The organism is Pyrinomonadaceae bacterium (assembly GCA_036277115.1).
Lineage (GTDB): Bacteria > Acidobacteriota > Blastocatellia > Pyrinomonadales > Pyrinomonadaceae > UBA11740.
The window spans coordinates 1440997-1498667 of record DASUNM010000023.1; the positions used below are offsets into that span (position 1 = coordinate 1440997).

54 protein-coding genes (2 of these 54 only partly in view) are annotated in these 57671 nt (G+C 56.8%); 24 read left to right on the forward strand and 30 right to left on the reverse strand.

Annotated features, from left to right (window positions below; all coding sequences use genetic code 11):
- The 4 genes from VFX97_12930 to panB all read right to left on the reverse strand — a co-directional run.
- Positions 1-575: the beginning of a molybdopterin cofactor-binding domain-containing protein gene (locus VFX97_12930; GenBank protein HEX5704099.1), read on the reverse strand. The gene continues 1927 nt to the left of window position 1, outside the view; 575 of the gene's 2502 nt are visible here — the first part of the coding sequence; its start codon is at positions 573-575; the stop codon falls past the left edge of the window.
- 128 nt (positions 576-703) lie between these two features.
- Positions 704-1231 carry a (2Fe-2S)-binding protein gene (locus VFX97_12935; GenBank protein ID HEX5704100.1) on the reverse strand — a complete coding sequence of 176 codons (528 nt, stop codon included), beginning with the start codon at positions 1229-1231 and terminating at the stop codon, positions 704-706.
- 45 nt (positions 1232-1276) lie between these two features.
- Positions 1277-2152 carry a pantoate--beta-alanine ligase gene (gene panC, locus VFX97_12940; protein HEX5704101.1) on the reverse strand — a complete coding sequence of 292 codons (876 nt, stop codon included), beginning with the start codon at positions 2150-2152 and terminating at the stop codon, positions 1277-1279.
- Between the two features lie 84 nt (positions 2153-2236).
- Positions 2237-3121, reverse strand: coding sequence for a 3-methyl-2-oxobutanoate hydroxymethyltransferase (gene panB, locus VFX97_12945; protein ID HEX5704102.1), 885 nt, complete (start codon positions 3119-3121; stop codon positions 2237-2239).
- A gap of 104 nt (positions 3122-3225) precedes the next feature.
- Here panB and VFX97_12950 point away from each other — a divergent pair, with 104 nt between their 5' ends.
- From VFX97_12950 to mutL, 3 genes are all read left to right on the forward strand, one after another.
- Entirely contained in the window at positions 3226-4161 is a 936-nt protein-coding gene (locus VFX97_12950; protein ID HEX5704103.1) for a dihydrodipicolinate synthase family protein, read from the forward strand.
- Positions 4162-4384: 223 nt separating this feature from the next.
- Positions 4385-6070: a bacillithiol biosynthesis cysteine-adding enzyme BshC gene (gene bshC, locus VFX97_12955; protein HEX5704104.1), complete on the forward strand. Its 1686-nt coding sequence runs from the start codon at positions 4385-4387 to the stop codon at positions 6068-6070.
- Positions 6071-6072: 2 nt separating this feature from the next.
- Positions 6073-8151: a DNA mismatch repair endonuclease MutL gene (gene mutL / locus VFX97_12960; protein HEX5704105.1), complete on the forward strand. Its 2079-nt coding sequence runs from the start codon at positions 6073-6075 to the stop codon at positions 8149-8151.
- An 86-nt stretch (positions 8152-8237) separates the two neighbouring features.
- Here the strand turns inward: mutL and VFX97_12965 are convergent, their stop codons facing one another.
- The 11 genes from VFX97_12965 to VFX97_13015 form a co-directional block, all read right to left on the reverse strand.
- Positions 8238-8477 (reverse strand): hypothetical protein, encoded by a 240-nt coding sequence (locus VFX97_12965; GenBank protein HEX5704106.1) that lies wholly within the window; start codon positions 8475-8477, stop codon positions 8238-8240.
- 503 nt (positions 8478-8980) lie between these two features.
- The gene (locus tag VFX97_12970; protein HEX5704107.1) at positions 8981-9739 is read right to left on the reverse strand and encodes an HAD family hydrolase; all 759 of its coding nucleotides are present in this window, start codon (positions 9737-9739) and stop codon (positions 8981-8983) included.
- A gap of 102 nt (positions 9740-9841) precedes the next feature.
- Positions 9842-10348, reverse strand: coding sequence for a biotin/lipoyl-containing protein (locus VFX97_12975; protein HEX5704108.1), 507 nt, complete (start codon positions 10346-10348; stop codon positions 9842-9844).
- Positions 10345-11886, reverse strand: coding sequence for an acetyl-CoA carboxylase biotin carboxylase subunit (gene accC / locus VFX97_12980; protein ID HEX5704109.1), 1542 nt, complete (start codon positions 11884-11886; stop codon positions 10345-10347). The genes VFX97_12975 and accC overlap by 4 nt, the downstream gene beginning before the upstream one ends.
- 182 nt (positions 11887-12068) lie before the next feature.
- A complete protein-coding gene (locus VFX97_12985; GenBank protein ID HEX5704110.1) occupies positions 12069-12356 on the reverse strand; it encodes a hypothetical protein in 288 nt (95 codons plus the stop codon).
- Between the two features lie 3 nt (positions 12357-12359).
- Complete coding sequence (locus VFX97_12990) at positions 12360-13139, reverse strand: hypothetical protein (GenBank protein HEX5704111.1); 780 nt, start codon at positions 13137-13139, stop codon at positions 12360-12362.
- A 210-nt stretch (positions 13140-13349) separates the two neighbouring features.
- Entirely contained in the window at positions 13350-14069 is a 720-nt protein-coding gene (locus VFX97_12995; protein HEX5704112.1) for a CDP-alcohol phosphatidyltransferase family protein, read from the reverse strand.
- A 152-nt stretch (positions 14070-14221) separates the two neighbouring features.
- The gene (locus VFX97_13000) at positions 14222-14845 is read right to left on the reverse strand and encodes a hypothetical protein (protein ID HEX5704113.1); all 624 of its coding nucleotides are present in this window, start codon (positions 14843-14845) and stop codon (positions 14222-14224) included.
- 181 nt (positions 14846-15026) lie between these two features.
- Entirely contained in the window at positions 15027-15506 is a 480-nt protein-coding gene (greA, locus tag VFX97_13005) for a transcription elongation factor GreA (GenBank protein HEX5704114.1), read from the reverse strand.
- A gap of 75 nt (positions 15507-15581) precedes the next feature.
- Complete coding sequence (locus tag VFX97_13010; protein HEX5704115.1) at positions 15582-16127, reverse strand: TlpA disulfide reductase family protein; 546 nt, start codon at positions 16125-16127, stop codon at positions 15582-15584.
- Positions 16128-16296: 169 nt separating this feature from the next.
- Positions 16297-16857 carry a hypothetical protein gene (locus VFX97_13015; GenBank protein ID HEX5704116.1) on the reverse strand — a complete coding sequence of 187 codons (561 nt, stop codon included), beginning with the start codon at positions 16855-16857 and terminating at the stop codon, positions 16297-16299.
- A gap of 147 nt (positions 16858-17004) precedes the next feature.
- Between VFX97_13015 and VFX97_13020 the strand changes: the two genes are divergently transcribed.
- Entirely contained in the window at positions 17005-18612 is a 1608-nt protein-coding gene (locus VFX97_13020) for a tetratricopeptide repeat protein (GenBank protein HEX5704117.1), read from the forward strand.
- A 10-nt stretch (positions 18613-18622) separates the two neighbouring features.
- Here the strand turns inward: VFX97_13020 and VFX97_13025 are convergent, their stop codons facing one another.
- The gene (locus tag VFX97_13025) at positions 18623-19117 is read right to left on the reverse strand and encodes a helix-turn-helix domain-containing protein (GenBank protein ID HEX5704118.1); all 495 of its coding nucleotides are present in this window, start codon (positions 19115-19117) and stop codon (positions 18623-18625) included.
- Between the two features lie 182 nt (positions 19118-19299).
- Here VFX97_13025 and VFX97_13030 point away from each other — a divergent pair, with 182 nt between their 5' ends.
- Positions 19300-22323, forward strand: a complete 3024-nt coding sequence (locus VFX97_13030) for a tetratricopeptide repeat protein (GenBank protein ID HEX5704119.1) — start codon at positions 19300-19302, stop codon at positions 22321-22323.
- A gap of 66 nt (positions 22324-22389) precedes the next feature.
- Here VFX97_13030 and VFX97_13035 read toward each other — a convergent pair whose 3' ends face one another.
- The 7 genes from VFX97_13035 to VFX97_13065 all read right to left on the reverse strand — a co-directional run bounded on the left by VFX97_13035 (position 22390) and on the right by VFX97_13065 (position 31175).
- Complete coding sequence (locus VFX97_13035; protein ID HEX5704120.1) at positions 22390-22542, reverse strand: hypothetical protein; 153 nt, start codon at positions 22540-22542, stop codon at positions 22390-22392.
- 389 nt (positions 22543-22931) lie between these two features.
- The gene (locus VFX97_13040) at positions 22932-23516 is read right to left on the reverse strand and encodes a hypothetical protein (protein ID HEX5704121.1); all 585 of its coding nucleotides are present in this window, start codon (positions 23514-23516) and stop codon (positions 22932-22934) included.
- A 7-nt stretch (positions 23517-23523) separates the two neighbouring features.
- Positions 23524-23931, reverse strand: coding sequence for a hypothetical protein (locus VFX97_13045; protein ID HEX5704122.1), 408 nt, complete (start codon positions 23929-23931; stop codon positions 23524-23526).
- Positions 23932-24112: 181 nt separating this feature from the next.
- Positions 24113-24499 carry a hypothetical protein gene (locus VFX97_13050; protein ID HEX5704123.1) on the reverse strand — a complete coding sequence of 129 codons (387 nt, stop codon included), beginning with the start codon at positions 24497-24499 and terminating at the stop codon, positions 24113-24115.
- A 190-nt stretch (positions 24500-24689) separates the two neighbouring features.
- Complete coding sequence (locus VFX97_13055) at positions 24690-26099, reverse strand: sigma-54 dependent transcriptional regulator (GenBank protein HEX5704124.1); 1410 nt, start codon at positions 26097-26099, stop codon at positions 24690-24692.
- A 73-nt stretch (positions 26100-26172) separates the two neighbouring features.
- Positions 26173-29139: an ATP-binding protein gene (locus VFX97_13060; GenBank protein ID HEX5704125.1), complete on the reverse strand. Its 2967-nt coding sequence runs from the start codon at positions 29137-29139 to the stop codon at positions 26173-26175.
- 293 nt (positions 29140-29432) lie between these two features.
- Entirely contained in the window at positions 29433-31175 is a 1743-nt protein-coding gene (locus tag VFX97_13065) for a carboxypeptidase-like regulatory domain-containing protein (GenBank protein ID HEX5704126.1), read from the reverse strand.
- Between the two features lie 337 nt (positions 31176-31512).
- Here VFX97_13065 and VFX97_13070 point away from each other — a divergent pair, with 337 nt between their 5' ends.
- From VFX97_13070 to purB, 4 genes are all read left to right on the forward strand, one after another.
- Entirely contained in the window at positions 31513-32784 is a 1272-nt protein-coding gene (locus VFX97_13070; GenBank protein ID HEX5704127.1) for a pitrilysin family protein, read from the forward strand.
- A gap of 120 nt (positions 32785-32904) precedes the next feature.
- On the forward strand, positions 32905-33729 hold the full coding sequence (locus VFX97_13075; GenBank protein ID HEX5704128.1) for an MBL fold metallo-hydrolase: 825 nt from the start codon (positions 32905-32907) through the stop codon (positions 33727-33729).
- Between the two features lie 41 nt (positions 33730-33770).
- Positions 33771-34235: a DUF4019 domain-containing protein gene (locus VFX97_13080; protein HEX5704129.1), complete on the forward strand. Its 465-nt coding sequence runs from the start codon at positions 33771-33773 to the stop codon at positions 34233-34235.
- Between the two features lie 73 nt (positions 34236-34308).
- Positions 34309-35625, forward strand: coding sequence for an adenylosuccinate lyase (purB, locus tag VFX97_13085; GenBank protein HEX5704130.1), 1317 nt, complete (start codon positions 34309-34311; stop codon positions 35623-35625).
- Between the two features lie 78 nt (positions 35626-35703).
- Here purB and VFX97_13090 read toward each other — a convergent pair whose 3' ends face one another.
- Both VFX97_13090 and VFX97_13095 read right to left on the reverse strand, forming a co-directional pair.
- Positions 35704-36108 carry a DUF4870 domain-containing protein gene (locus VFX97_13090; protein ID HEX5704131.1) on the reverse strand — a complete coding sequence of 135 codons (405 nt, stop codon included), beginning with the start codon at positions 36106-36108 and terminating at the stop codon, positions 35704-35706.
- A 38-nt stretch (positions 36109-36146) separates the two neighbouring features.
- Positions 36147-36590, reverse strand: a complete 444-nt coding sequence (locus VFX97_13095) for a DUF4870 domain-containing protein (protein HEX5704132.1) — start codon at positions 36588-36590, stop codon at positions 36147-36149.
- Positions 36591-36767: 177 nt separating this feature from the next.
- On the opposite strand from VFX97_13095, the gene purS reads away from it, so the two are divergent.
- From purS to purL, 8 genes are all read left to right on the forward strand, one after another.
- On the forward strand, positions 36768-37013 hold the full coding sequence (purS, locus tag VFX97_13100) for a phosphoribosylformylglycinamidine synthase subunit PurS (protein ID HEX5704133.1): 246 nt from the start codon (positions 36768-36770) through the stop codon (positions 37011-37013).
- Between the two features lie 12 nt (positions 37014-37025).
- A complete protein-coding gene (gene purQ, locus VFX97_13105) occupies positions 37026-37727 on the forward strand; it encodes a phosphoribosylformylglycinamidine synthase subunit PurQ (GenBank protein ID HEX5704134.1) in 702 nt (233 codons plus the stop codon).
- Between the two features lie 43 nt (positions 37728-37770).
- A complete protein-coding gene (locus VFX97_13110; GenBank protein ID HEX5704135.1) occupies positions 37771-38229 on the forward strand; it encodes a hypothetical protein in 459 nt (152 codons plus the stop codon).
- A 39-nt stretch (positions 38230-38268) separates the two neighbouring features.
- A complete protein-coding gene (locus tag VFX97_13115; GenBank protein HEX5704136.1) occupies positions 38269-38949 on the forward strand; it encodes a thioredoxin domain-containing protein in 681 nt (226 codons plus the stop codon).
- A 101-nt stretch (positions 38950-39050) separates the two neighbouring features.
- A complete protein-coding gene (locus VFX97_13120) occupies positions 39051-39509 on the forward strand; it encodes a vitamin K epoxide reductase family protein (GenBank protein ID HEX5704137.1) in 459 nt (152 codons plus the stop codon).
- 72 nt (positions 39510-39581) lie between these two features.
- Complete coding sequence (locus VFX97_13125) at positions 39582-40196, forward strand: thioredoxin family protein (protein ID HEX5704138.1); 615 nt, start codon at positions 39582-39584, stop codon at positions 40194-40196.
- A gap of 76 nt (positions 40197-40272) precedes the next feature.
- The gene (locus VFX97_13130; protein ID HEX5704139.1) at positions 40273-40980 is read left to right on the forward strand and encodes a TlpA disulfide reductase family protein; all 708 of its coding nucleotides are present in this window, start codon (positions 40273-40275) and stop codon (positions 40978-40980) included.
- A gap of 88 nt (positions 40981-41068) precedes the next feature.
- Positions 41069-43384, forward strand: coding sequence for a phosphoribosylformylglycinamidine synthase subunit PurL (purL, locus tag VFX97_13135; protein HEX5704140.1), 2316 nt, complete (start codon positions 41069-41071; stop codon positions 43382-43384).
- Positions 43385-43389: 5 nt separating this feature from the next.
- Here purL and VFX97_13140 read toward each other — a convergent pair whose 3' ends face one another.
- The 5 genes from VFX97_13140 to larE form a co-directional block, all read right to left on the reverse strand.
- Positions 43390-45360, reverse strand: coding sequence for a DUF3857 domain-containing protein (locus VFX97_13140; protein ID HEX5704141.1), 1971 nt, complete (start codon positions 45358-45360; stop codon positions 43390-43392).
- A 44-nt stretch (positions 45361-45404) separates the two neighbouring features.
- The gene (locus tag VFX97_13145; protein ID HEX5704142.1) at positions 45405-47300 is read right to left on the reverse strand and encodes a DUF3857 domain-containing protein; all 1896 of its coding nucleotides are present in this window, start codon (positions 47298-47300) and stop codon (positions 45405-45407) included.
- A 289-nt stretch (positions 47301-47589) separates the two neighbouring features.
- A complete protein-coding gene (gene larC, locus VFX97_13150; protein ID HEX5704143.1) occupies positions 47590-48777 on the reverse strand; it encodes a nickel pincer cofactor biosynthesis protein LarC in 1188 nt (395 codons plus the stop codon).
- On the reverse strand, positions 48774-49679 hold the full coding sequence (larB, locus tag VFX97_13155) for a nickel pincer cofactor biosynthesis protein LarB (protein HEX5704144.1): 906 nt from the start codon (positions 49677-49679) through the stop codon (positions 48774-48776). Before larB ends, larC begins: the two co-directional genes overlap by 4 nt.
- The gene (gene larE, locus VFX97_13160; protein HEX5704145.1) at positions 49672-50532 is read right to left on the reverse strand and encodes an ATP-dependent sacrificial sulfur transferase LarE; all 861 of its coding nucleotides are present in this window, start codon (positions 50530-50532) and stop codon (positions 49672-49674) included. Before larE ends, larB begins: the two co-directional genes overlap by 8 nt.
- A 149-nt stretch (positions 50533-50681) precedes the next feature.
- Between larE and VFX97_13165 the strand changes: the two genes are divergently transcribed.
- The 7 genes from VFX97_13165 to VFX97_13195 all read left to right on the forward strand — a co-directional run.
- Complete coding sequence (locus tag VFX97_13165; protein ID HEX5704146.1) at positions 50682-51773, forward strand: class I fructose-bisphosphate aldolase; 1092 nt, start codon at positions 50682-50684, stop codon at positions 51771-51773.
- Positions 51774-51851: 78 nt separating this feature from the next.
- On the forward strand, positions 51852-52715 hold the full coding sequence (locus VFX97_13170) for a metallophosphoesterase (protein HEX5704147.1): 864 nt from the start codon (positions 51852-51854) through the stop codon (positions 52713-52715).
- A 145-nt stretch (positions 52716-52860) separates the two neighbouring features.
- On the forward strand, positions 52861-53442 hold the full coding sequence (locus tag VFX97_13175; GenBank protein HEX5704148.1) for a CDP-alcohol phosphatidyltransferase family protein: 582 nt from the start codon (positions 52861-52863) through the stop codon (positions 53440-53442).
- A 152-nt stretch (positions 53443-53594) separates the two neighbouring features.
- Positions 53595-55520, forward strand: a complete 1926-nt coding sequence (dnaK, locus tag VFX97_13180) for a molecular chaperone DnaK (GenBank protein ID HEX5704149.1) — start codon at positions 53595-53597, stop codon at positions 55518-55520.
- Positions 55521-55723: 203 nt separating this feature from the next.
- Entirely contained in the window at positions 55724-56887 is a 1164-nt protein-coding gene (gene dnaJ, locus VFX97_13185; GenBank protein HEX5704150.1) for a molecular chaperone DnaJ, read from the forward strand.
- Between the two features lie 125 nt (positions 56888-57012).
- On the forward strand, positions 57013-57417 hold the full coding sequence (locus VFX97_13190; protein ID HEX5704151.1) for a helix-turn-helix transcriptional regulator: 405 nt from the start codon (positions 57013-57015) through the stop codon (positions 57415-57417).
- Between the two features lie 184 nt (positions 57418-57601).
- Positions 57602-57671: the 5' end (the start) of a hypothetical protein gene (locus tag VFX97_13195; protein ID HEX5704152.1), read on the forward strand. The gene runs 692 nt beyond the window's last position; 70 of the gene's 762 nt are visible here — the first part of the coding sequence; its start codon is at positions 57602-57604; its stop codon lies off the right edge, out of view.

A 57671-nucleotide genomic window follows, 5' to 3' on the forward strand; every position in this document is an offset into this window, starting at 1 on the left:
GTATTGCCCTCGTAGAAGAAAGTGTCTTCGCGAACCAGATCAGCTTCGGCGAAGCCTTCATCAACGTCACCGAATTCAAAGCTCACCTTCTTGTGAACGTTGCCGCCGTCGCCGTACTCGTGGATGCGAGGTTCATCGACCAGCAATCCTTCTTCAATCGACGTGATTGTTTGCAATCGCTCGTATTCGACTTCGATCAGATTCATCGCGTCGAAGGCGACGTCTTCATCGATCGCGGCGACGGCCGCAACCGGATCGCCGACGAATCGCACTTTGTCGATACAGAGGGCGTGTTCGTCCTGACTGACAGGCAGAATCCCGTACGAGATCGGAAGATCCTTGCCGGTAATAATGGCGAAGACGCCGGGCAGGGCCAGCGCCTTTGATACATCGATGTTCTTGATCAGCGCATGCGGTTCGTGCGTGCGGAGAATCTTGCAGGCGAGCATCCGCGGCAAAAGGATGTCGTCGGCAAATCTCGTTTCGCCGGTGCACTTCGCGCGGGCATCGACTTTACGAAAAGGCTTGCCGACTACATTGAGTGGCTTCCCGTTGTTTGAACTATTGTCTGGCATTCAAGTTTGAAAAAACCTTCAAGGCCCGGAGTCTCTCAGGGCAGGAAGGCGGGCTTGCCCCCGCTGAATTAGGTCATAAAGAGCGGGGGTAAACCACCCTTCCGGACTGCGAGATCACTAAACACGAATCACAACCCATAAATTGCCTCTTTAGGCAGCTCCATATTTTCACCGCGCATGCGCGCCGCCGCCAGCTCCACTGCCTCGTAAATCTTGATATAGCCGGTGCAGCGACACAGGTTTCCCGACAGCGCCTCTTTGATTTCGTCTCTGCTCGGCTCGGGATTCTTCTCAATCAATTCCTTCGCGGCCAACATGAATCCGGGCGTGCAGTAACCGCACTGGGCTGCACCCGTGTCCGCAAACGTGTCCTGGAGCGGATGCAGGCGGCCATTTTCAGCCATACCTTCAACCGTCGTAACCTCGCGGCCTTCGGCATCCAGTCCCAGCATCAGACACGACAAGATTGATTTGCCATCAACCAAAACCGTGCACGTGCCACATTCGCCCAGTTCACAACCGTGCTTGGTGCCGGTCAACGCAAGATCCTCGCGCAACACTTCGAGCAGCGTCTTGTGCGGCGCGAACGCAACCTCAGCCTGCTCGCCATTGAGCATGAAAGTGATGTGCGCCTTCTGTTTATTACCGTTCGTCATTTCACAACAGCACCCTTCCTTACGGTCGGGTTTCTGATGGCACGCTTAGACCGCGGCAGCATCCTGCCTCTGAGTTAGACCCATCACCATGTTATCAATCAGACGCGTCTTGCCGATGTACACCGCCACCGACAACAACGCCGGTTTCTCTTCAACCTGCGCCAGCGGCTGAAAGTCTTCAGCGTCATTCAGGCTGATGTAATCGACGCGCGCCAGGGGCTCCGCGGTAATCGTTTCGCTTACCATCTGAATCAACCGCTCAGCGCTCCGCTCACCGTCGCTGTACGCCTGTGATGCGCGGGAAAGACCGCGATGCAAAACTGTCGCAGCGCGCCTCTGTTCGTCGGTCAGATACGCGTTCCGTGACGACAAAGCCAACCCGGATTCTTCGCGCACAATCGGCAGCACCACTACTTTGGTGTCGAACGCAAGATCGCGGACCATTCGTTTGAGCACCGCCGCCTGCTGCGCGTCCTTCTGACCAAAAAACGCCACGTCCGGCCGCACGATGTTCAGCAGAATCGCCACGACCGTCGCCACGCCGCGAAAGTGTCCCTGTCGCGAAGCGCCCTCGAGTTGCTCCGACAATCCTTCGACGGTAACGTAGGTCGAAAATTCCGGCGGATAGATGTCGGTAGCCGTAGGCGCGAACAGATAATCCACGTTTTCGCCCGCCAACAAGGCGGCGTCGCGTTCCAAGTCGCGCGGATACTTCGTGAAATCCTCAGCCGGGCCAAACTGCGTCGGGTTAACAAAGATCGAGACCACGAGGGTATCGCATTGCGCGCGCGCTTCACGCATCAGACTGAGATGCCCCTCATGCAGCGCGCCCATTGTCGGCACAAAGCCAATGCTGCGGTTCGCGCGCTGAACGTCACGCGCAATCGAGATCATGTGTTGCCGATCTTTGATTGTCTCCATAAAAGAAGGTCTTTGGCCTTAAGACTTCGGTCTTAGTTTCAAAGACCAAAGATCAAAGACCGAAGACCACCGATAGCATCTAGTCTATTTGGACCTCTCTACCTTGCCCGAATCCAGTTTCAGTTCTTCCGCAGCTTCTTTGGGCAGTCCGTACGATTCACCTTCAGCAGGATAGCTGCCGTTGCGCACGTCTTCGGCCCAGCGCGTGACGGCGTCGGTAATCGTTTCGCGCAGGTTCGCGTATTCGCGCACGAAGCGCGGCAGCTTTCCGAATGCCATGCCGAGCAGATCGTGGAAGACGAGCACCTGAATATCGCAATGCACGCCGGCGCCAATACCGACGGTCGGGACCTTTATGCTTTCAGTGATCATCTGGGCGATTTCGCGCGGGACTAACTCAAGCACAATCGCGAACGCACCCGCATCTTCCAAAGCATGAGCATCATCGAGCAAACGCTTGGCCGCATCCGCAGTCTTGCCCTGCACGCGATAGGCGCCGAGCTGATTGATCGACTGCGGCGTCAAACCGATATGACCCATCACCGCAATTTCTTCATTAACGAGACGCTTCACCAGCTTAACCCGTTTCAGCCCACCTTCGAGTTTTACTGCTTCGGCCTCGCCTTCCTTCACCAAACGCAGCGCCGCGCGCACCGTGTCGTCCGTGCCGGTGTGAAACGATCCGTAGGGCATGTCGGCGACCAGCAGCGCGCGCTCGACACCGCGGCGCACCGCCTTCACATGAATCAGAATTTCATCGAGCGTCACCGGCACTGTGTTGCCATAGCCAAGCACGACATTCCCGAGACTGTCGCCGACCAGGATGATATCGATGCCGGCTTCATCAACAATGCGGGCTGTCGGATAGTCGTAAGCCGTGATGCAAACCAGTCTTTCGCCGCGTTCCTTGCTGGCTTTGAGTGAAGGCGCGCTGACTTTTTCGGGACGTTCAGGTTTGAGATATGGCATCGATAGGCCTCTCGCGAGTTGGCTGGAAACCGCTGGAATTATAGGTGAGGGGTTACGGCGTCGCAACCTGATTGCGCGCGAACCTGCGTTATAATCCCGCCCTTATGTCGATCAACCTTTCCGGAGTTTTGCTGCCGATGACGACGCCGTTCACCGCGACCGAAGACGTCGACGTGGCAGCGCTCAACGCGAACATTGACCGTTGGAACCCGGCCGGAATCTCAGGCTACGTCGTGCTTGGCTCGACGGGCGAGCGCGTAAACCTCGATGAGCGTGAATATCTGCAGGTGATCGAAGCCACGCGCGCGGCCGTGCCCGAGACGATGACGTTTATCGTCGGCGCGGGACAACAGAGCACCCGCGGCACGATCGCTGAGATCGGGCGCGCTGCAAAAGCCGGTGCGGAAGCGGTGCTAGTGATCACACCGCATTACTATCGAAACGCAATTAACCAGCAGACTCTGATCGAGCATTACACGGCAGTAGCTGATGCCGTTTCGGTCCCGGTGATTCTCTATAGCATGCCTGACTTGACCGGAATCAAGATCGAGCCTGAGACAGCGGCGCGTTTGAGTGAGCACCCAAACATCATCGGCCTCAAAGACAGCTCGAACGATGTGGCGAAAATGCGCGAGACAGTAGAGACGGTTCAGGAAGGCTTCGCAGTCACGGTTGGCAACGGAACGGTTTTTCGTGAAGCGTTGCAAGCCGGCGCCGTCGGTGGAATCCTCGCGGTCGGCTGCGTCGTGCCGGAACTTTGCCTGGAGATCTATCGCGCGGTCAGAGCTGGTGAGATCGATCGCGCGACCTCGTTGCAGGAAAAACTAACGCCGCTCGCGCGCGCGGTCACGCGCACTTACGGCATCGGCGGATTGAAGGCGGCAATGGACATGGGAGGTTACGTTGGTGGCATCGTGCGCGCGCCGCTGCAGCCTGCGAGTGAAGCAGCGCGCACCGAGATCAAAGAGCTACTGCTAGCTGCCGCGCCCGTGTCAGAGCCGGGAGCGGAGGCGACGCGTAGGGGCTCAGCTGCTCGGTAGGAGCAGGATGTTTATAGCTTCCGTGAAAGCTTCCTGACCCAGCTCCTTTAGGAGCGAAATTGCAGCGGACCATTTCGCTCCTACGGAGCAGTAACGGGATGCTTGCCTATCCTCTATAAACATCTCGCTCCTAAACGGAGCGAAGACTGACCACGGACCGTCTGACACCTAGCACTCCACACATCCACCGCGTAAAATGCTCTGACCAAGGAGCATTCCCCGTTTGAGCACAGCTGAAACTGCCTGTCACGCTTCGCCGCAACAAGCCGGCTTGCGCGTTGAGACGCTCCCGTTCGACCAGATTCCCCACCAATCGAAACTATTTCTCGACTACTTAAGAGATCCGCTCGCGCTTCGACATTATTATCCCGAAGCAGTTCGCGCTCACGTCGATTTGCCGGCGCGCAAAGACCGGGTTTTGAGTTCGTACGCGACTGATCGGCAGCAGTTGTGCGCCGCGCTCGAACGAATGAATCGCGGCTGGGGAGCGAGCGAAGCGACCCTCAAGAACATTCGCTTGCTTGCAGAGCCCGACTGTCTTGCAGTTGTGTCGGGCCAGCAGGCGGGTTTATTCACCGGGCCGCTCTACACAATTTACAAAGCACTCTCAGCTGTGAAGCTCGCCGAATGCCTGAGCCAACGCGGCGTGAAGGCCGTGCCCGTGTTTTGGATCGCGACCGAAGATCACGATTTTGCGGAAGTTGCCTGGGCTGAATTCATCAATCGCGATTGCGCACTGGAAAAAACATCCGTACCGGTTGAGATCCACAATGACGGCTCGCCGGTGGGGCTCGTAAAACTCGATCAGTCCATTGAGGGTGTCATCCAAAATCTGCTGAAGTCGCTACCGAACAGTGAGTTCACGGAAGATATCGAAGCACTCGTGCGCGACGCGTACGCTCCCGGCAGAGCGTACGGCGATGCATTTGCGCGTCTGGTGACCGCGTTGACGGCGAAGCACGGACTGATTGTTCTCGATCCGCTCGATGCCGAACTAAAGAAGCTTGCGGCGCCGCTTTACTCAGCGGCGGCCCGAATCGCGCCGGAGATCGCTGCGGCCATCGCGCAGCGCAGTCGCGAACTGGAAGACGCCGGCTATCACGCGCAAGTAACTCCATCGGAAGATTCGTTTCCGCTTTTTCTCCACGACGAAACCGCCGCGCGTCACGCGCTATCGCGAACGCCAAACGGCAAGTATCGAACGAAAGCGGACGGAAAGGAGTATTCCGCGGAAGAACTCGCCGAGTGGGCTTTGCGCGAGCCTGATCGCTTCAGTCCAAACGTGACGTTGCGGTCCGTCGTGCAGGATTATCTGTTGCCGACGATTACCTACTACGGCGGCGCGGCTGAGGTTGCTTACTTCGCGCAGACGTCTGAGGTTTATCGGCTGCTCGATCGGCCGGTGACGCCCATTCTGCATCGCGCCAGCATCACGATGGTGGAGAAACAAACGTGGCGAGCGCTGGAGCGTTACGATCTGACGCTGAAAGATTTCTTTGCCGGGTATGATCAGGTCGTCGCTAACGTCGTTGAGAATTATTTGGGCAAAGAGACTTCAGAAGCTTTCGATCACACGACTGAAACTTTCAACCGCGAACTCGACACGCTACAAGACAGATTACGCCACGTCGATCCAACGCTCGCGGAAGCGCTCGACAAGGGTCGCGCCAAAATAAAATATCAACTCGACGGACTGCGGACGCGTTTTCAGCGCGCGCAGATCGGGCGCGATGAGACGCTGCGCCGGCAACTTGAGCGTGCCTTCGACCTGCTTTATCCCGAGAAGACTTTGCAGGAGCGGCACGTCAATATTACGTCGCTGCTGGCTCGCCATGGACGTTACGTCGTGGATTGGATGTTTGATGCGATCGACCTGGGCTCGAACGAACACACGATTGTGTACCTCTAACAATGTCGAAGATACGTGTACTCCCGGATCACCTTTCAAATCTCATCGCCGCAGGTGAAGTCGTCGAGCGACCCGCATCTGTCGCCAAAGAACTTGTCGAAAATGCGATCGATGCAGGTGCGACGCGCGTTACGGTGGACGTAGAAGGCGGTGGCCGGCGCCTTTTGAAGATCACCGACGACGGCGAAGGGATGATGCGCGACGATGCGGTGCTCGCTTTCGAGCGTCATGCCACTTCGAAAATCAGCAAAGCTGAAGATCTGGCGGCTATCGGCACGCTGGGTTTTCGTGGTGAAGCGCTGGCGTCCATTGCGTCGGTTGCGCGCGTCGAGCTGATAACGCGCACCGAAGATGTTTCCGCCGCAACGCGCGTGGTGATCGAAGGCGGCCGGATGCGCGATGTGAAAGACGCCGCCCATCCGCGCGGCACAACCATTGTGGTTCGCGATCTGTTTTTCAACACGCCGGCGCGCCGAAAGTTTCTGCGCTCAGAAGCGACGGAGAGCTTTCATCTCACGAATCTGGTGACGCACTACGCACTCGCCCATCCCGAAATCAGTTTCACTTTGACGAACAACGGTCGCGAAACAATTCGCGTGGCGCCCGCCAAAGATCTGCGCGAACGTGCCTACCAGATTTTTGGCGCGCAATTTTTGGAGGGGCTGCTCGAAGTAAACAGCGGCGTGTCAGAACCCGGAGCGGACCGGGGTCCCCGCGCGGGCAGCGCGGGTGGGGTGGTGGATGCGACGGGATCGACGAGCAATGCAGCAGAAACGCGCTTCTCCTCTTCCATTGCGAAGGTCGAAGGTTTCGTTTCCGCCCCGCGTGAACGCCGCACTTCGCGTGACGCGCAGTTCCTTTTCGTCAATGGCCGGTTTGTCCGCGACCGTCTGATTGGCCGGGCTGTTTCGGAAGGTTACCGCTCAATTCTGCCGCACGGCGTCTATCCGGTCGCGCTTCTGTTCATCGATGTCCCGCTCGAAGAAGTTGACGTCAACGTTCATCCCGCGAAGACAGAAGTTCGTTTTCGACGTGCCGCCGCGGTGGCTGATTCGGTTCGCGCCGCCGTGCGCGCGGCGTTGGCGAGCGCGGGATATGCGCCCGCAGCTGAGGCGCAAATGTCCGCGGAATTTCGGCGAGATGAAGTCGGTTCCGACGCGGACGAAAACCGAATCACGCCCACGGACGTGGCGGAAACGGAGATTCCATCACGCACCGAACCATTCGCGCGATCAACTTTCACACTGCGCCCTGAGCCGCAGCAGGAGCGCATCGGATTCGGCTTTGCCACCGCTGTGCAAGCGCAGTTGTCGGCTGAAGAGATGTCGGCATCAACGGAAACCGGCCTCTCGGAACCTTTGCCGGTGGACTCGATGCCGGTGGCGAAAGCGATTTCCGATGAACAAGTTGAACCCGAAGTTTCGCCCACCCTTCGACCTGCGCCTTCTTTGCCGCCGCTCGACTCGGCAACCAAGTTCGTGGGCGAGGTAACGGATTCGCTGTCACAAAACATTCGTCCGCTCGGCCAACTCGACGAAAGCTTCATCATCGCGACGGACGACGAAGGTCTGCTCCTAATCGATCAGCACGTCGCCCATGAACGCGTTCTGTTTGATAAGTATCGTGCGTTGGAAACTGCCCGGCAGGCTGAGTCTCAACGAATGCTGATTCCCGAAACGTTCGATCTCACCCCGGCGCAGGCCACGGCGTTCGATGCGATTGCGGAAGAGCTGGAGGGTTATGGTTTTGAGCTGATGAGGTTGTCGGGCCGGACCGTCGCCATTAAAGCCACGCCGGCTGATTTACCGGCAAGCGAAGCACGCAACGTCTTGTCCGAAGTCCTCGACAGCATCGATCAGGAGAAGCGTGGGAAGTCCCGCGAGGTGTTGCGCGACGAAATCGCTGCGTCGCTCGCGTGTCACTCAGCGATCAAGGTCAACATGCCGCTCGCGCCGGAAAAGATGCGCTGGTTAATCGATCGACTCTTGCTTACCTCTTCGCCCACAACCTGTCCACATGGGCGGCCGGTGATCCTGCGGCTCGCGACCCAGGATATTTTGAAGGGCTTTCACCGGATCTAGTGGCACAGACTTTAGTCTGTGTTTTCCACTGACTTGAGCGTGACCCTGGCAGAAACCACAGACTGAAATCTGTGCTACCAATTAGTTCAATGCGCCCACGGGTCACTCTTCAGCGTCCACTCATCGCCCGCATGTTTTTCGCTTAGTTCCTTCGCCACTTCACCAAGCACAGTGTGGTCGTTCGTCGCTTTGTATTGCGAGACGGCGCGCCAATACAAAGCTTCCGCGGCCAGCGCCATGTTGCCGAAACGATCTACAACGTCCGCATACAACTTCTGTGCGTCGGCGAACTTTTTGTGCATGAACGCCACGCGCGCGATGCCCATCTCCAGACGCGCGCGGAACCAGTCTTTCGGCAGATAACCTTCGACGCGGTAGCGTTCGACACCTTTCGCATCCAGAACCAGAATAGTCGGCGTCCAGACTGCGTCGAAGCGTTTGAAGTACGCGGGATGTTCTTTGATGTGAGCCGCCAGTGGGACGAAGTTCTGGTTGATGAAATCAGCAGTTCCCTGATCCGAGTAGGACTCGGCTTCCAGCCGAGCACATGCACCTCAAGCCGGCGCGGCAGAGAAATCGATTAAGAGAGGTTTGTTCTCAGTTTTCGCTTGCTCGAGCGCAGCGTCGGCGTCTTTGATCCAGTTGACGAGCATAGTTCCCTCCTCCAGTGGTGAAATTCCAACTTGTCAGGGGAACAAACTGATTATCGCGCCACATCCAGATCAATTCAATGAGCGTCTCTCGCGCAGCAGTGAGGTCAGTACCCGGAGCGGTAGCGACGGGGTAAGATCATTGCACCCGGTCGCTGCCGCTCCCGGTTCTGACCACATCACAACGCATCAAGTGTCCGGATGAAAAGATCAACATCCAGAAGATCCGGAAGCAAAGCATCGGGTTTACAGGCGCGCAGCTCTTCATAGGAGTGTATGCGGCCGGTCCCAACCCCGACGACGCGCGTGCCGAAGTGACGGGCGCAGGCGACATCGTTCGGCGTGTCGCCAATCACGATGAACTGTTCGGGCGACAGATTCTCTCCCAGCTGCTCATTTATTCTTTGCACCGCCAGGGCAGGCAAATCGCGACGATCGAATGATTCGTTGCCAAACGCGCCCGGCAGCTTGAAGAATTCAGCGAGGCCGGTGATCTCAACTTTTAAATACGCGGCGGGCTCGATGTTGCCCGTCAACATCGCCGATTGGTAGCGCGGATGATCCTCTACCGCCTGCAGCGCTTCACGCGCGCCGGGCATGGCTTCGATAATGTGCGCGCCGTTGCCGACGGCGAGTCTCATCTGCTCGATGTAAGAGCGCATCAGATCGTCCTTCTTCGCACTGATGTGCTCACGCGTGATGCCTTCGCCGCGCAGAGCTTCTTCGACTATCTGCAAATCCGTCATCCCGGATACCATCATCTCGCCGAGCGAGCCCGAAGTCCCGAAGACCGATTCGAGCATCGGGATCGTGTAGTCCTTAAAAACGCCGTAACGCTTGCCGCGGACAAGCGTGCCGTCGAGATCCCAAAGCAAAATCCGGATATCCGAATCAAACACTAAAGAATTATTTGTCATTTTCCATTTATCATTTTTCATTTCCCATCGTCGGTGTACTCGACTGGAGCAAAACGACGCTTACAAATGGCAAATGAAAATGCCAAATGACAAATGGAAAATGCTCTTCTTGTTCTTCAACAATCATTCAATTACGGCGAGGACATCGCCGCCATTAACCGTCGTTCCTACATCGACGTTCAGCGTCACGACCGTTCCCGCTTTCGGCGCTTTCATTTCGTTCTGCATTTTCATGGCTTCAACGACCACGATGCCGGCGCCCGCTTCCACCGCTGCGCCCTGCGCCACGAGCACGCGCACAATTTTCCCGGGCATGGGCGCGACGATCCGCGCCGCACCGTCCGCCGACGCACTTGCAGCCGCGGAGCCACGAAGCCGTTTCGGATCAGTCAGCGTGATGGCGTACTGGTCGGTGCCGACAAAAACATCAACGGCTTGCCCCGACACCGGCTGCCCTTCGACGCGGCAATCAATTACCTGACCGTCAGCCGTCAACAGCGTCAAGCCCGACGGCGACGGGTGAGCTTCAAGTTTGTATTCGCGGCCATCGACTGTAGCAAAGACCTGTCCGGCTTCGCGTCGAACCTCGACGTCAATTTCGACAGCCTGGATGATCGCGCGGAGTTTCATTTCGAAGTCTTTATCAGGGAGTTCGCCAACGCGGTCCGGCGGCCCGCTTGCTTCCACTTACTTTGCGATTCGTCATGATTCGCTGCCGGCATGCGTTGCGCCTGCGCGTAAGAGAGCGCGGCGGCGATCACCGCAATGTCCTGCTGCAAGCTGGAAGCTTGCGCACCTTCCGAAAGATCCCCGCCCTCTCCCCGGCGTTCGTTGAAGCGCGAAATAAAACCCGTGTCGAGGCGCGCCTTGATGAATTCATCATCCCGCACAATCTCACGAAAGAACGGGAGCGTTGTCTTAATGCCGCCCACGGCGTATTCATTCAGAGCGCGCCGCATGCGATCGATCGCTTCATCACGCGTGCGCCCCCAGGCGGCAAGCTTTGAAATCATTGGATCGTAGTGAATTGAGACTTCGTCGCCTTCGCTGACACCGCTGTCGTCGCGGATGCCCGGACCGGCGGGTACGCGGAGAAAAGTGATCCTGCCGGGCGATGGAAAGAATTGGTTATCGGGATCCTCAGCATAAACGCGACATTCGATCGCATGGCCGTGCCACTGCACGTCTTCCTGCTTGAAAGATAGTGGTCCGCCGGCGGCGACGTTGATTTGTTCGCGCACGAGATCAAAGCCGGTGACAAGTTCCGTGACCGGATGCTCCACCTGCAAACGTGTGTTCATCTCGAGAAAGTAGAACTCACTCGTCACGTCTGAGAACAGAAATTCAACTGTCCCGGCGCCGACATAGTTCACCGCCTGCGCAATTTTTATCGCTGCCGCGCCCATACGCTGCCGCAAATCGGGATCATTAATGGGCGACGGGCATTCTTCAATCACCTTCTGATGGCGGCGCTGGATTGAGCATTCGCGTTCACCGAGATGGACGCAGTGGCCCTGTGTGTCGGCGAAGATTTGGATTTCGATGTGCCGTGGTTTCTCGACAACCTTTTCGAGATAAACATCGGAATTGCCAAACGCGGACGCTGCCTCTGATTGCGCGGCCTCTAAAGCCGAACTCAATTCGCTCTCGGCGGCCACCTGCCGCATGCCTTTGCCACCACCACCCGCGGCGGCTTTCAACATCACCGGATATCCGAACTTCGCGGCCGCCTGTTTGGCTTCTTCATGATTCTGCAAAGCCTTGGTCGTACCCGGCACCACGGGCGCGCCGGCTTTAATCGCGGCTCGACGCGCGCTGGTCTTCGAGCCCATCACTTCCATGGCTTCCGGCGTCGGGCCGATGAAGGTCAATCCCGCTTCGCTGACCGCGCGCGCACACTCAGCGTTCTCGGCCAAAAAGCCGTAGCCGGGATGAATTGCTTCAGCGCCGGATTTCTCAGCAGCCGCAATGATTGCCGGAATGTTCAGGTAACTCTCGGTCGAAGGCGCGGGGCCGATGCAGTGTGCCTCGTCAGACATGCGCACGTGGAGGGCCGCGGCGTCGGCTTCGGAAAAGACCGCGACCGGCGAGATGTTTAAATCCCGGCACGCGCGAATGATGCGCACCGCGATCTCACCACGATTGGCGATTAGGATTTTGCCAAACAAATCGTACTTAGTCCTTTGTGCTTTGTGCTTGGTGCTTTGTGGTTAGCACCAACGTTCTTAGACACAAAGTACCAAGTACAAAGCACAAAGTACAAAGCACGAAGTACAAAGTACCAAGCACGAAGTAGGGAGGAATCTCAGATTCAAGATTTAAGATTCCAGATTAAATTTAAGATTGGTGCTCAGACCACGAACGAATTGACGGGTCGTTTGGGATCGTAGCGCAAGTCAACGCGCGCGTCCGGGAAGTAGTCATGCGGGCGCCGCAATTGTTCGTCGTCGAGACGTTGCCACGCCTGATAGTCTACGCCGCCGACGGTGTAGCTGTACGCCAGCATCGTGTTGCCTTCGTCGTCCTTGGTGACTTCGATCACGTTCGCTTCGCCGATGCGACCGAACTGGAGAAGTATTCTGCGACGGACAACTTCGGGATCTTCTTTTTTTCGACGGAAGCGGGCCAGGAAGGACATGAGCTAAGGCGCGCTGGAGCGGCCAGCTCGGTAGTCGCGAAGTTCCGCCAAAGTCAGGATCAAGCCATCGCGAACCACCAGATCGTCTTCAGTGTTGCGTTTCTTATCTTTGCCCGGAAGGCGCAGCTCGTAACTCGTGAACGACACCGGCGCGGCGTCAGCCGTAGAATTCAGGGAAACAGTGCGAATGGCCCCGCCGCGTTGAAGCTCCTTGTTTTTTGGCGCGGCCGCAGCGACCACCGAGGTTGCTTCGTAATCACTGGCGTCGTAGTCGAGCAGCGCTTCCGTGATCGAACCGTCCGGGTCGGGCAGCGTGCGTAGCTCGCGAACAAGTTCGTCGCGCGGAGGCAGGGTTCCGTGCTGCTCGCGATACTGAAGCAAAGCGCGATGCAGAGTGTAGCCGCGCGCCAGCTCGGCCGCTTCGATTCCCCACTGCCGCCGCCGTAGCCTTTCGGGAACCGTGACACCGATCAACGTCGCCACCATCAGGGTCGCGAGAATCGCGGCGCTCAATCCGCCGCGCGCGATCCGCAATCCGCCAAAGTCCGCGGGCGCCTCTCGAATCGTTCTCAGCGCTCGCGAGCCACCCCAAATAACGGCAACTGCCACCGGCACTGAAATCCACTTCAACTGCCACGCCGCCGTTTGGCCGGCTGCGATAATCGTCCCAAAGTTGAGCGCCGCGCCCTTGCTGACGATCCACACGACGGTCGCTGACGCCAGAAAACCAACTAGCATCAAACCGCCGCCCAAGGCCGCCAGCGCGGCTGGACCAAAGGACACGAGTTGATGTTCAGGTTTGGCGAGCGGCGGACCGACGGCACGCGCGCCACAGGCCGGACAACCAAGACAAAGTTGTCCTTCAACCGAAGTTCCACATGCGGGGCAGATGATCAAGATTGCTTTACCTTTTAGAAAAATGCGCGGACTAACTTAGACCGAGACTGCAGGTACGTCAAGAGTTATCTCACAGAAAACACTTAGACGCTAACTCTACCCGGTTTTTGCCGCTAAAGTAGCCTCTGAGCGTCGCTCGCCTGGGAGTTGCTCCGCGCCATTAGAAGCCGACAACTCACTCTGCGCCGCTTCACGTTTGGTGCGATTCAGTTCCATCCAGGTGTGATACATGCGGTGCGCAAACGTCCAGTACGAGCCAATTGCCAGGACCCATAAAACCGCTGGCATTCGGTTAAGCAGGAAGTTGGGCGAAGCCGGATGCGTCGTCAACGCGCCGATGATGAACAGCACCACCCGCTCCGGACGGCGCAGAAAGCCAACATCGCATTTCGGGATCAGGCTTTCGGCGCGCGCGCTCGCGTAACTCACCATGATCGAGCCCATCAACCCGGCGCCCGCGAGAAAGACATTGAGCGTTGAATGAAACTCAGTGTCACGCGCGTAGAAAACCATCAGCCCGACAAACACCACCATGTCGGACAACCGATCAAGCGACGAATCAAGGAACCCACCAAACCGGGTTACTCGGCCGGACAAGCGCGCTACCTGCCCATCGAGCATGTCGAACAGGTTCGCGACGATCAGGATGATTCCGGCCCAGAAGAACTGGCCCCATCCAAACAGCAGCCCCGACCCGACATTTATCGCTACGCCAACGAAAGTCAGAAAGTTCGGACTTATATGCCCGCGGGCAAGCCACCGCACCATCGCGTCGATAATGCGCTGACCCGCGCGCCCAATGCTGGCTCCAAACATCCTTAGGCTTTCTTAGGCTGCGTTACTAAACTCTTGAGACCGATTCCGCTGCCGAAGGGAACTTCAAACAGGATGATAGAAACGCACTCTACGAGTGTCAAGAAAACGTCTATCTAATCGGGGTCACGCCAGCGGGCTGAACTATCTGCTTGCTAGTAATCGTAGTCGAATTCTGGATACAGGTCCGGATCAACCTTCCGTCTTCGAGGCTTAACCTGTACCGGCTTCGGTGATTCGGACGGGCTGAGAGTTTTCGGCTCAGGAGCAACCTTCGCCGGCGCTGATGACTCAGGCTTTGGTGTTGATTCCGGAGTTGATTTGCGCGGAATGGCCTTGGGTACGGCGCTGGGTTTGGACGCGTGCGCGAGCCGATTGATCGTCGCGACATAGCTTTGCGCGCCATGCTCGTCGGCCCCGCTGGGGACCAAAAACAACGCGAAAGTTCCGAGCGCCGGATGTTCGACCGTGTAAGTATTCTGACGAAGCTGAAAATCGCCTCCGCGAAAGTGCAGCGTGAATGATTCGCGTCCGCCACCGCGCGTCTCTTTCGCGGGCAGCGTGTCCTGCACCTTTTCCAACATCACGTCGACGGTTCTTGATCCGTGCAGCCGAAAAATCGAATTGATGTATTGAGTAAAAGTATCTTGCGTATAGTTAGACAGTGGATCGGTGGCACCGCCCTGTGCGAGAACCGCTAAGGTTGATTTGCCGATCGCGGCAGCCGCGATGGCAGCAACGGATGCTGTCTGGATAAAGATTCGCCGGGAAATTGTCATCGTTTGTGCTTTCTCCGGACCGGGGCTGGCAGGCTCATCGGGACCGGGGGAACCCTTCCTCGCGAGGACGCACAGTGTAGTACGTTTTGCGGAACGGTTCAATATGTAAGTGCTAGAGACTGTGTTAATTAGGCGATTGACGGGCGGATGCCGCCGCAGGGCAGTCTAGCCAGCATTTGTTCTATTCATCCTTAATCTCGTCGTGTAGCGTCTTGAGGCTCTTGATCTCAAACGTGCGCGAGCCGGCGGGCGTCGTCACGGTGACTTCGTCGCCTTCTTCCTTGCCCATCAGGCTCCGCCCGACGGGCGACACAGTCGAGATTAAACCCGCCGTTGGATCGGACTCTTCCGGCGTGACCAGACGGTAAGTCACCTCTTCTTCGCGCTCGCCGTCATAGAGAACCACGACCGATCCGTAACCCACTTTGTCATGTGAAACCTTTGACAGATCAATTGAAGCGACTTCACTCAGTCTTTGGCGAAGCTCACGGATCCGGGCCTTGACCATAGTCTGCCGTTGGAGGGCGGTCTGGTATTCTGAGTTCTCGCGCAGGTCGCCAAACTCGCGCGCGCGTTTGATCTCCTTCGGCAAATGCACGCGCAACTCGCTTTCCAACTGGTCGAGCTCGCCCTGAAGTTTCTGTTTGACGTCGGTACTCACGTTCAGAATCCTGTTCCGCTTCAAAAGCAAAACCACCTGCTGAAGCAGGTGGCTCAAAAGTTCCTGCTGCCCGTCTTAAGCTTTACTCTTGTCGTTCAACGCCTCTTCAACGGCCTTTCGCATAAGCGCGGGCGTTTGCTGCGCGTTGAATCCGGAGAAGTGCTTCACGATCTTTCCATCACGCGAAATGACAAAACTCTGCGGAATGATGCTTCGACCGTTCACACTCTGCACCAGCGGACCCGCTAACGCGCCATCATCCCAAAGAATCTTGTATTGTACATTCTGCGCCTTGATGAACTGCTTGACCTGTTCGGGATCATCTCGCTCGTTGTAAGTCGTCGCCAGTCCCAGTACGACCAAACCGCGCGACTTGTATTCCTGGCTGAGCTTCACCAGGTCCGGCATCTCCTGACGACAAGGCCCGCACCAAGTTGCCCAAATGTTTACGACGACGACTTTGTTGTCGTAATCGGAAAGCTTAAGTGAACCGCCATCTAGTGTCTTGACCTTCGTGTCGCGAATTTCTTGTGACAGCGCCACCGGTCCAGTCGGAACGATTCTCGTCGGCGCGGTGGAACGTGCAGGATTGGTATTGGCGGCGGGACTCGACGAAGCCACACTGTTACCACTCCCGCTTGTTTGATCTCCGGAATTGCACCCGGTCAGACCAAAACTGGCAGACGCGCAAATCAAAAAAACTGCTAAAGCCGGCCAAAATCCTGTCCGCGGCGCCTGATTCACTGTTGATAACTTCGACGGTTCGGGCATTTCTCCAAAAACTCCTGACTCAACGGTTTGCTTCGGTTGAAACTCGAAACGTCGCAACACGCGTCAAGTCGTCGCCAATAATCGCATATTCGCCGGGCACAAGCGAAGTCCGCGGCCGCAGTTCCATGAAAACTTCATCGCCGAATTTTTCCAGCACGCGGATGGTCGGCTTAACGATTTGTCCCGAATCGATCGCGAACCCGGTCAAGCCCGATTGGGCTATAGCCGTCGCCCGACGCGCACCCGATTTTGGGGTCAGCCAGACAATGAACGGTGGATGACTACCCTGACGCTCGGTCGTGAAAAGAAAGATGCGCGGGGTTGTCGAAAGGATCCGGGACGAATGTTCACCGGCTATTTCGAGGTAGCTGGTCTTCGTGCTTTTCGCTTTCTCAGTGACTTTCAGCGGTGTTCGAGCCGTCTCGAATGCAAGTGGGGTTAAGGTGTTCCGTTCATCCAGCGTGTAGATGAGTGTCCTGTCGGGCGGGGCCGGAGGCAGAAAATCCTGGCCGCCAACTGAAGGACCGAGAACCAGGAAAACGGCGGCGGTTAAGCCAATTACCCGCGATCGACAACTCATACGGTCATTAAATGTTGGCAAGGCAGCAAACGCAAGTCAGGTCAGGCCGAGTCTAAAACTTGTGGCCGAGGGCGGGTCACAGTAGACTTTTCCGGCACGAGCACCAGATTTCTCGCCCAGCGCACTATGAAAAAAAATTCTAAATCAATGCGTTCTAGTATAGCCGCAGCGTTCCTGGCGCTGGCGGTTTCAGGATTGCCGCTTTTCACCGGCTCGCTGGCGCAGGACATCACCGGCGGCTCAAGCGCCGAACTCGCCAGCGCCGCCGAGGTTGAGTCACGGTCGGGCCGCGGTGTTTTCACCGCTCCGAAAACCGTCTCGCATCATGCGAAACGTCCCGAAAAGAAAACGGTCGCCCGCACTACGAAGGTCAGTAAGCCACAACGTGACACCGTTTCGACAACTCGAACTGATCGGACAGGCACGGGAGGTACGCGACAGACGGGTGGCGGCAGCACGACGACCAACACCGGCAGCGGCGATCCCGGCCTTGAATCGACGAAGCCGCTCGGAGACGCCGCGCGGCGCGTCGGCGGTCCGGACGAACTGAACAATCAGGGCGACGACCAGTTCGATGCCGGGCAGTACGAGAAAGCCATCGACTTATACAAGCGCGCGCTTCGTCAAAAGGCGGACTTCCCCGAAGCGCATCTGAATCTGAGTGAAGCGTATTTCAACCTCGGTCGTTACGACGAAGCCGTCGCCGCCGCGAACGAGGCGATTCAACAGAGGCCGGACTGGGCTGATGCTTATGTCGCGCTCGGCAATGCTTACTTAAAACTTGATCGTGACGCCGAAGCGATCGCCCCTTTGAAGAAAGCGCTCGAGCTCGCACCGCAGAATTCTCCGGCACGCGAATCGTTGAGTCTCATCTATTACGACCAGGGCGTCGCGGCGTACAACGCGAACAAGTTCGATGAAGCGATCGCGGCTTACAAACAAGCGCTTGCCGTCAGACCTGAATACGCCGAAGCGCACAACAATCTCGGCGACGCGTACCGGCGCCAGGAGAAATTCACTGAGGCGGCGGATGCTTACAAACTGGCCGTTCGTTACCGGGGCAACTTCACCGAGGCTTACAGCAATCTTTCATGGATGTACGACAAGCTGGGCAGGTACCCGGAGGCAGCCGAAGCTTACCGGCAGGTCATTCGCCTAAAGCCGGACGACGCGGAAGCGAACAACAACATGGGTTACGCGCTCGGCAAGAGCAAGCGTTGGAGTGAAGCGGAGGCGCCGCTCAAGCGCGCGATTCAGCTGAAGCCGGATTACGCTGAGGCACACAGCAACCTCGGTTGGGTTTACAACAACCTGGGCAAATTCGCAGAAGCCGTTGCCCCGTTGAAGAAAGCGATCGAGCTCGATCCGAAAATGCCTGAAGCCCATTTCAATTTGGGCCTCACCTACAGCAAATGGAAGCAGACAGAGACGGTCATCGCAGAGATGCAAAAGAGCGACGCGGTGAAGGAGTTTAAGGTCGCCACGGAACTCAAGCCGGATTGGGCCGCGGCGCACAACAACCTTGGCTACGCTTACGGCCAGTTAAAGAAATGGAACGAAGCGATCGCGGCGCACAAGGAAGCGATCCGTCTTAAGTCTGATTACGCGGGCGCGCATTTCAATCTCGGTGTGGCATACCTGATGAGTGGAAAGAAGAAGGATGCCGAGGCAGAGTATAAGATTCTAAAGCCAATCAATCCTGGTCTATCCGCTCAGCTTTACTTCATGATCCACAAGAAGGCGCCGCCGAAATAGAGCGCGAGATTCACAGCAACACAATGTCGTCTTTCGGACGTCGCATTGGCAGAGGTGCAGGTTCGGATGGGAGCGGCGTGCTGTCGCGGTCAAAGCCGCGTTCGTCCATCTCGATGGAGCGGGATTCGGCGCGGACATTCGGACAAAAGTCGCAGTAGTAACCCAACTGCTGTTTGCGATCCTCGCAATCGTTACAGTCGAGCACCTGGCCTGTCTTCATCAGCGCGTCGAGCAAGGGCACGAGACGCCGGCCGCGCTCTGTGAGTTCATATTCCACTCGACGCGGTAAGCCACCGTAATTCACGCGCAGGATTATTTCGTCCTGCTCCATCTCTTTCAGGCGGCCCATTAACGTGCGACTGCTGATCGGGTGGAGTTCTTCCAGCAATTCGGTGGTGCGCTTTGGCCGGGCGTAAAGCTCGCGAACGACCAGCAGCGTCCACTTATCGCCGATCAGTTGCAGCGCGCCCGCGATTGGACAGCCATCGATCTTGCGTCTTCGCACCGTTTTTTCTCGCTTTCCGCGCAGAGCTTATCACATCGACAAGCGCGCACCTGTAGACTTTTCGCAGACGCGCGTAACTCTTGAAATCACTACCGCTTTGTCCCACAATGCGAGCGTGCCAATGTAGTTCCGACCCAACGTCAAAGAGTTCCGCAAATTAACCCGGCGTCATCGCGACCAACATGATCGGCCAGACCATCTCGCATTATCGCGTCATCGAAAAGATCGGCGAAGGCGGCATGGGCGTCGTGTACGTGGCCGAAGACACCGTGCTCGGGCGGCGCGTTGCGATCAAGACCCTCACGATCAAACCGGGACAAAACGAGCAGCACTTTCGCACGCGGTTTCTGCGCGAGGCCCGCGCCGTCTCGGCCTTGTCACATCCACATATCGCTACGATTCACGATTACGGCGAGACGAAAGAGGGCGAGCCGTACATCGTAATGGAGCTGGTGAAGGGTCAAACGCTCGCCGACTTGTTGAAGGGAAATTCGCTGACGATCGCGCGCGCGCTGGGACTGATTCAACAAGTGGCCGCCGCCCTTGGCGAAGCGCACCGCAACGGCGTAGTCCATCGCGACATCAAGCCGTCAAACGTTGCGGTCGACCACCGCGGTGATGTGAAGGTGCTCGATTTTGGCCTGGCCAAGCAACTCAACATCGATTCGATGACGGAAAGCGATCCGGAACGGCAGACCTTGCTGACGTCACAAACACAGGAAGGCGTCATCGTCGGCACGCCACTTTATCTGTCGCCGGAACAAGCGCTTGGATCAGGCATCGACGCCCGCAGCGACATTTTTGCGCTCGGCTCTTTGCTTTACGAATGCATCGCCGGGAAGGCGCCATTTGACGGGACCACGCGCATGGAAATCTGCACAAAGATAATCCGCGATGATCCGGTCCCGCCTTCGACCATCAACAGCGACGTTTCTGAGGCAGTCGATCACATTGTGCTGAAGGCGCTCGCGAAGAAGCCAATTGATCGCTATCAATCAGCAGACGAAATGGCCGAAGAGCTGGCGGATGTGCGGTCCGGCTTTGCGGCGACGGCCGAGATGCGTGTTATCCCGCGACTGCCGTCGCAGGCCAGCGGCGAACAACCTACGGGCGCGCTCGCGACATTGTCAGACATCTTTCGCAGGCCACGGATTTCGGTTGGGTACGTGATTGCAGGCGTCGTAGCTGTGGCGTTGCTTGGAATCCTCGGTTGGTGGCTGACTCGTCCCACCGTGCATCAGCCCACTCCTCAAGCACGGCATCTGTACGATTTGGGCGTTAACGCCATGCGCGAGGGCGCCTTCTTCAAGTCGAGCAAGTTGTTACAGCAGGCCGTGGCCACTGATGATCGTTTTGCGCTCGCACACGCGCGGTTGGCGGAAGCGTGGACTGAATTGGATGTTCCGGACGACGCAAAAAACGAATTGCTCATCGCACAAAATCTGGTTCCGAACCGGGCAGCGTTGGCGCCCGTCGACCGTTTGCGGTTGGAAGCTATCTCAAACACGGTGACGCGCGATTTTCCGTCCGCTGTCGAAAATTATCGTCAACTGGCGTCGGCTGTCCCGGCAAACGAGAAGGCTTTCGCGCTTGTCGATCTGGGCCGCGCTCATGAAAAGGGCGAGCAGCTCGAACAGGCAATCGAGGCTTACCGGCAAGCCACGCAAATCGATGCGAACAGCGCCGCCGCATTTCTGCGCCTGGGGGTCGCCCTCGGTCGCGCGCAAAAATATCAGGAGGCCGAGAATGCGCTGAAGCAAGCCAATGACCGTTTCAGCATTTCGAATGAGGTCGAAGGCATGACCGAAGTGTTTTTTCAGCGCGGCAGCCTTCTTCAGCAGCAGGGAAAAATTGCGGATGCCGAAGCCGCGTTTGGAAAGGCGCTCGAGCGCTCGACCAGTCTGGAGAACAATGATCAGCGGATCAGGACGCTCCAACAGTTGAGCAACACTTTTATCCTGGCCGGCGATGCGACAAAAGCTCAACAGTATTCGCAAGAGGCGATGGAGTTAGCGAGCGCTAACCGAATGGAGAATCGGACGACGCTCGGCCTGATCGAAATCGGCAAGGCGTATCTGATTCGCGGCAACTTTCCGCAAGCCGATAAGAATTTCAACGACGCGCTTCGCCTGGCCCAGCTTTACAAAGGCCGATACGCCGAGGCGCGCGCGCATTTGGCGCTCGGTGGCCTGCGTAAGCAGGAAGACAATCCCGAAGCCGCGCAGACTCACCTACAGAACGCACTAAAATTCTTTGAGCAGGGTCGCTACGGCAAGGAAACGTTCAGCACCTATTTCAATCTCGGCTACGTGCAGATTGAGCTGGGTAAGTACGACGATGCGAAGCAAACATTTGAACGGCTGCTCAACGCGGCGCAGGCCGTCGGCGACAATCAGTACGTCGCCTACGGGCACAACGGGCTCGGGTACGTAATGCTCGATAGTGAGAGATTTCCCGAAGCCTGGAACCATTTTTACGAAGACTACAAGATCGAAAAGTCGATCAACGCAAAACTGGCGACGGGTTACGCGGCCGACTACCTGGGAACGACGGCATGGCGCCTGGGCAGATTTTCTGACGCGCATGCGAACCTGGATGAAGCGCTCGCGATTGCTGAACCGCCGGGTCAGGAAGCCTACAAGGACCTCCTCGCCGACGCCACGGTCTCTGCGGCCGGGCTGGCTTTGAGCGAGGCGAAAGCCGCTGAGGCTGTCAGCAAAGCCCGCCGGGCGTTGGCCATTGCCGGCTCTGAAATAAAAGTAAGCGCTGTTCGCTCACGAGCGACATTGGGTCTGGCTCTGGCGCGTTCCGGACAGGCGGCGGCGGGCCGCAAAGAATGTGAACAAGCCGTGCAACTGGCGCGCGCGCTGCACAACCCACTCTGGTTGTCAGAAGCGTTATTGGCCTTCAGTGAAGCGTCTCTAGCGGCGGGCGATGCGCAGGGCGCACTGACCAGTTCCACTGAAGCGCAGTCGCGCTTTGCGTCTGCGAAACAGCATGAATCTTTGTGGCGTGCTTACGCAGTGCAGGCGCGAGCGAAGGATAAGCTTGGCGACAAAGAAGGGGCGCGCCAATCTGCACAACAGGCTGAATCCGTCTTGTCGTCTTTGGAAGGCGTGTGGGGAACTGACAACTACAAGTCTTATCTGGCCCGACCCGACATCATTGAACTCCGCCGGCAAATAGCGCTTCTTAATAGCGCTTGACGAGTCACCAAAAGAAATAGGGCCGAGACTGATGGTGAATCGAGTCACGGCCCGCAAAACTTAGGTTTACGGCCCGCCCACGGGTGGACCGATGTCGGCCTTCATGCCCCGTTTCTTCTTTCCTGTCTTCTTCTTTCCTCCGGCTTTTCCCTTTGATGAGGATTTGCCGGCCTTCTTCTTGGCGGCCGTCTTCTTGGCCGCTTTCTTTTTCGTGGCCATATTCATTTGCTCCTTGTGTGGAAAGTTGGGACGGGGGCAAGCCTATGCGAAAGCCGCGAGGCTGTAAAGCGTTTTTTCGAACGTCAGTCTGTTAGCTCTTTGCCCGCTAACGCTTCACGACCTTCCGGCTCGCGTAATCCTATGCAGGGACAGCCTTCCAGATCGACTCGCGGTTTTCGCGCCATGGCGCATGCCAGGGGCGACAACTACACGTCGGTCAAGGCATAGACTTTGCGCCAGTGCCTTAAATAATGAAGCAACAAAATTTGGGCGAGCATGAGATAAAGTGTGCGCGCACGCAGAATCGCAGGCCTGACCCCAGTTTTAATTACTCTGTTTTGGTTTTCCTGTTTTGGTTTTCGTGCCGCGTTTTGGCCAATTTTGAGTTCTCATTTTTTCAGTGCCGTGGGTGGGAAGTCATCAAAAAGAAAGTACACCCGATGAACAACGCCACCTGCTCCCATCCCGATGGCGCTGCTGGTTTCCCAAGCGTACTTGAAAGGCACGACTATATCTAAGCCTCTCTTGAGCTGAGCCCGAGGAATGCGGAAGATCACAGAGTGCCCCGGTTGCACTTGATAACTAAAGACTGAATCCCCCCAGCCGTAGCCACGTTGCGGGGCTTTCTGTCGTTGCCGGTCTTCTACCAAGTAGTGAAGCGCCACTCTAACACCATCTGCAGAACCAATGACCGGTTCGATTCTGACATCTCCGTTCGGAAACCTTCTCAACTGTGCTGGAATGCTGTCATCGGTCTCAATGACAATCTCACAAGTGGTGTTGTTCCGCAGACGCAGACTGATTTCGGCTGAAGGTTTAGTACCCTCGTACGCAATGTAGTGAGGAGGACGACTGCTCTCAATCAAAGTGCAACCTGGCGTATTCGCCGGCCGAGGTTGAGCGAAATTCTTTGCCGCCGTCGGTATTACAAATAAGACGGTGGCACAGCTAAGAAGCGAAGTGATGAAATGCATAGGCCTCCTAACGTCGGCAATGCGCGGCAATCTGCTCATTGATATACTGTGAGGCCGCACTGCGATCCGTGAAATTCCCCGCATTGCCAGGATTATCCCGTCCCCGTGTCGCCATAATATGAGCCGCCCCGGCAATTGCAAAATCACTGAAATTCGGGATGAGGTGTAACGATTCATGAAGGACCATCAGTGCCCGATCAGTCAGACCGAGACTGTAGAATTCTCTGTTCCAGGCAATAGTGCGGTTGTTTGTTGTTGTTCCATAAGTAGTTGTATTGCCGCTTCGGCCGGATTGGCCCGAGGCAAAGACCCGATCTCCAAGCGCACGCTCGTACTCATTGAGCGCGTAGTAGGCGTTGTATCCAGGGGAAAGGCTGCCGTTTAGATTTAGTAAGGGACCAAAGGTTGGAGTCATTTGGCCTCTCCCATCGTAACGAATAAGCGACGCCGTAATAGAGATGAGTTCTGCGATAAAGTTTGAGCATTCATTGTTTCGAAGTAAACCAGCGGCACGTATCGCGGCCGCCCCAGCAGCGCGTCCGGCTGGCTGCGGGAGTGGGTTCTGCGCCAACGCGCTAACGTCAAGACCCCGGTTGTTACTGATGAATAACGAAGACTATCGACGCCGTTGTGCCGGCCGCGTTCCGCGCCGCCAGCGCCCAGCCGCTCGATCCGTCAGCCGTGCAAACAGTGATTTGCGAATCAGAACTGTTGTAGAACTCGATGAACTCGTCGTTAGGTCCTGCCGCCCCGCGCAACCTAAACTCGCTGATTCTCAAAGTAGTCGGCGGAGTGCATGTAGGTGGCTCGAGTTCTGCGTGTACCGGTGTCAGTTCAAGCGTCGAATATGCTGTTGCGATAACGCTGATGATCAATCCAACCACAACCGCAGTTCTGGGAAAGGCACATGCTTTCCTTGATAGGCCGGCGAGCGGACTTGAGGCACACGTCTTAATTAGGGAGTAAAAGCGAGCAATTTTCATGGGAGTACAATCCTTTGTGAGATTAGTAACGGGCGAGAGTACGCGAGTTCGATTCTTGAGGCAACTTGCGAAAGGCCCGCCGTCAACTGCTATCCAGCTGATCGTCGCGCCTTATATCCCTAGCAGACTGGTTGGCAATGTTTTCATCTGCGCAGACAGAGTCTCCGAAAGAGAGCCTACAAAGCCGCAACTAAGATCGCAGGTTGATGTTATAGGTTTTGATCTTTGAGTTAAGCGTGGTGGGATTCATACCGAGCAGGCGCGCGGCGCGAGATTGATGGCCGCCGGTTTGATCCAAAGCGCGCCGAATGAGATCGATTTCAAAGCGTCGCACTTCGTCGTAGAAGTTCACGCCGCGGGTGACGTCGATTCCCGACGATGCGCCGACCGCTTCGCGCGCGACGGCGGCGGCAGCTTGCGGATCGGCAATTTCGCGGCGCAGGCATTCACGGGTGATCTCGTCGCCGGGAGCGATGACGACAGCCCGCTCGATCGCGTTCTCAAGCTCGCGCACGTTACCGGGCCAGGAATAATTCTCAAGCAGCGACAGCACCTCGGGATTAACGTGTTCCGAGACCTGCCGGCCGTTTTCTTCGTTGTATTTGCGAACAAAATGCTGCGCCAGCGGCAGAATGTCTTCATGCCGGTCGCGTAAAGGCGGCAGCTCAATCGGCACGACAGACAAACGGTAGTAAAGATCCTCGCGAAATACTCCCTGACGCACCGCTTCTTTCAAGTCGATATTCGTGGCGGCGATGATGCGCACGTCGACGCGACGCGGCGTCGTATCACCCAACGGCGTGAATTCCCTCTCCTGAATGACGCGGAGCAGACGCACCTGAGTCTCGGGTGGGATGTCGCCAATCTCATCGAGAAAGATTGAGCCGCCGTCGGCGACTTCAAACAGACCTTTTTTCGCGGCAATTGCGCCGGTGAATGCGCCGCGCGTGTGACCGAATAACTCGGACTCGAGCAACTCAGAAGGAATGTTCGAACTGTTCACCGTCACAAACGCCCGGCCGGCGCGCGGGCTGGCTTCGTGAATTGCCTTTGCGATCAGTTCTTTGCCGGTGCCGCTTTCGCCGGTGATGAGAACCGTCGAGCGCGCGGGCGCGACTTGCTCCACGACGCGAAAGACCTCCTGCATGATGTCCGAGCGGCCGATGATCGCGCCGCGATCGACTTCGCGGCTCATTGCCTGTCGCAGAGAGCGGCGCTCTTCTTCTTTGCGGCGTCGCTTGATGCCGGCGGCCACCTGCGCCTTGATGTGTTCGTTCTGAAACGGCTTGCGAATGCAGCCGAACGCGCCCTTCTCCCACGCGGCAATCGCGGTGTCGAACGTCGCGTACGCGGTAACCATCAGGATGACGGCGTCCGCATCCAGCTTCAAAAACTCTTCCAGCGCGCGCAGTCCACCGATGCCCGGCATCGACACGTCCAACAGCACCACGTCGTAAGGCCGCTTGGTGTAAGTGTCCAGTCCTTCTTCGCCGGTCTTCGACAAATCAACGCGATAGCCTTCGGCCGAGAGCAAAGTCTCGAGCACGTCGCGCATTATTTCTTCGTCGTCAACGACGAGGATTGAGCCTCTTTTAGCCATCACAGATCGCTTGCAAAGCCGAGATTATGACTGAAATCGATTTCAAAAGTAACTTGGGGTCGAGTGGAAGTGGTTAGTGAACGGCGACTTTCATGCGGGCCCTTGGATCGGTGGTGGGAAGCGTGATGCGGAAGGTTGAACCCTGACCCGGGGTGCTCAGGACGGTGATGTGGCCTGAGTGTTCCTGCACAATTCCGTACGTGACGGCCAGCCCCAGACCGGTGCCGCCGCCCACGCCTTTGGTGGTAAAGAATGGATCGTAAATCTTCGCGACATGTTCGGGCGCGATGCCGATGCCGTTGTCGGCAACTTCGACGACTACCAACCCGTCTTCACCGTTGCGCGTCTTGAGAGTGACCAAACCGTTACCGTTCGAGATTGAGTCCCGCGCATTCAGAATTAAGTTCGTAAAGACCTGTTGCAGCTTGCCTGAATTGCCGTGGACCTCCGGCAACTCTTCGCCGTAGTCACGCACAATTTCAATTTGACTGCGCCGAAGTTGCGGCTCGAGCAGTTGCAGGGTGTCGTCGAGCACCCGATGAATGTTGAGTTGATTAAACTCTTCGGCATTGCCGGTGCGCGAGAAGTTCAGCAGGTTATTAACGATGTCGGTGGCACGATCGGCTTGCCGGCGAACTTTCTCGAGGAGGGCGTGTTTCGGATCGCTTTCCGGCAGCATGCCCAGCAGCATTTGCGTGTAAGAAGACACGCCGGTCAAAGGTGTGTTCACTTCGTGGGCCACCCCGGCCGCCAACAAACCGATCGAAGAAAGTTTTTCGCGCTGCTGAAGTTGTTCTTCCAGTTGCAGGCGCTGAGTGACGTCTTCGAGAACTACCAGCGCGCCGGTCTGCTCTTCGGTGTCGGCGTACAGCGGGGCCAGCGCGATGTTAAGTACCGCCGACCGGCCGGCACGCGTAATCGTGTGCAGCTTGTAGATCTGGCGCGTCTGGCTGAGGTGCCAACCTTCCGGTCCCAGCACCTGTCGCAGAGTGTCCGCGAAATCTTCGGCAAAGAGATCCTCGACGTTCTTGCCATTGGCTTCTTCGCGCGTCATCGAGAAGATTTCTTCCATCGCGGAATTCAAGCGCGTGATGTTGCCGTTCAAATCAACCGCCAACAAGCCGACGTTGATCGATTCGACGATCGACTCGTTGAATTCCTTCAGCAGCTCGAGTTCGGCGGCACGGTGTTTCTGCTCCTGGTAAAGCAGGCTATTCTCGATGGCGACCGCGATATAGCCCGACACGGTGCGCAAAATTTCGACGTCTTCCGACGAAAGCAGCGCGCCATCGCTGGAGCGACCTAATCCGATCACCGCCACCATCCGGCCACGAACTACGCACGGCAGGTAATAATGCAGCGTCCGCCGGACAAAGCTCCCGCTTTCCGTGGGCAACTCAAGGTCGTCTGCACGGACGACGCCCGTTTCAGCCGAGCGGGCGCGAATCATCTCGCGAAAGTCAGGTGGCGCACTCAGCTCTGAGAGCCCGGCGGTGCGGGCAACTCGATAGCCGGATGAATCGGTCTGGTCTTCGATAAAAATCGCGACGCGCTCGACGTTCATTACTTCGCGCAAGCGCGAAATTAGCGAGTCAAGCAAGGGATCGAGCGCCGTGCTGGCGGAAATAGTGCGTCCAAAGTCGAGCAGGCTGTGACGCATGTCATAACGGCGGCCATAGAACAGCCGGTCAACCCGCTCCTGAAGAAAGTTCTTTACCGGCGCAGCAATCATGACGATGGCGGCCATCAGCACGATCGAGGCTATCAGCTTGAGAGTGATTTGGTCCGAAGATGAAACCCCGCCGCCGAGTGCATAGAGCCCGAAAATATAAACGACGAGGCCGATCAGAAATGCAATTGCCAGAGACGTCGCCGCATAGACCGCAGCGCGACGCACGACCAGCTCGACGTCCATCAACCGATAGCGAACCACAGAGTAGCCGAATGACAACGGAATCAAAATCAGCGGGAGAAAAGCGACGTCAGTTAAGGGCCCGGCCGTGTCAGCGCCGGCCACGTAACCGATCCCGTAAAGCAAGGTGAAAGGCACAATCGCCAGCGCCGATCCCGACACGACCCATTTCAATTGTTGGCGCGCGACCGTGTTCTTGCTGACGACGAAACGACGAATCAGGATGGCTGCGCTAATCACTAACGCGGCGACAAAATGGATGAAAGAGATTCGATAGTAGCGCCCGACGAAGGCCGGCGAATAATCCAACACGGCGCTCAACGGCGGAGCGAGCAGGACAAGCTGATCACGCAGAAACATGATCGCGCCAACCGACGCCAAAATCATCGACGGCAGATACAGGTACACGGCGCGCCAATGCTTCTCATCGAACAAACGATGGCGCACGGGATAAATTGCCGCGAAGTGCAGGAACAGCGGCGCGAAAAGAATGAATGCCGTGTTGTCCAGGATCGCAATCGCTAAATCCAGATCGCGGTAGCTCGCGATCGACACGTAGAAGTGAAAGACAAAGGCAGTGAGACAAAGGGTCGCAAAGTGCAGCACGAACGGCGCACGCGAACCCTGCTTGAAGATTACAAACAGGCCAATGCAAAGATAGATTAATCCGATTAGATTTATGTAAAGGTCACGTGCGGTTAACCTCTGAATCGCTCCGAGGTTGTCGAGGTCGGCGTAGTAGTAACGGGTCTCGGCCGGGAAGGAGGGGCGCTCGATCAGGTAGTGAATCTCTCCGCCGACGCCGGCGCGGTCCAGATAGATCTGAAGTCGAGTCGCATTCCCAATCGGCTCGCAGGTCGGTCCGTCCAGGCTGGTCGGGCACGGCTGGCCGTTAGGACTGATGGCGTGCAGTCGATCTCCGGGGATTATTCGCGCGCGCGCCGCTGCCGATCCGGGTTCGACCGCCTCAGCAAATACGCCGTTAGAGCTATCCACCCAGGTTGCGCCGTCGGTGGGTGGCGCGTGATGACTCCTTCGCTGGGAAAAGTTCAAGGCTCCCGCCACCACGAGCAAAGCCGTCGCGCCCAACAGAACCAACGTTCGGCCTGTAAGTACTGAACCTTTCATCGACCTATTCGAATCGTGTGCTTGCGGTTAATGTATGCGACACACGAAATCGTTTATTTCAAAGCAACCGATGTTCCAGCTTCCCTTTCCCCTGGCCGGAACTAAACGCGCGGCCTCACTTCAGGCTGACACTCGCTTTTGGCTGGGTTCCTTAACCGCCAAGTATTGAGGTTCAGACCTGACTCACTCGCGCTGTACGATTTTTCGTATGCCTCCGAGATTTTGGAGAAACCGCGCGCCTCTGGGAACAGGGATCGGACTAAGAAAGGAAAGGGGGCGCGTGGCTCCCTGGTCTAGAAGCGGAGCGAGATTCCCCCGCGAACTGACCGCCCGTTGGGCGCAACCAGCAACAATGTTTCGCCGTTGCTCGTCGTGGTCTGCACGTCCAGGAGATTGCGCGCATCGAGGATCGCCTGGGCCCGCAGCGGCAGACCAAACGTGGGAAGGTCTTGCGTGACCTGAATACTCAACGAGGGATCGTAAACCGCGAGCTGGCCGGCGAATGGATCAATTGCGAAAACCGTCGCCTCAGGCGAGAACCGGAAGACCGTCTGCACATGAGTACCCGTAGACCAATCACCGGCAATTTGCAGTGCGACCGTATTGAAAAACGCGCTTTCGAAAAGTTGAGCTGGATTGCGAATACCGTTGGACGAAAGCCGCTGGCCACGGCCGAACGAATAGCCGGCGGACGCATTCCACACGTGGTTCAAACGGTTCGAGTAAACGAGGCGCACGCCGCGAGCGGAACCTTCCTGGTTTGCCACCCGGATAAGGGCCGCTGCGTTATCTCCTGAAAAAGCGCTTGCGGGCATCGCCAATAAGCCAACGCCGCGACCTGAAGTCATATCTACAAAGGCCGTCGCTTCAACGTTCGAGCGATTGCTGAGTTCGCGTTCCAAGCCGACCTCAAAGCGACGGCTGCGCGCCATCACGGCCCGGCCACCAACGTAAGCAACCGGCTGCGTCGTGGGTGCTTTGAAAACTGCATTGCTCGATTCAAAAGGTGCGACACTCTGAACATCGCCGCTGTCAGCCATGTTGGCGTAAGCCACTTTCACTCTGGTGCGGGCGGTGGCGTCGAATTGAATTGCCAGGCGCGGCGTGAACGACGTGTCATTTCCGGAGCCAAAGAAACGCGAATAATCCATCCCGAGCACGACCACGAAACCGTCCCGAACAATCCATTCGTCAACGGCCCGAACCGACATCTGTCCAAGACTGCTCTGCGCGAACTTGTCATCGATCCCGCCAAACGTTTGCACTTTCGCACCGCCGGCAGTGACGCCGAGACGATGTCGATCATTTAAACGCACGCGCGCAGATGCTTCGAATCGCTGTGGCGCGTCGCCCGTACCGGTCTGGCCGGCAAAGATGAAATCGACGCTCTCAGAAGCCGTCAGAGCGACGGCAAAGTTCAGACCCTGGTAACTGGAACCAAGCGGGTTCGATGATCCCGCGAAATAGGTTTCGACCACACCCTGCGGACGAACGCCGCTCTTGTCGCTTTCATCGGCGGAAGCATTGACGACGCTGACATCGTCCGTAGCAACGGCGGCAACCGTCCCATCGGTCCCTTCGTTAGCCTGGAAGATTGAGCGCTGTGTTTGCGCCGAACGCAATCGCCACTTGGCGCTATCGCGGTCGCTGCGCTGTTCGGGATAGGTTCGGCCCGCGCCGAGCGGCTCGAGATTAAAGCGATAAGCAATTTCCGCTGAAGGAGCAACACTGACTGACGAGAAAAGAACTTCGCCGAATCCTGAGGCGACTGCCTTGAGAGAGTAACGACCGGCGGGGATCTTGGCTGAGAAGCTGCCGTCGGCGGCGGTGCGGGCTTCGGTGACGATTTTCTTCGCGCCTTCGCGAATGATTTGAATCAACGCGCCGGACAACGGCAATCCGCGATGATCGCGAACCGTGCCGCTGACCGTTGCTAAGCCGCGGGCGCCTTTGCCGGATGCGGATGACGAACCAGTCGTCAGCAGCATGACAGCAATCGCCACCAGCGGCGCACTAAATTTGAAGGCTTTTCTCATCGCGGCTGGACCTCCGATTCGCGCGGAACCACATAACGATGACTGAACAAGACACGGCAACTGTACTGCTGAAAATTACTGGTTGACCGTTTGTACGATTCTCCGCTGCGTTCGTCAGATGCCTGAGCGGCAAAATTCTTGAAACCCGCTAATGGGCAAGGGAGACCTTCACCCGCTTGAATGGCTGTAATTCTCAGCCACCCGAGGCATGGCTGTCAAGCGAGTTTCCGTTTTGTCGCACAGTTTTCCGATTAAAAACCAGCGATTTTGCCGCCCTCAGTTCGCGTGCTACGATGAAGCACCCTGGCCCGTTACCACCGAATCTTTTCCGTCATCAATGATTGATCAAGTTAAGACAACCCGGCTTCCGAATGGTCTGACCATTCTGACCGAACATATGCCGGGGCTCAGATCCGTCACCTTTGGCATTTGGGTGCGACGCGGCTCGCGACACGAATCGGCCCCACTTAACGGCATCTGCCACTTCATCGAGCATGCTTTGTTCAAAGGCACGCGCACCCGCTCCGCCCACGACATCGCGACCGAGTCGGACCGGCTCGGCGGCCACCTCGACGCTTACACGTCTCACGAAATCACCGGATTTTCTATGAAAGTGGTTGATACGGCGATGCCGGCTGCGTTCGATTTACTCGCGGACATGCTGGCCAATCCCCGGTTCGATCAAGACGATCTCAAACGCGAACAAGGCGTCATCATCGAAGAGATGAAGATGATCGAAGACACGCCGGACGAGCTTCTCGGCGAGCTTCTTAATGCCGCGTACTTCCCCGATCACTCTCTTGGACGGCCGATCGAAGGCACGGTCGAAACCGTCTCAAACTTCGATCGCGAGAAGACTTCAGCCTTTCATGCGCAGAACTATGCGCCGGCAAATCTGGTGATCGCGGCAGCCGGCAACGTTAATCATCAACAGTTCGTGGATCTGGCGCTTAAATTTTTCGGGGGCAGCAACGGGCATGTGGAGAACGGTTTCAGCCCCGCGGCACCCGCCCCTTCGGCTCCGATCTTGATTGAACGAAAGAGCGAGCTGGAGCAGGCGCACTTGATCGTCGCCGCGCCGTGGCCCTCGGCCAGAAGCGAGGACCGCTACATCGCCAGCATGTTGGGAACAATTATTGGGGGCGGCACGTCCAGTCGCTTGTGGCAATCGATCCGCGAAGAGCGTGGTTTGGCGTACGCCATTGGCGCCGGCGGAAACACTTTCACGGACGTGGGCATGTTCACGATTTATGCCGGCGTGTCCCCGGTACACATCGATCAGGTTTTGGATTTGTCTTTGAAAGAATTACGGCGGGTGGTACGCGAGCCGGTGACACAGGACGAGTTGAAACTCGCAAAGGATCAAGCCGTCGCTTCAGTCTTGTTAAGCCTGGAATCTTCCAGCGCGCGCGCCGGCGCCCTCGCGCGCCAGGAGATCGTTCACGGCCGAAGAATTCCTACCGACCAGATCATCCAGCGAATTGAAGCGGTTACTCAGGAAGACACACTGCGGCTGGCGCAAGAACACTTCACAACGCCGAAGCTGGCACTGGGCGCGCTGGGAAACTTGAATGGCTTTGTTGTAGATCGATCGCGCTTGGAAATCTAAGAAAATTATTCGCGTGGATACACGCGAATCTACGCCGATCATGATTTAGAACTCTCTCCGCAAACATCCGCGTAAATCTGCGGCTGAATTCTGATCTTTTTCCCGTATAATCCCCTCGCAATGAAACTTTCGGTTCTGGGCAGCGGCTCAACAGGTAATGCGGTGCTGCTGGTTGCTAACGGCACGCGTGTGCTGGTGGATGCGGGCCTCAGCGCGCGCGAGATCGCGCGCCGCATGAGTCAACTGGGCGAAGATCCAAACTCGCTCGACGGCATTTTGATCACACACGAGCACGGCGACCACGCAGGCGGACTGCGCGTGCTGATGAAGGACCTCGACTGCCCCGTGTACATGTCGGCGAAGACGCACACCGCTTACATTTTGGATCGCCGTAACGCCACCAACGAGGAACCGCGCCGCCGGGCTGACGCCTTACGCGATCGCATGGTCGAGATCGATTCGGGTCAGGACTTTCGCATCGGCGCGATCGACTTTCATCCTTTTACGGTGCCGCACGACGCGGTCGATAACTTCGGCTTTACCGCTACGCATAACGGTGTGAAGGTCGCCACGCTGATGGATTTTGGCCATGTCACCACATTGATTGCCCAGCAATTGCGCGGGTGCGCCGCCATCGTCATCGAATCGAACCACAGCCGGGACATGCTCAAGACGGTCGAAAACTATCCGTGGGAATTGAAGCAAAGAATCCTTTCGCGGCTCGGCCACCTGTCCAATGAAGACGTTGCGGAATGGCTGGTTGGAGGTTTTGACGGTCAGGCCCGTCACATCGTGCTCGCGCACATGTCGCAGCGCGCGAACAATCCTTATCTGGCGAAAATCACCGCGGAAACGGCTTTGTATGAGCGTTCACCGCTGTTCCGAAGCGACACCGAAATCATTCTATCTTTTCCGAAAGAGCCGACTGCTTGGATCGAAGTGTGAATTGGGGCAGTAGCCCGACCGTGAGGGAGGGCGTTAAGGTCGTGCGACGCCGTCCCTTACGGTCGGGCTACTGCCCCGATCTGCCGACGCTACTCGTAGTTGCGTTGGCGCTGGTTTTCGCCTCGTGCACTCGGGGTGAACGGCGATCCGGAATTCCCGCGGATGCTCAGACTGTGCTGGACACGGCGATTGAAGACATCAACACCGGCCGCTACGATAAACTTTACAATGAAGCGGCGGACGAATGGCGCAGGGACACCACACTGGAAGAGTCGAAGACGACGTTTGAGAGGCTGCGAGAGAAACTCGGCCGCGCCAACGTTCGGAACCTCCAATCTGCGCGCGAAGAGCAAACGGGAACGGCGCCCGTTGCCGGTCACTCATTGACGGCCATCTATCAAACGTCATTTGAGCGCGGCCATGCGATGGAAACCTTCACCCTGGTCGAGCGCGGCGGCAAATGGTACCTGGCAAAATATTTTGTGAGTTCGACGGCGCTGGGATGAAGTTCCAAGTCTCAAGTTTCACGTTTCAAGTTGTTCAAAAGAACTTGAAACTTGAAACCTTAAACTTGAAACCATGATTCCGAGATACACCTTGCCCGAGATGGGCGCGCTCTGGTCCGAACAGAACAAGTTCCAGAAGTGGCTGGACGTCGAAATCGCCGTGTGCGAAGTCCACGCTGAGATGGGCACAATTCCCCACGACGCGCTGGAACAAATAAAAGCGCGCGCGAAATTTTCCGTCGAACGCATTAAGGAAATCGAGAAGACTACCGATCATGACGTGATCGCGTTCACGACCAACCTGGCCGAATCGATTGGCGCAGCTGCACGCTTTGTGCACTACGGACTGACTTCCTCCGACGTCGTCGATACCGCTAATGCACTGCTGCTGCGCGATGCATGTGACATTCTTCTGAAGAAAATTGATGCGCTGCTCGAAGTGCTTAAGCGGCGCGCCTTTGAATTCAAGAAGACGCCGCAGATCGGTCGCACCCACGGCATTCACGCCGAACCAACTTCGTTCGGGATGACGTTCGCGCTTTGGTACGACGAGATGCGCCGCAATCGTGAACGCCTGACGCGCGCATATGAAGCGGTCGCGGTGGGAAAATTGAGCGGCGCTGTCGGCTCGTTCGCGCACCTCGGCCCCGAAGTCGAAGAAAAGGTTTGCGCGCGGCTCGGATTGAAACCTGCACCCGTCTCAACGCAAATCGTCCAGCGCGATTCGTACGCGGAATACCTCTGCACCCTGGCCATCATCGCGTCGTCGCTCGATAAGTTCGCGCTCCAGGTTCGCCACTGGCAGCGCACCGAAGTTCGCGAAGCGCAGGAGAAATTCAAAAAAGGCCAGAAGGGATCGAGCGCGATGCCGCACAAGCGCAATCCGATCCTTTCCGAAAGAATTTGCGGGATGGCTCGGGTGGTGCGCGCGAACAGTATCGTTGGGCTTGAGAACGTCGCGCTCTGGCATGAACGCGATATCTCGCACTCCTCAGCTGAACGGGTCGTGTTGCCCGATTCGAGCATTGCCACGGATTACATCCTGCAGAAAGCGGCTTCGCTGCTGGACGGGCTGGTCGTTTATCCCGAACGCATGCTGGAAAACCTCAACGCGACTCGCGGGCTGGTTTTCAGTGGCCAACTGCTGCTGGCGCTGACGCAAGCGGGCACCGCTCGTGAAACGGCTTACGAGTGGGTGCAGCGAAATGCGATGAAGTGCTGGGACGAGGGCGCCGATTTTCGCGAACTGGTCTCAGCAGACAAAGACATCGCCGCTCATATCAGTCGCGAACAAATCGATGCAGTTTTTTCGTTGGAGAAATATTTGAAGAACGTCGATGAGGTCTTTGCGCGGGTGTTTGAAGAGAGTGGTCAGAACCGCCTGCGGTAGCGGGCGGTTCACCTTTGAAGTTACGGACTCAAACAATCAGAGATCAATCGCCCGGCTACCGCAGGCGTTCTGACCGAACTAAACTCCAGCCCACTTAGCGGCCATGTTGCCGATGATCGGCATCTTGAACATCGCTCCCTGGTAGGCTTTGACCGCGCCAAGAATCAATCCGCCGAAGTACAGCACAATAAACACCAGCCAGAGCAGGCCAAACAACATGCCTGCCAGTCCGGTGGCCGCGCCGCTTTCGGTTGCCACGGAAGCCGCTGCGCCTCCGACCAGCAGAATCGCGCCGATGATCCAGAGCGCAATCATCAATATGATCATGGCTACGTGGAAACACAGCGATTGAATCGCGTGAAACTTCACAAAGCTATTCTCTTTCTCCATGATCACCGAGATGATCGCGATGATGCCGATCGGGTAACCGAGCGCCGCGGCGACATTTCCATCAAGTCCGAGGGCAGACTTACCTGTATCCATTTTGATTTCTCTCCTGTTCGACTAAGTTGTTGACAGTGTTATTTGTTCACGGTGTTCCAGGCCAGGTCGCCGATGAAGGGCAGCTTGTACCATTGACCGCCGTACCCTTTTATTCCCGCGAAGATCCAGATGATGACAAAGATCAGCAACAGGATCAGCCTGAGGCCGAGGATGATAAAGAACGAGAGGATTCCCAGGTCGGCCGTCTCAAACGCAAATCGTAGAAACAGGCCGAGGATCCCGACGATGATACCAACCACAATTTGCGCAGCGACCAGAAACAGCGCCTGCAGTGCGTGGAATTTGACGAAGCGATTCTCTTTTTCTGTGACCAGGAAAACGATGCTGAGAATCACGCCCAGACAACAAAGAAAGTTCGCGATGTAACAGAGCATCGCCCCGACATTGGAATCCAGTCCCAGACTGGTTTTGCCGCCGGGAGCTCCTGACGGCGGGCCGCCCGCGTCGTATGGAGAAGACATTTAAGTATCCTTAATTCAAACGATCAAAGAATCAACGAGCGTGGTCGCGGCAAATACTATGATATCGGCTACCGTTTACGCAATGTTTGCCGTATTATCGTGCGTTCTTTAGGGAATGGGTACGCGCGCCGCTGGCGCGTTTAAGCACACCGGAGGCGTGCGTACCAATGCATCACAATGAAAGCTAAAGTTTACGTCACTTTGAAACCCAGCGTCCTGGACCCGCAAGGCAAGGCTATTAAGCACTCAGTCGAATTGCTCGGGTACAACGGCATCGACGACATTCGCCAAGGCAAGTATTTTGAGATCGCGCTCGAAAGCGGGTTGAATGAAGATAACGCGCGCACGGAAGCGACGCGCATGGCGCGCGAGATTTTGTCGAACCCGATTATCGAAGACTTTCGCGTAGAGATTGAAAAGTAACCAGTACTAAAAATGAAATTCGGTGTCATAGTTTTTCCCGGTTCAAATTGCGATCACGACGCTTATCACGTCATCTCAAAACACGTCGGCCAGCCCGTCGACTTCATCTGGCATCGCGAGACTGACCTCTCTTCCTACGACGCGCTCATCATTCCTGGCGGCTTTTCTTACGGCGACTATCTGCGCGCCGGGGCGCTGGCGAGCTTCTCGCCGGTTATGGCCTCGGTGAAAAAATTCGCGGCCCAGGACAAACTGGTGTTGGGTATTTGTAACGGCTTTCAGATTCTGTGCGAGGCGGGACTACTGCCCGGCGCTTTGATTCGCAATCGCGAACTGCATTTTGTGTGCGAGCACGTGAACGTGCGCGTGGAAAGCACCGACACGCCGTTTACGCACGAACTGAGACGCGGACAAGTGTTGAAGATGCCCGTGGCGCACGCCGAGGGCAACTACGTCTGCGACGACGCGACCTTTGAAGAGTTAACGCGCGATAATCGAGTTATCTTTCGCTACAGCGATCGCGACGGGAGAGTTTCGCCCGAAGCAAACATCAACGGTTCGCGTGATAACATTGCCGGCATCTGTAGTCGCGGTCGCAACGTTATGGGTTTGATGCCGCACCCTGAGCGGGCGTGCGAAGACGCGCTCGGATCAAGCGACGGGCGCGCAATTTTCCATTCTTTGGTTGGCGCCGTTACCGCGATCGCAGCTTAAGCAAACTCCTTCGTGACTAACGCGAAGAAAGGGACTTTTTGAAATGAAACGTCATTCCGCCTGGATCGCCCTGGGCTTGCTTCTTTTCGTAGTGCTGGCCTGCAATCTCTCGAAGAACAAGAACAGCAACGTCAACGTCAACATCAACAGCGGCTCGGACCGGCCGGCCAACGCCGAGGTCTATACGGACGAAGTGTTCGCCGCCAAGTCAGAAGACGGCGCGGCAACTTCAACTTTTGCGCCGTCGGACCGCACGGTGCACGTCGTCATCAGTCTCAACAAAGCGAAAGCCGGCACTGACGTGAGGGTTGTTTGGTTCGCAGACGAGGTCGAGGGTGCCACCAACAAAGAGCTGAAGACCCTCGAATACACAACGAAAGCATTCGACAAGAAGATTCCCGGTTACTTGCGTTGGTCTCAGGATTGGCCGAAGGGCCGTTACCGGGTGGCCGTCTACATCAACGGCAACCTTGACCGGACAATCTACTACGAAGTCCAGTAAGTCGCTCCGGCAATCGCGAGCGATGGCTTGAATCTCTTAATGAAACGAGTCGTCCCTTTCGTACTTATTCTCCTCGTCCTGATTGGTGGACTGCTGGCCGTGTGGCGTCTGTCACGGCCCGCGCCGCCGTCCGGTCCTGCGGGCGGCCCCACGCCAGCGCCGGGATCTTTGCCTGAAGGCGCAAAGCCGGCGCACATCCGCGGCAACCCGAATGCACCCGTCACGCTCGAAGAGTTCGCCGATTTTCAGTGCGGAGCGTGCGGCGCCTACCATCACGAACTAAAAAAGATTGAGGCCGAATTCGGCGATCGACTCCGCGTCATCTTTCGCGAGAACCCTCTCTATCCAAATCACCCGTATTCGATCATTTCGGCTCAGGCCGCTGAGGCCGCCGGCGTGCAGAGTGAAAACCATTTCTGGCTGATGCACGACAAACTCTTCGAAAATCAAAAGGCGTGGACAGAAGCAAGAGACAAAGACGCCGCCGTGGCGATGTTTGTGGATTACGCGAAACAGATCGGCCTCAATGCTGATCGTTTTATGCGCGACTTTAACGGCGAGGTGGTAGCGCAGCGTCTGACTCAGGACGGAATTCGCGGCCGGGCCGTGGGCGTACAGGGGACGCCAACTTTTTTCGTCAACGGCAAAGAAGCCAAGGGCGAGTCGTGGAAGCCTGACGGCTTGCGCGCGATGATTAACGAAGCGCTGGCGGGACGTTAAGCTTCGTGCTCCCTCTCCCTTTGGAGTGCGGCGGCTTGACGCCGCTTTTTCTGAGCGTCGGGTTGAGAAAAGCGCCATTCAAGCCGGCGCACTCCAAATCAATGAAGCCATCGCCGGACGCCGCTACCCGCATCTCCTGGACGTACATCATCTCGGCACTTCTGGCGCTCGTCGGCTTGGGTGATTCCATTTATTTGACCGTGCAGCACATCACCGGCGAAAGTCTGCGGTGCACAATCATCTCAGGCTGTTCCGAAGTTCTTAGCAGTTCGTATGCCCAGGTGGGACCTGTTCCGTTAGCGGCGATTGGCGCCGCCGCTTATTTCACGGTCTTCAGTCTGGCAACGCTGGCTGCCTTCGACTATCGGTTCGCGCTTCCCTTTCTGAAAATTGTCGTCGCGCTTATGTTTCTGACGACGCTCTGGCTGCTCTATCTGCAAGCCTTCGTCATCCGGCATTTCTGTCAATACTGCCTTTTGTCGGCGGCAGTGACGACGGCCCTCACGGCCATCGTTTTCCTCCCGCCCTTGCTGAAGAGACGCGCACGCGCTGTAAACTAAGTGGCCGCTTGCCACGTCTAACTCACGCTGTTAATCTTTGAAGTTCAATTCACCCGTCCAAAAGGAGTTCGCATGAAGAAGCATTTTACGGTTTATCTCATCCTCGCTTCTCTTCTGGTTATTGTGCTCGCCGCTGTTACCAGCATCGGCAGGCCGGTTGCCGATGTGCCCGCGCCGCCGGCGATTGGAACCGTCATTGACGATTTCAAACTGCCGGATGCGAGCGGCAAAGAGCATTCGCTCAAGTCGCTTATGGGGGCAAAGGGCACAGTAATTCTGTTCGTCGCGACGAAATGTCCGGTGTCGAACAACTACAACGAGCGCATGGAGAAGCTCGCGCAGGATTACAAAGCCAAGGGCATTAACGTCATCGGCATCAATTCCAACAACACGGAAAATGCCGCCGAGGTTAAGTCGCACGCGGCTGAACGCGGCCTGACGTTTCCGATCCTTAAAGACGAAGGCAACAAGATTGCCGATCGCTGGGGCGCGACACGCACGCCGGAAGCCTATGTGCTCGACGCCAACATGAAGCTCGTCTACCACGGCCGCATCGACAACTCGCAGAAGGTGGAAGCCATCACTTCCAACGATCTGCGCGACGCGCTCGATGAACTGTCCGCCGGCAAAGCAGTCACCAAGACGGGCGGCGCAGCGTTCGGATGCACGATTAAGCGAGCCGCGTAATTGGTTGTGATCACGCAAGTTGTTAACTTGCGTTCCGCTTTTTAGAAAGAACCGCAAGTAACGTTGCGGTACACGCATGCGTCTTTCGAAACTGCTCATCATCATGGCGCTGTGGATGCTGCCCACGTACGGGCAGACTTTCACAGCGCCTTCGTCCGTCAGACTTCCGGAGAAGCGCGCCGCGTTTGATCTACTCATCATCCCCAGATTCGCCGATATCCTGCCACCAGCAGTCTGGAACGAACCGTGTTTTTGTCCGGAGTCTGAACCACAATGCGCTCAGTACTACAGGGGGAAATATCGTGGCTCGCTAGGATTGCCAAACTACAAATTGCGCGTTCCCACAGCCGAGATTAAAGAAATCGATCTCGAGGGTCTGAAGAAGTTGCTGCAACGCGATGCAAAGGACGCGCGGCCGCTGTTGGTGAACTTCTGGGCGACATGGTGCGACCCGTGCCGTGAAGAATTTCCCGATCTCGTAAAGATTGACGCGGACTACGGGGCTAAGAACCTGAACTTCGTAACGGTTTCGCTTGATGACGTTTCGGAGATCGGCACAGAAGTGCCGAAGTTTCTGAAACAGGTGAAGGCAACGATGTTGACCGTGTTGCTGAACGTCAACGATCCCGAACCGGCGATTAAATCAGTGGACCCAGCCTGGGACGGCCAGTTGCCGGCGACGTTTCTTTACGACAAAGACGGAAAGGTCGTCTTCCGCCATTTTGGCAAGATCAAGCCGGACGAGTTGCGTGCGGCAATCGACAAGGAAATGAGCCGTAAGTAATAAGCGACAGTTTCAAGTTTAAAGTTTCAGGTTTCAAGTTGGGTGGGTTGCAAACTTGAAACTTGTAACTTGAAACCTGAAACAGCGAATGATAACTCCTGAAATTCTTTCCACGCACAATCTAACTCTCGAAGAATTCACGCGTATACAAGAACTGCTCGGGCGCGAGCCGAACCTGGTTGAGCTCGGCGTCTTCTCAGTCATGTGGTCTGAGCACTGTTCGTATAAGTCTTCGCGGATTCATCTCAAGCGTTTGCCGACGCAAGGCGAGCGCGTCATCGTGCCGCCGGGCGAAAACGCCGGCGTGGTCGATGTCGGCGACGGCTGGTGCGCCGCTTTCAAGATCGAATCGCACAATCACCCTTCGTTCATCGAGCCGTTTCAGGGGGCCGCCACCGGCGTCGGCGGAATCCTGCGCGATATCTTCACAATGGGCGCCCGGCCGATCGCCGCCCTAAACAGTCTGCGGTTTGGCTCGCTCGATGATCCAAAGAACGGACAACGCAATCGTTCCCTGCTCGCCGGCGTGGTGGCGGGGATTGCGCATTACGGCAACGCGTTCGGCGTTCCGACAATTGGCGGCGAAGTCGCATTCGATGATGCTTATGCGCTGAATCCGCTCGTGAATGCGTTCGCGCTTGGCCTGGTGCGGAAAGATCAAATCTTCTTCGGCAAGGCAACTGGCGTTGGTAACCCGGTGCTGTATGTGGGCGCGAAAACCGGCCGCGATGGAATTCACGGCGCGACCATGGCTTCCGCGGAGTTTGATGAAGAGGCCTTGGAAAAACGTCCGACGGTTCAGGTCGGCGATCCCTTTCTGGAAAAGCTCCTGCTGGAAGCTTGTCTCGAAGCGATGCGCAGCGGCGCGATAGCCGGCATTCAGGACATGGGCGCGGCGGGCCTGACCTGCTCGACGTGCGAGATGGCCGCCCGCGCCGGTACTGGTATCGAGATCGATTTATCATTAGTCCCGCAACGCGAAACGGGCATGACGGCTTACGAGATGCTTCTGTCTGAATCGCAGGAGCGCATGCTGATCGTTGCTCACAAAGGCCGTTCAAAAGAGGTTGTCGAGATTTTCGCGAAGTGGGACCTGGATGCGGTGGTCATCGGTCACGTGCACGACGATGGCCGCATGCGCGTCAAGCATGAGGGCGAAGTCGTTTGTGATGTGCCGGTACTGGCTTTGACGGATGAAGCGCCGATTTATGAGCGCGAAATGCGCGCTCCGAAAACTGAAGTTTCGGGTTCCGAGTTTCGAGTTTCGAGTTCGCACCTCGGGACGGATTCGGCAACCACCAAAGGAACGGATGGTGCGGGAGAGATAAACTCGAAACTCGAAACTCGAAACCCGAAACTTCTTGAGCTTCTTAGTTCACCAAATCTCGCCTCAAAAGAATGGGTCTATCGCCAGTACGATCACATGGTGCGGACTAACACGGTCGTGCTTCCCGGGGCGGATGCAGCCGTAGTGCGGATCAAAGAAACGCGCAAGGCTCTGGCGATTGCCCTCGACGGAAACGGTCGTTACTGCGCCGCGAATCCGCGTGAGGGCGCGAAGCTCGCGGTTGCCGAAGCCGCGCGCAACGTGGTCTGTGTCGGCGCCAAACCGATAGCGGTGACCAATTGTCTCAACTTCGCTTCGCCGGAACGGCCTGAAGTTATGTGGTCGTTCTCCGAAGTCATCGATGGAATCGCCGAAGCGTGTCGCGCATTCGACACGCCGGTCGTGTCCGGCAACGTCTCGTTTTATAACGAGACTGAAGGTCGCGGCGTTTTGCCGACCCCGGTAATCGGGATGCTTGGGCTCATCGAAGACGTGAAGCGTGTGATTCAGCCCGGCTTTAAAAAGGAAGGCGATGTGATCGCGCTGCTCGGAGTAACAGAGGACGAAGGAGAGGTTCCGGCGATCGACCTGCAACGCGAACTCGCCGTGCAAGCCGCTTGCCTGCGGGCCGCCGAAGCCGGTCTGCTTCGTTCCGCCCATGATTGCTCCGAAGGCGGTTTAGCGGTGGCACTCGCGGAAAGCTGCTTCTCTTCACTGAATCGAGATGCGATTGGCGCTGAGATTAGTCTGGAGTCTGCTGGGAGCGCGGGCAAGCGGGGTCCCCAGCGGGGCAGCCCCGCTCGGGTGCTCGTCCTGCCCGCATCTTTGATGTTCAGCGAATCTCCTTCACGCATCATCATCAGCTTTAACGAATCAGCGCGTAGTGAAATCGAAGCTATCGCGAAGGATGCCGGTTCGCCCCTCACGATTCTTGGTACTGTCGGGGGAGATCGTTTGCGAATTAAGGTTGGCGAGCAGGAAGACGTGAACTCGCGGGTGGCTGAGCTGGAAGCAGTCTGGCGCTCCTCACTCAAGTTGAAATTGCAGGCCGAAGCGATGGCGGCAGGCGCCGAGTAACCCGATTACTTCTTCGCCAAAACCACCGGCGATTGTTCGGCCGCGCGAATCTTTTCGAAGAAGGTACGCACGGCGGCGTATTGCTCGACGGGAATGGTGCCTGCTTTTTGCACCAGCTTGCGCGTGAAAACCAGATGCCCGTCTTTGACTTCGTAGTTCGTCGCATACGATCCGAAGGTCGTATCGAGTTTCACTGCATCCGGCAACTCGTCCACGGCAAATCCCGCCGGCAGTTTCAGACTCAAAGTTTCGGAATAGGCATTTGAAGTAAGCACCACCGGATGTTTGCGCTTCGCTTCGGTTAACGCCAGCGATTCGCGGCGCGAGACAATCGCGGGCTTGAAAATCATCAGCCGCTCCTGCATCACCTGGCCGTATGACGGCGCGGTAAAATCGATGTCCAGATTGAACTGACCGGCAGCCGCATCGTCGCGCGGTTCAAGTTTGTTCACTTTCGCCGCGGTGGCGCCCGCGCTAATCCAGCCCTCGATCACTTTCTGATAATCGGAACGCGAGGAACGACGGAACTCCGCGCGATAGCCTGAAGCCCAGCGGCCGTTAGCCTGCTCCTGAATCTTCGCCGCGAGCGACCCGTCCGCCGTCAGATTCGCTTCGATCCGGCGCTCAAGCAAATTGCTCTCGACCGGCGTGACCGGCATCCGCAATAAAGATCCCGATTCGCCGGCGACGATCAATGCCCAACTTCCCTGTTCGTGATCCGGAAGATCTCCAACACGCGTGTCTTCGTCCGTCGCATCGAACATCAAAAGCCGCCCGAGCGTCGGATGCGCCACCACGGTCGCCGCTTGAGTCTCATCGCTGACTTTGATGGCGATGATGCAATGATTGAATTGATTCGGCGACGCCCACTCGTCGCGTACATAATCCGGGTCGCCGGAATAAATGCCGACGGGGTACGAAGTGATATTCAGCACCTTTAACATCGCCCGCATCAGATTCGCTTTGTCTTTGCAGTCGCCGTAGCCCTTCGCGAAAACCTCGGCCGCCGTGCGCGGACGCATGCCACCGCCGCGTTTCACGCCTATGGCTATCGCGATGTAGCGAATGTTCTGCACGTACGAACCGATCGCCTTAATCTTGTCCAGCTCGGTCTTCTGGTTTGCCGTCAGTTGCCGGGCCTTCTCAGCCAGCGCGTCGTTCGGCGCGGATTGTGGATCGTGCAACTCGCTGAGCCAGTATGAAACCTGCGCCCAGGTCGTGAATGTCTTGAAGTTGGAAGAAGGTTTATCGGCCGGTGGATAGAAACTCACGGCGATGCGCGGCGCGAGACTCGAGACGCGCGGGCTGCTTGGTTCCGGGGCGATCGGCGACAGGTTACCCAGTTCCCAAGTGTAGGTTGAGCCGCTAATGACGGGAGTGATCGCCGCGTGATTGAACGTAGCGTTCTTAGCCACCCAGCCCTGCGGCAGCGTTAGCACATATCTCGACGAAAGCACGGGCAGCCGATTTTGAAACGCCCAGACATCGTGCGAAAAGATCGATCGCTCTTCAGTGGTTGATTGGTAACCAAAGACCGCGCCCGCATCCGCGTCATCCGAGCCATTGATCATCTTTATGCGCGATTCGTTGTAGATGTCATTGGGGTCTTCGACCGCGTCAATCGTTTCGCCGTTGCCATACTTCTTGACGGTCCCGCCCGGTCTAATCAGCCACGCCTTCAACTCGCGCACCTTGCCGGCATCGTTCTCATAAAACTCTATGGCCTTGGCAAACTCACGCCCTTCGCGCAGCAGGATGCGAATGGCAAACGTACTCACAGTCGTGATGCGCCCGTCTTCACTAACCGTCACGCGCTCCTCATCCTGCAAGACAACTGCGGGCACATCTTTTTCGTAAGTGGGCGCCGGCAGCTTCGCCAGTTGTTGCAACCAGGCCGGCGCCTCGTCGCCGGCGGCACGTGCGGTGGAGGCCGTGAGGATGATCAGTGTAATTGTGGCCAGGAGTGTTCGACGCATTTGTTACCTAATCCGGGCGAACTTTCGTGAAGCTGTTTACGCCCTTAATTGGACGCCGCCGCTTGTTTCAAAGTGATCGTGTGCTCGTCGCTCTTGTGCAGCAGATCGAACAAGGATTTGACTTGTGTGTAGCTGGCCGCGGGAAACACGATCGCCCCGCCGCCGCCAAAGAAAAACTCGCGGCGCACAACCAGTGTCTTTTGGTCCTTGGTGACGCCCATCGAGACTTTGTACTGGGTGACTTTCTGCGCCCCAAAAGGCGCCGGCCGCTCGGCGCTGTCGAGCGAGTAACCAGCCGGTAGCTCGATCTCAATTTGATCGTCCTGCGACCACGGATAGTGAAAATAGACTTCGTACTTCCGCGTGGCGCTGGAAAATAGTGAGGGCTCTCCGTATTCAAAAAAGCTTGGTTGCAGAAAGAGCCGCTTGCCGGTTTTCTGCGCGTACTGCGGCACCCGCACTTTAAACGAATGCACGAGCGGTTTACTACCGTCCATCACGTTGTCGATCGACAGGTCTGAGACATCAGCGGTAGGCAAGCGGCGCTTTATGTCAGCCTTCAAATTTTCCTGCCGGTTGTTATCTGACTCTTCGTAGTTTGCGAGACGGTAAGTCAATGCCGAATGGCCGGTGTATTCGATTTTGACGTCACCTTCAAGTGTGCCGTCTTCCAGCAACTTAAGTTTTGCCGTGCGACGCTCCAGCGACTTTTCCGGCGCGGTCAAAGGAATTTGGGTCCAGGCAAACTCGCCGTCGCCCACCAGCAGGGCCCAGACATCTTCTTCGTACCAAACCAGCATTCCATACGGCAGAAACTTGAGCCCGGGATTGAAGAAACGCCATTGTTGCCCGACTTTAACCGCAATGGCCGCCGGATGAATGAACGACTCGTTGGTCATTTCAGGCTTGAAGAAAATCTCGCTGCGGTCGGAAGAGAATGCGATCCGGGCGTCATACCCGAGCGAACTCGCCATCGCGCCGAATAGAAGATCGACAAACTGGCTGGATGCCTTCTTGCGCTTCAGAACGTCCGCCACCGACTCATTTTTGGGAAGTTTCTTCCGCAGGTCATCTGTGAGTGAAGTGTCATAACTGGTGTTGTGTATCTGCTCCTGACAAAACTCGTACAGCTTGCGTAATTTTTCGTCATCGGTTTGGGCCGCGCCCACAACTTCCGTCGCTACTTTCTTCACTTCTTTGTCAGGCTTGTTCATGAACTTCGCCATGAAAGATTTGTCTCTCCCGACTGCACCCCAGTACAAAACCGGATTGCCGGGGTCTTTAACCGAAATGGTCAAGGTAAACCCCGAGGCCTCGAAACTGGGAATCACCGTTTGCAGCAGTATCCAGGGGACGATCTGATCGTCCGGTGGCATGTGCGGCTCTTCTTTCAGCGCGGGCACATCCGCGCGGGTGGCGACCCAGAATCCCTTCTCTGACTCAATAAATTTGGCGTCAGTGAAGTTGAAATTCTGGTAGTTCGGCTTCTTCTTGTTGTACGGCTTGTAGTAATAGGCAAGCTTCTGCACGGGAATGTCCCGTTGGAATTTCAAGCGCATGCCGGAAGCCCCGGCGTCGCTAATCACTTCCCGGTAGCGGTACTCGACTATGACACCCGGTTCCAGGCTGGGAATCGCGAAGGATTTCGCTTTCACTTTCATGCGGTTGGCTTTGACAATCTCGCGCTCGAAAATGTCCTGCTTGGCAATCTCGACGATTGAGCCATCCGGTTTAATGACGCGCGCGGCGATATCCTTAATCTTCATGCCTTTGGAAAAAGTGATATCGAACTTGCTGTATTTCTCGCGGCCGCGCTCGGTAAAAATTTTGACGCGCACGTAATGCTGCATCGACAGATTGTCATCAGAGCTATCGTCGATCCTGACTTCCCAAAAGATTGCCTCGGCGTCGGCGTCGGCCTCAACCTTAGCGGTCTTCATCGCAATCTCTTCCGGAGTTACCGGACGCCAGTCGTTATCTCCTGGGCCACCCAGCGCTGGAGTGAGGCTGAGTGCACACACGAATGCCAACCGGAGAGCTAAAAAGTAGGGGGACTTCATAGGCAGTACTACCTCTCTAGAATTGGTTCTTGGTTCGGGCTGTGAAAACCTTAGTCAGGAACAAGAGTCCGACCACTGGCTGGTCTTATTCAGTCGGGAAATGCAGCGCGGATTGTAACTCACGCTTGGTAGGGGAGCAAGGCTTTTTGCAAGCTTGTCAGCCGCTCGCTTATTCACTTTGGTGGGCTGCTTTAGCCTTCATGGCGACCGACCACACCTCGCTAACACTCACGCCATGTTCGTCCGCGCGCGCCACGCAATCCTCGTGTTCCGGGGACGCTTTAACTGAGCCATCCGGCAGCCGGGCCACTTTCATTCTTATGGCGCCGTAGAAGGTCTGAACGGTTTCCACATGTCGAGGCAGGCTGTGACGGGTGACCGCGGTCTCGCGTACGCCGAGAGTCGTGCTGTGACGGAATAACATCTCACGAATTGCGCGCGCTGTTTCCGGCGGGCAGAGCACTTCGATAACTACCGCCGGCCGATTCTTCTTCATCTGTACCGGCGTCAACCAAACGTCGAGCGCGCCAGCATCGTTTAAGTGCTTCACCAGCGGCTCGTACAACTGCGGATTCATGTCATCGATGTTGCATGAAAGGACGACTAACTGCTCGACGTTAAGTCCGGCTTCCAGGTCCGCGCTTTCGCCAATTGTCAGCCGCAAAACGTTCGGGCGATCCGGCCAGTCACGTTGACCCGCACCGTAGCCCACGCGTGCAACTCGCATCGCGGGCATCGTGCCGAATTGCTTCGCGAGTGTGCGCGCGAGCGTGGCGCCGGTTGGCGTGACTGTTTCGCCTTCAATGTCTGCGCCAACCACCGGAATGTTCCGCAGCAGCAAGGCGACGGCCGGAGGAGGCACGGGAAGAATTCCGTGTTCGGTTTTAACTGTGCCACGCGACCAGGGCAGCGCGCTGCAATGAACTTCGGTTACACCCAACTCCTCGAATCCGACGAGCGCGCCGACAATGTCAACAATCGTGTCCACCGCGCCGACCTCGTGAAAGTGAATTCGATCGACAGGCACGCCGTGCACCTGGCTTTCAGCTTCCGCCAGTAATCTGAGCGCAGAGATCGCGCGCTGCTGAATCGCTTCAGGTAATTCCGCCTGCATCACGATTGACGAAAGGTCGTGCAGGCCTCTGTGCGGTTGATGTGGTGAAGAGAGAATACTTACCTGCGTCGCAGCGAGGCCGCGCTTGCTGACGTGATCGACTTTTAGCTGGACGTCGCCGAGTTTTAGCTTCGAGATTAACTCGCGCAGCTTCTGCTCAGGCCAGCCCACATCGATCAATGCGCCGAGCAGCATGTCGCCGCTAATGCCGGCGGGACAGTCGAGATAAGCAATCCGGCTCATCGAGCGACTGTCTCCTCTTCATTTCCCCTCTCCGCCAGCGGAGAGGGGTTAGGGGAGAGGTTGCCGTGGCTTGACCCCTCCCCCATCCCCTCTCCGCTTGCGGGGAAGGGTTCATGCAGAGATCCTCTTCTGGCGCGCTTGAGATCTGCTTGTCGAATGCGTGTGAGTAGACGATGCGCCGCGGTCGCCGCACCTAAACCGTTGTCGATATTGACGACCGTTACTCCCGTGGCGCAGCTATTCAGCATTCCCAGCAGCGCCGCGATTCCCTGGAAACTTGCGCCGTACCCGACGCTGGTGGGTACCGCGATCACCGGACTGTCGATTAGTCCGCCCACGACGCTGGGCAGCGCGCCTTCCATCCCGGCAACCACAATCACCACGTCGGCTTCCTGCAAATGGTTTGCGTACTCAAGCAGACGATGAATTCCCGCAACCCCGACGTCGTAGACCGTTTGGGTTGAGTCACCCAGAAACTTCAACACTTCGGCAGCTTCTTCCGCGACCGGCACATCGGACGTTCCTGCCGCGATCACCAGAGCTCGTCCTGCATTCGACTTCGGAAAACTGTTGACTACGAGAATTCGCGCTTTCGCGTGATGCACAACGTCCGGCAGCAACGCGCGCGTGGCTTCGAAGTGCGCCGTCGTGACCCGCGTCGCCAGCGCCCTGCCCGTCCGCGCCACCATCGCGCTCATGATCGCCGCGAGTTGTTCCGGCGACTTGCCTTCGCCGTAAACGAACTCAGGCATGCTTTGACGCAACGCGCGATGGTGATCCAGCCGGGCAAAGTCGCCGATCGGCTCGATCGGCTGCCAGCGCAGTTTTTCCAGCGCTTCGCCGGGCGACAATTTGCCGCTCGCGACTTCCGCCAGCAGATTTGAAACAGTATCTCTATCCATGCTTAACGAATCCTTCGTTCATGCTGCCGTGCCGCAGCCCCGCCAGGTCGATGGTCACGTCCGTGTAGCCAACAGCGCGGACCGCGGCAACGATTTCATCGCGCTGCGCAAGTGCCCGCGGAATCATTTGCTGTTCGACTTCCACGCGCGCGAGGTTGTCGTGATGACGGACTCGCAGATCGGCAAACCCAAGCCGGCGCAAGGCCATCTCCGCACGATCGACTTGAGACAAAATCTTGGGCGTGATCGTAATTCCGTATTCGACTCGGCTGGACAAGCAAGCCATCTGCGGCTTGTCCCAGTTGCTTAATCCCAGACGCCGCGCCAACTCGCGAATTTCATCTTTATTGAAGCCCACTTCGCAGAGTGGGCTGCGCACGCCCAGTTCGCGGCCGGCCTTGCGTCCCGGCCGAAAGTCGCTCGTGTCTTCGGCGTTAAAGCCATCAACTACAGTTTCGAATCCGTGCTGCCGCGCGACGTCAGTCAAAGCCGCGTAAACATGCTCCTTGCAAAAGTAACAACGGTTGATGGGATTCGCGGCGTAACGCTGGTCTTCAACTTCATTTGTTTCGACCGTGACGTGAGAAATTCCTATCTCACCGAGCATGCGAAGTGCGTCACGCTGTTCGTCCTGACCCAGACTCGGCGAAATCGCGATTGCGGCCAGCACGTGGTCACGGCCTAAAACATCAACCGCCACTTGCGCCACGAGCGTACTGTCTACACCGCCTGAGAAGGCGACCAGCACCCGCTCGAAACCGGCGATGATCTCTTTCAAGCTCTCGAATTTGATTTGTAAATAGGCCGGCAGCGGTTCATTCTCGCGCCGCTCGGCCAGGCTCAGGTTGTTCATGATTCGTTTCGGCCGTCAGTTTAGCATTAACCTGGCGCGTGTTCATTTCCGCTCGCTCCAGATGATATAATTCGCGCCACTCGCAATAATTCAACTTAGTTCATGCGCGGCATGACGACGTCACTGGAGGAACAGGTATGGCCACAGAAATGAAACGATCCACGGGAACAATCGATCGGATTGAAGAACTGCTCGGGGACGATGCAAGAACGCTGCTCGACTTCAAATCGACGGTGATCCCAAAAGAGCAGTTGCACCTGCCCGGACCGGATTACGTTGACCGCGTGGTGTCCGAAAGTGATCGTTCTCCCGCGGTGCTTCGTTCGTTGCAATCGTTAATCAGCAATGGACGTCTGGCCAACACCGGTTATGTTTCGATTCTGCCGGTTGATCAAGGCATCGAACACTCCGGCGGCGCTTCATTCGCGCCAAACCCGCAGTATTTCGATCCGGACAACATTGTGAAGCTCGCCATCGAAGGCGGTTGCAATGCGGTCGCTTCAACCTACGGCGTGCTGGGCAGCGTCGCCCGGAAATACGCCCACAAGATTCCATTTATCGTTAAGATCAATCACAACGAACTGCTCACGCTGCCAAACAAATTCGATCAGATCATGTTCGGCACGATCAAAGAGGCGCGGGACCTGGGCGCGGTCGCTGTCGGCGCTACAATCTATTTCGGTTCGGACGAATCGACGCGGCAAATCGTCGAAGTCTCAGAGGCATTCGCGCAGGCCCACGAACTTGGCATGGCGTGCATTCTCTGGTGCTATCTGCGCAACTCAAAATTCAAAACTCCCGAGGGCGACATGCACTCGTCGGCGGATCTCACCGGCCAGGCGAACCATCTGGGCGTAACGATTCAAGCCGACATCGTCAAGCAGAAATTGCCCGAACGTAACGGCGGCTACCTGGCAGTCGAAAAAGAGCTGGGCAAATCGTACGGCAAGACAAGCAAGCTCGTTTACGAAAAACTCACCACCGATAATCCAATCGATCTGGTTCGCTATCAGGTCGCGAACGGCTACATGGGCCGGGTTGGGCTGATCAATTCCGGCGGCGAATCAAAAGGCGAGAGCGACATGGCCGAAGCTGTACGCACTGCGGTCATCAACAAACGCGGCGGCGGCATGGGCCTGATTTCCGGACGTAAAGCATTCCAACGTCCGATGAATGAAGGCGTCCAGCTCCTGAATGCGATTCAAGACGTTTATCTGTCCAAAGAAATTACGATCGCCTAAACATCGAAGCAAAACAATCGCTTTGCATTGCGAAAGTGTGAGCGGATACCTATAATCCGCTCGCTTTCCCAAGCCGTCATGCCAACTTCAATTCGGTGGAAACACGATCGCCCGGTGCGGCGCACAGTCAAGGCGCAACCGCGCCCGCTGAGTACGCTCAAGACTGTGCTCGCGCAAACCGCCAAACATGCGCTCACTGAGCCTTTCATGCTTTCGATCGAGCGGCAGGAGATTCTGCTGAAGCGGCTGCCGCCAAAGCTGGACGGACTCCGAATCGTTCACCTTTCTGATTTCCACTATGGGCCGCTCGTCAACCCCCGGCATCTTGAGCGCGCCGTCAAAGCCGCCAACGACCTGCAGCCGGATGTGATCGCGTTAACCGGCGATTATATTTCGGTGGATCGAATGTATGCGGAGCCTTGCGCGGAAGTAGTTGGGAAACTGCGGGCGCCCCACGGCGTGTACGCGGTGCTGGGGAATCACGATCACTGGACCGACGCCACCTTGATAGCGGATTTGTTTCGCGCTGAAGGCGTTCGCGTCCTGATCAATGAAGGAACGCGCATGGACCTGCGCGGCGAGAGTTTTTGGCTGGCCGGTGTCGATGACACGATGGTCGGGCTGGAAGATCTGTCGCTGGCCCTGGCCGGTTCAAGCGACGACGAATTCAAGCTGCTGCTGGCCCACAATCCAATCATTTTGCGCAGGGCGGCCCGCGTTTCTGTCGACCTTGTGCTCAGTGGTCATACCCACGGCGGCCAAGTCACCTGGCGATCAGAAAAAAGCCGTTCAGGCCGCCCGCGACGAAGGATGCTGCGGGGACTGGGTCGTCGCGGCAACACGCAAATTTACGTGACCCGCGGCTTGGGAACCGTCGTGCTGCCGATTCGCTACGGTTGCCCGCCTGAGGTTTCAGTACTCGAGCTACGCAGCACAACTTAGTTCAGGTTCCGGAATACGATTGATGCTACGACCACCTCCAGTCCGCAACTCGAAATTCGCATTTTGGAAATCTGAAATCTGAGATCTGAAATCGAAATCTTGAACTGTGAAATCTGAAATTTGAAATCTGAGATCTGAGCTTCTTGTGTCCTCACGCATCGTCACCGTACCGAATCTGCTGACCGTGTTCCGGATGGCATTGACTCCGGTATTCGTATCGCTCCTCTTCTATCAAAAGTTCATGTTGGCCCTGGGGGCATTCGTCCTGGCGGGCATAACTGACGGTTTGGATGGATTGCTCGCCCGCCGGTTTGACCAGCAGTCGCCGCTGGGACGGATTCTGGATCCCATCGCCGACAAGCTGATGCTGGTAGCGTCGTTCATCGTTCTCTCGATGAAAGGCGTGTATCCCGCCCCCATTCCCAGTCACCTGCCAATCCCCTTTTGGGTCACCATTACGGTCATCAGCCGTGACGTCTTTATCCTGATTGGCGCCGCCGCAATCAACATGGTCACGGGATTCCGCTCGTTCGAGCCCTCCCTCCTGGGAAAGATCAGCACCGTCGTACAAATCGTGGCCGTGGCCGTAGTCATGCTCTCCGCCCAAACCCGCATTGGCACCGGCTACTATCTCCCAACGGTTTATGCCGCCGTGTTCGCGCTGGCACTTCTCTCCGGTATCCACTACATCTTCTTCGTTTCCCGCCGCCTCAACGACCGGCCTTAGCCGTGCGACCCCCAAACTCTGTTCTTTTGGGACTTTTAGACCTTGACGTCAGACCCTCAACTGAAGTTGACAGCAACGGACTCAGATATTATATTGGGCAGGCATTTAACCCCGTTTCTTGGTAAGCGGAATCAATTTTTGGAGCGTTTAAAATGAGCAAGATCATAGGAATTGACTTAGGAACGACTAATTCGGTGGTCGCAGTCATGGAAGGCGGCGAGCCGACGGTTATCACCAACTCTGAGGGCGGTCGGACAACTCCGTCAGTCGTAGCGTTCGCCAAAGATGGCAACCGCCTGGTCGGCCAAGTCGCCAAGCGTCAGGCCGTAACCAACCCGGAAAACACGATTTATTCAATCAAAAGGTTCATGGGTCGGAAATTCAACGAGGTGTCCGAAGAAATCAAGCAGCATCCCTACAAAGTCCAGGGGACTGGAACCGGCGGCGATGTGCGTATTGTCGCGGGCGGCAAGGAATGGAGTCCGCCGGAAATCTCCGCGATGATCCTTCAGAAAATGAAGCAATCTGCCGAGGACTATCTCGGCCAGAAGGTCGAGAAGGCGGTCATTACCGTTCCGGCCTACTTTAACGACGCGCAGCGCCAGGCGACGAAGGATGCCGGCAAGATCGCCGGACTGGAAGTAATGCGCATCGTGAACGAGCCTACCGCGGCCGCGCTGGCCTACGGCCTCGACAAAAAGAAAGACGAAACCATTGCCGTGTTCGACTTTGGCGGTGGCACCTTCGACATCTCGATTCTCGAGGTTGGCGAAGGCGTCGTGGAAGTGAAATCCACGAACGGCGACACCCACCTGGGCGGCGACGACATCGATGAAGCGCTGGTCGATTGGATCATTGACGAGTTCAAGAAGGACCAGGGCATCGACTTGTCCAAAGACAAGATGGCTTTGCAGCGCCTCAAGGAAACGGCCGAGAAAGCCAAGATTGAGCTGTCGCACACGATGGAGACGGAAATTAACCTTCCGTTCATCACCGCCGATCAGTCCGGACCGAAACACCTGGTGATGAAACTGACGCGAGCGCGGTTCGAGCAGCTAGGCGAACCACTCTTCAAGCGGCTGATGCCTCCGGTTGAGCAGGCTTTGAAAGATGCCGGCGTGGATGCGAAGAAAATCGATGAAGTAGTTCTGGTCGGCGGCTCGACGCGCATTCCGAAAGTACAGGAATTGGTGAAGGGCTTCTTCGGCAAAGAGCCCAATCGCAGTGTGAACCCCGATGAAGTGGTCGCCGTGGGCGCCGCGGTGCAAGCGGGCGTGCTGTCGGGTGAGAAGACCGACATCCTCTTGCTCGACGTGACTCCCCTCAGCCTCGGCATCGAAACACTTGGCGGCGTGGCCACGAAACTCATTGAGCGCAACACCACCATTCCGACGCGCAAGTCGGAAATCTTCTCGACGGCTTCTGACAACCAGACGTCGGTCGAAGTTCACGTGTTGCAGGGTGAACGCCCGATGGCGACGGACAATCGCACGCTCGGCAAGTTCCACCTGGTCGGCATTCCACCGGCGCCGCGCGGCATGCCGCAAATCGAAGTGGCCTTCGACATTGACGCGAACGGCATTGTGAACGTGTCAGCAAAAGACATGGGCACGGGCCGCGAACAGAAGATCACGATCACCGCTTCGTCGGGCCTCAGTAAAGACGAAATCGACAAAATGATGCGCGACGCGGAATCGCACTCGACCGAGGACGCGACTAAGCGTGAAGAGATCGAATCGCGCAATCGCCTCGATGGTCTGGTTTATCAGATGGAGAAAACGCTGAACGAGAACCGCGAGAAAGTTGGCGCGGTCGCCGGCGAAGTCGAAACCGCCATTGCCGATGCGAAGAAGGCCGTCGAAGAAGGCGGCGTCGAGCGGATGAACAATGCGTTCAATACGCTGCAGACGGTTTCACACAAGATGGCCGAAGCGCTCTATCAGCAGACGTCCTCAACCCCGGGCGGTGAAACGACTGAGCAGTCATCGGCCGCAGGCGCATCGTCCACCGGTCAAACCGGCGGCGAAGACAATGTGATCGACGCGGAGTACGTGGACGTAGACGAAGACAAGAAGTAACTTCTGGAGTGCGCCGGCAGATTGATCACCCCAGCGTGGCTGCCACGCTGGGGACCCCGTGAACGCGGCGACGGCGCTTTGGATTTCGACAGAGACTTGGACTTGTCGAACTGAAACACGGCTGCTGAAAGCTGAAGCCCGTCGTTAAGAGATCCAAAGCGCTGTCGCCGCTCTGCTTTGCCAGCGCACTCCAAATATGAACCGTGGCCAAAGAGGATTATTACAAAACCCTGGGCGTTAAGCGCGACGCCAAGCCGGACGAAATTAAGAAGGCGTACCGGCGGCTGGCGCGCAAGTACCACCCTGACGTCAACCCGGGCGACAAAGCCGCCGAGGAACGCTTCAAACAGATGAGCGAAGCGTTCGATGTTCTCTCAGATCCCAAAAAGAAAACTGTTTACGATCGCTTCGGGCAGTACTCGGACAATCTCGCCGACGCGGCGGCGCGCGGCGCCAGTCCCGGCGGGAGCTACACGCGCGGCGCTCCTCCTTTTGACTTCTCCGGATTTGACTGGGGATCCACGGCCAGCGGCGGCGGCGGCTCGAGCAGTAGCTTTCGCGACATCTTTGCGGACCTGTTCGGCGGCGCGAAAGCGGAACGCGAGCCACCCCGGCCGCAACCTCAGCGTGGCAACGACATCGAGATGCCGCTCTCGCTCAGTTTTGAAGAAGCGATCACCGGACTCACGACCAATCTTACTGTCAATCGATCGGATCAGTGTTCGCGCTGCCACGGCGCGGGTGACACGGGTGGCGCCGTAACTACTTGTGCGACGTGCAAAGGAGCCGGGCAGGTACAACGTGCCGGCGGCCGTCTGCGCTTCACGCAGGAGTGTCCGGATTGCGGTGGCACCGGGAAAGCGCGTCCGCCCTGTGGACTCTGCAAAGGCCGAGGCACTCTGCCGAAGAGTGAAACGGTAAAAGTGCGCATTCCCGCCGGTGTTGACACCGGTTCGCGCGTGCGCGTGCCCGGCAAAGGCGCAGGCGGTCGTCTGGGCGCACCGCCGGGCGATCTTTTCATCATCACGAACGTCGGCCGTCACCAACACTTCACCCGAAAGGGCGACAACATTTATGTAACGGTTCCGATTACGGTCCCGGAGGCCGCGCTCGGCGCAAAGATCGAAGTGCCAACCGTTTCCGGCAAGGGACAGTTGCGAATTCCTCCGGGAACTCAGTCAGGCCAAAAGTTTCGGCTGCGCGGAAAAGGAGCGCCGTCGCTGCGCGATCCAAATGCGCACGGCGACCAATTCATTGAAGTGCAACTCGTGTTGCCGAAGGTGATTTCAGAAGAGACGAAAGAGTTGCTGCGCAAATATGCGCAGATGAATGACGAAAATCCCAGAGTGGCGATGGGATTAGAGTGAGATGTATTTTGTGCTTTGTACTTCGTTCTTTGATGTTTTGACGAGAGGTCCAATCGATTTGCGGAATCAGCATCAACTGCGAACAGAGATCCAAGTACAAAGTACCAAGAACAAAGAACGTTTTCATGAAACGTAGAGCCAAGACCTACACCATCAGCGCCGTCGCGGAGCAATTCGAACTGCACCCGCAAACGTTGCGTCTGTACGAACGTGAAGGGCTGTTGAAGCCTTCGCGCTCTGAGGGAAACACGCGGCTTTACACCGACACTGATCTCGAACGCCTCGATGTAATTCTGTCTTTAACTCGCGACCTCGGTGTGAACCTCGCCGGCGTCGAAATCATTCTGAACATGCGCGAGAAGATGGATGCGATGCAGCGCGAGTTCGAGCGCTTCTTTGAATACCTGCAAAGTCACGCCGAAGAGTTTTCTCATTTCACTGAGGCGCCACCACCGGAAGCCGGCGCTCTCGTTCCGATCAGCCGCTTAAAACGTCCCGTCCCAGCCAAACGAACTGCCGCGAAGCGTTAGATCTGATGTAGTGGTGATCTCAGCATGGCGAGCTAAATCCAGTGGCCGCCACGAATGTGGAAATCCGCACGCAACAACTTGCGCTGTCATTTTCAAGCCGTGATATAAGCGCCAGCCCTGAGGTAGCAGCGCGGTTTTCGCGACTGGTTTAGCGCCCTTGTTTTCAGCGACAAAGGAGTTCCCGATGCGCACCCCACGCACCTCCCAAAAGTTCGCCTCCCACACTGCGATCGCGGCGTTGTTTTTTTTCGCCG

Excerpts from the sequence above, each read along its gene's own strand:
- VFX97_12935 (HEX5704100.1), bottom strand. The coding sequence starts at position 1,231 with ATGACGAACGGTAATAAACAGAAGGCGCACATCACTTTCATGCTCAAT.
- panC (HEX5704101.1), bottom strand. The coding sequence starts at position 2,152 with ATGGAGACAATCAAAGATCGGCAACACATGATCTCGATTGCGCGTGAC.
- panB (HEX5704102.1), bottom strand. The coding sequence starts at position 3,121 with ATGCCATATCTCAAACCTGAACGTCCCGAAAAAGTCAGCGCGCCTTCA.
- VFX97_12950 (HEX5704103.1), top strand. The coding sequence starts at position 3,226 with ATGTCGATCAACCTTTCCGGAGTTTTGCTGCCGATGACGACGCCGTTC.
- mutL (HEX5704105.1), top strand. The coding sequence starts at position 6,073 with ATGTCGAAGATACGTGTACTCCCGGATCACCTTTCAAATCTCATCGCC.
- VFX97_12965 (HEX5704106.1), bottom strand. The coding sequence starts at position 8,477 with ATGGGCATCGCGCGCGTGGCGTTCATGCACAAAAAGTTCGCCGACGCA.
- VFX97_12970 (HEX5704107.1), bottom strand. The coding sequence starts at position 9,739 with ATGAAAAATGATAAATGGAAAATGACAAATAATTCTTTAGTGTTTGAT.
- VFX97_12975 (HEX5704108.1), bottom strand. The coding sequence starts at position 10,348 with ATGAAACTCCGCGCGATCATCCAGGCTGTCGAAATTGACGTCGAGGTT.
- VFX97_12985 (HEX5704110.1), bottom strand. The coding sequence starts at position 12,356 with ATGTCCTTCCTGGCCCGCTTCCGTCGAAAAAAAGAAGATCCCGAAGTT.
- VFX97_12995 (HEX5704112.1), bottom strand. The coding sequence starts at position 14,069 with ATGTTTGGAGCCAGCATTGGGCGCGCGGGTCAGCGCATTATCGACGCG.
- VFX97_13000 (HEX5704113.1), bottom strand. The coding sequence starts at position 14,845 with ATGACAATTTCCCGGCGAATCTTTATCCAGACAGCATCCGTTGCTGCC.
- VFX97_13015 (HEX5704116.1), bottom strand. The coding sequence starts at position 16,857 with ATGAGTTGTCGATCGCGGGTAATTGGCTTAACCGCCGCCGTTTTCCTG.
- VFX97_13020 (HEX5704117.1), top strand. The coding sequence starts at position 17,005 with ATGCGTTCTAGTATAGCCGCAGCGTTCCTGGCGCTGGCGGTTTCAGGA.
- VFX97_13030 (HEX5704119.1), top strand. The coding sequence starts at position 19,300 with ATGATCGGCCAGACCATCTCGCATTATCGCGTCATCGAAAAGATCGGC.
- VFX97_13035 (HEX5704120.1), bottom strand. The coding sequence starts at position 22,542 with ATGGCCACGAAAAAGAAAGCGGCCAAGAAGACGGCCGCCAAGAAGAAG.
- VFX97_13040 (HEX5704121.1), bottom strand. The coding sequence starts at position 23,516 with ATGCATTTCATCACTTCGCTTCTTAGCTGTGCCACCGTCTTATTTGTA.
- VFX97_13045 (HEX5704122.1), bottom strand. The coding sequence starts at position 23,931 with ATGACTCCAACCTTTGGTCCCTTACTAAATCTAAACGGCAGCCTTTCC.
- VFX97_13050 (HEX5704123.1), bottom strand. The coding sequence starts at position 24,499 with ATGAAAATTGCTCGCTTTTACTCCCTAATTAAGACGTGTGCCTCAAGT.
- VFX97_13055 (HEX5704124.1), bottom strand. The coding sequence starts at position 26,099 with ATGGCTAAAAGAGGCTCAATCCTCGTCGTTGACGACGAAGAAATAATG.
- VFX97_13060 (HEX5704125.1), bottom strand. The coding sequence starts at position 29,139 with ATGAAAGGTTCAGTACTTACAGGCCGAACGTTGGTTCTGTTGGGCGCG.
- VFX97_13065 (HEX5704126.1), bottom strand. The coding sequence starts at position 31,175 with ATGAGAAAAGCCTTCAAATTTAGTGCGCCGCTGGTGGCGATTGCTGTC.
- VFX97_13070 (HEX5704127.1), top strand. The coding sequence starts at position 31,513 with ATGATTGATCAAGTTAAGACAACCCGGCTTCCGAATGGTCTGACCATT.
- VFX97_13075 (HEX5704128.1), top strand. The coding sequence starts at position 32,905 with ATGAAACTTTCGGTTCTGGGCAGCGGCTCAACAGGTAATGCGGTGCTG.
- purB (HEX5704130.1), top strand. The coding sequence starts at position 34,309 with ATGATTCCGAGATACACCTTGCCCGAGATGGGCGCGCTCTGGTCCGAA.
- VFX97_13090 (HEX5704131.1), bottom strand. The coding sequence starts at position 36,108 with ATGGATACAGGTAAGTCTGCCCTCGGACTTGATGGAAATGTCGCCGCG.
- VFX97_13095 (HEX5704132.1), bottom strand. The coding sequence starts at position 36,590 with ATGTCTTCTCCATACGACGCGGGCGGCCCGCCGTCAGGAGCTCCCGGC.
- purS (HEX5704133.1), top strand. The coding sequence starts at position 36,768 with ATGAAAGCTAAAGTTTACGTCACTTTGAAACCCAGCGTCCTGGACCCG.
- purQ (HEX5704134.1), top strand. The coding sequence starts at position 37,026 with ATGAAATTCGGTGTCATAGTTTTTCCCGGTTCAAATTGCGATCACGAC.
- VFX97_13110 (HEX5704135.1), top strand. The coding sequence starts at position 37,771 with ATGAAACGTCATTCCGCCTGGATCGCCCTGGGCTTGCTTCTTTTCGTA.
- VFX97_13115 (HEX5704136.1), top strand. The coding sequence starts at position 38,269 with ATGAAACGAGTCGTCCCTTTCGTACTTATTCTCCTCGTCCTGATTGGT.
- VFX97_13120 (HEX5704137.1), top strand. The coding sequence starts at position 39,051 with ATGAAGCCATCGCCGGACGCCGCTACCCGCATCTCCTGGACGTACATC.
- VFX97_13125 (HEX5704138.1), top strand. The coding sequence starts at position 39,582 with ATGAAGAAGCATTTTACGGTTTATCTCATCCTCGCTTCTCTTCTGGTT.
- VFX97_13130 (HEX5704139.1), top strand. The coding sequence starts at position 40,273 with ATGCGTCTTTCGAAACTGCTCATCATCATGGCGCTGTGGATGCTGCCC.
- purL (HEX5704140.1), top strand. The coding sequence starts at position 41,069 with ATGATAACTCCTGAAATTCTTTCCACGCACAATCTAACTCTCGAAGAA.
- VFX97_13140 (HEX5704141.1), bottom strand. The coding sequence starts at position 45,360 with ATGCGTCGAACACTCCTGGCCACAATTACACTGATCATCCTCACGGCC.
- VFX97_13145 (HEX5704142.1), bottom strand. The coding sequence starts at position 47,300 with ATGAAGACCGCTAAGGTTGAGGCCGACGCCGACGCCGAGGCAATCTTT.
- larC (HEX5704143.1), bottom strand. The coding sequence starts at position 48,777 with ATGAGCCGGATTGCTTATCTCGACTGTCCCGCCGGCATTAGCGGCGAC.
- larB (HEX5704144.1), bottom strand. The coding sequence starts at position 49,679 with ATGGATAGAGATACTGTTTCAAATCTGCTGGCGGAAGTCGCGAGCGGC.
- larE (HEX5704145.1), bottom strand. The coding sequence starts at position 50,532 with ATGAACAACCTGAGCCTGGCCGAGCGGCGCGAGAATGAACCGCTGCCG.
- VFX97_13165 (HEX5704146.1), top strand. The coding sequence starts at position 50,682 with ATGAAACGATCCACGGGAACAATCGATCGGATTGAAGAACTGCTCGGG.
- VFX97_13170 (HEX5704147.1), top strand. The coding sequence starts at position 51,852 with ATGCCAACTTCAATTCGGTGGAAACACGATCGCCCGGTGCGGCGCACA.
- dnaK (HEX5704149.1), top strand. The coding sequence starts at position 53,595 with ATGAGCAAGATCATAGGAATTGACTTAGGAACGACTAATTCGGTGGTC.
- VFX97_13190 (HEX5704151.1), top strand. The coding sequence starts at position 57,013 with ATGAAACGTAGAGCCAAGACCTACACCATCAGCGCCGTCGCGGAGCAA.